Here is a 54619-nt window from a genome sequence, read left to right as displayed (position 1 = left end):
TCCTTAACGGGATCCCGGCTGGGTTGCCGACGCGGTCTGCGTCAGCGGCTGCCATGAGCCGTGGACGAAGAAGTAGCGGCCTTCCCGCTCTTCCCATCCGTACGGTTGCCAGCGCTGGCCACTCTTCGCGGGGATCCATTCGCCGGGCTGCCATCTATAGCCCGTGCCGCGCCACTCCCAGAAGCCTGGCGACCAGGCGAAGCCCTTGCGGGCCTGCGGGGTCGCCTCGTAAGGCTGCTCGGCGGGAGGCGGCGTGCGATTGATGATCACCGACGGAGTCGCGGCCGAAGCCGGCATCGCGGTAGCACCGGCCGCGAGCGTGAAACCCAGAAGCAGGGATCGAAGGTGCATGCAGACAGCTTAGGGACCGCGCCTTCGCACCACTGCCAGCCCTGCCCCTATTCAGGCGTCGGCTCCCTCCGACGAACGTCGGAGGGGACCGACAGGGCTACGAACCGCTAACGATGGCGGTAGCTCGATTGGCCCCAATAACCGCGGTCATAGCGCCAGTGGTTGCCCACGTGCGTCCAGCGCACGGGGTGATACGCGTAGCCGGGACGGCTTGCGACGTAGCGGCCGCTGACCCAGGCGTAACGGTTGGAGCGCCAATCCCAGTAACCCGGGGTCCACACGTAACCGACGCGAGCAACGGGCACCCGCTCGTATTTCGGCGCGGGGGGCGCAAAGTTGACGACGACGCCGACGTCGGTGCGCGCTTGCGCAACGGAAGAGACACCGGCGAGGGAAGCTGCGGCAATCGAAACGGCGAGCAGTTTGCGGATCAACATGTGATGCCTCCTTGGTCGTCTGGGCTCCCGCCTTCGCGGGAGTGACACTCAATCAACGAGTGACACCCGATCAACGCCGCCCTCCGCGCACCGGCTGACGCCTGAAAAAGGCTGTTACAAGTCGATGGGCGTAAAATCGGGGGTTCGAATCCTTCGCCTCGCACCCGCCATGACGATCCTCTCGGACCAGCTTCACCTGCACCCGGACCAGCTCGGCGCACATTGGATGCCGTTCACCGCGAACCGCCAGTTCAAGGCGAACCCGCGGATGATCGCGAAGGCCGAGGGGATGTACTACTGGACTCCCGACGGCCGCAAGGTGCTCGACGGCTTCTCCGGCCTGTGGTGCTGCAACGCAGGCCATTGCCGCAAGCCCATCGTCGAGGCGATCCAGAAGCAGGCCGCGACGCTCGACTACTCGCCCGCGTTCCAGATGGCGCATCCGCTGTCGTTCGAGCTCGCGAACCGCATCGTCGAGATCGCGCCGCCCTCGATGAAGCACGTCTTCTATACGAACTCGGGCTCCGAAGCGGTGGACACGGCGCTCAAGATCGCGCTCGGCTACCAGCGCGTGAAGGGCGAGGCCTCGCGCACGCGCCTCATCGGCCGCGAGCGCGGCTATCACGGCGTGGGCTTCGGCGGCATCTCGGTGGGCGGCATGGTCGCCAACCGCAAGATGTTCGGCGCGATGCTGGCGGGCGTCGATCACCTGCCGCACACGCACAACCTCGCGAAGAACGCTTACACCAAGGGCCTGCCCGAACATGGCGCCGAGCTCGCCGACGAGCTGGAGCGCCTGGTCGCGCTGCACGATGCTTCGACCATCGCCGCGGTGATCGTGGAGCCGATGGCCGGATCCACCGGCGTGCTCATGCCGCCGAAGGGTTATCTCAAGCGCCTGCGCGAGATCACGAAGAAGCACGGCATCCTGCTGATCTTCGACGAAGTGATCACCGCGTTCGGCCGCATGGGCGGGGCTTTCGCCTCGCAGGTGTTCGACGTCGAGCCCGACATGATCACCTTCGCCAAGGGCGTCACCTCCGGCACGGTGCCGATGGGCGGCGTGCTCGCCTCGAAGGCCGTGCACGACGCCTTCATGATCGGACCTCCGGGCGCGATCGAGATCTTCCACGGCTACACGTACTCCGCGCATCCGCTTGCCTGCGCCGCGGGCATCGCCACGCTGCAGCTCTACAAGGACGGGGATCTCTTCAACCGCGCGAAGCAGATGGCGCCGGTGATGGAGAGCGCGGTGCACGGCCTCAAGGGCGGCAAGAACATCATCGACCTGCGCAACTTCGGGCTGGTCGGTGCCATCGAGCTGGCCTCGCGTCCCGATGCGCCCGGCGCGCGGGCCTTCGAGGTGATGCTCAAGTGCTGGGAGAAGGGCGTGCTGGTGCGCACCGCCGGCGACAACATCGCCATCGCCCCGCCCCTCATCGTCGAAGCCTCGCAGATCGCGCAGATCGCCGATACACTGCGCGAAGCGATCCAGTCGACCGACTGAGCGTCTTCCCGCCGTCACCCCCGAGTGCTTTTGTCGGGGGCGGGAATCCAGACAAGAAAAAAGGTATCCACCGATGATCTCCACCGACGAATTCACCAAGGATCCATCTCGCGTCTTCAAGGCCGGAGAGACCGTCTTCCGCGAAGGCGACGAAGGCTATGTGATGTACGTCGTGCTGGACGGCTCGGTGAAGCTTTCCGTCACCGGCCGCAGCGTCGAGAAGGTCGGCAAGGGCGGCGTGTTCGGCGAGATGGCGTTGATCGACAAATCGCCCCGCAGCGCCACCGCGATGGCGGCCACGGACTGCACTTTGGTGTCCGTCACGTCGGAACGCTTTAAATCGCTGGTGCAGGAGACGCCGGGCTTCGCGCTGGAGATCATGAGCATCATGGCGGCGCGCCTGCGGAGCATGGACCGGCGGATCTAGAAAAGGTCAGGGCCGCGGTGAGGCGGCCCTGGTATCGGGATTCGTTCGTGCGCTCCGTGATGAAGGCCTGAATGAATCGCGATGGAGTCACTGTACGTTCCCACCCGCGGGAAGAATGTAGGCCGCTCCCGCATCCCCTCGTAGGAATCCCGGAGGAGTCATGGCACAAGGAGAAGGTAAGGTCGCGGTCGTCACGGGCGCGGGCCAGGGCATCGGCAAGGCGGCAGCGCAGGCCCTCCTGAAGGAAGGCTATCGCGTGGCCCTCGCAGGGCGGCGTGTCGAGATGCTGGAAGCCGCGATCGCGGAAGCCGGCGTCCCGAAGGGCCAGGCCCTCGCGGTGAAATGCGACGTGGGCAACCCCGCGGACGTGAAGGCGCTCTTCGACGCAACGGTCAAGGCTTTCGGCCGCCTCGACGTCCTCTTCAACAACGCCGGCCAGGGCGCGCCCGCCATCCCGATGGAGGAGCTCACCTACGAGCAGTGGACGCAGGTGGTGAACACCAACCTCACCGGCGCGTTCCTTTGCACGCAGCACGCGGTGCGCATCTTCAAGTCGCAGAGCCCGCAGGGCGGCCGCATCATCAACAACGGCTCCATCTCGGCGCACGCGCCGCGTCCCTTCTCGGTCGCGTACACGGCGACCAAGCACGCGATCACCGGCCTCACCAAGACCACGTCGCTCGATGGGCGTCCGTTCGACATCGCGTGCGGGCAAATTGACATCGGCAATGCCGCGACGCCGATGACGGAGCGCATGACCAAAGGTGTTCCGCAGCCCAATGGCACGACGATGGTGGAGCCGCGCATGGATGTGGCGCACGTCGCCTCGGCCGTGGTCTACATGGCGAGCCTGCCGCTGGATGCGAACGTGCTCACCATGACGATCATGGCGAGCAAGATGCCGTTCGTCGGGCGCGGCTAGGTATTCAGTTGTCGGCTGCGCCTCCAATCGCCGATGTACCCCTTGGAGGCCAGAAGAAAGGCGCCCAAAGGCGCCTTTAGGGTGAAGCCTGGAAACGCCGATCTCCGCCGATAGAACCTTGGAGTCATCCTTGGTCGGCGAGCGGTGGTTCATCCTTCGTCGTCTCGCCGCCATGTGCGACCCATAAGGTTTTATCGGCGGGGATCGGCGTTTCCAAGGCCGTAGTGAAAGCCCTCGCCACAGGGCTTTGTGCTTTCCAAGGGTGGCATCGGCGGGTACAGCGCAGCGAGAAGCTAGGCCAGCGACTTCTCCATCCACTCCAGCGTGAGGCCGGGGACCTTCATCCCGGTCTGCGCCTGGAGGCGGTCGAAGGACTTGTAGCGCCCCGTGCGCGAATAGCCGCGGCGCTCGTAGAAGGCGGCGAGCTCCGGGCGATGGTGCGTGATCACCGTCATGCGGATCGAGACGCCATCCCACTCGTCGCGCACGATCCGCTCGCACTCCCGCAGGATCTCCTTGCCGACGCCACCGCCCTGCAATGCCGGGCGCACCGCGAGCAGCCCCAGGTACGCGGCATCCTCCAGCGGCTTGAGATACGCGCAACCCGCGAGATCCGCGCCCTCGAGGCACAGCACGAACATGGAACCCGGAGCCTCGAGCAGGCTGAGGAGCTCGGCGGTATCGATGCGATCGCCGGCGAAGAGCTCGGCCTCGTGCGTCCAGCCGGAGCCGCCACCGCCCGAGCTGGCGGCGTTGATCAATTTGATCAACGCCGTCGTGTCGCCGGGTTGATAGCGGCGGAAGTGGCGTGCCATGGCGCTAGCCGGGCAGCACGAGGCTGGCGACGTCGCCTTTCTCCTCGCCGCCTTGTGCCCGCAACCCGTTGGCGACCGACTCACGATCGGCCTGCGTACGGTTCTGGCTCATCTTCCACTTGCCGTGCAGCGAGCGGATGGGGATCTCGATGCCCACGACCGCGGCGACCATCTTCATGATGAAGTCGTCGGGGGCGTCGCTCACCTTCCACGGCGCCGGGAACGACGCCTCGTTCGTGGCGACGAGCTGCTCGAGATGCGCGCGAAGCCACACCGGATCGTCATGGACATGCAGCGTGCCCTTCGCGTGGGCCACGGCGTAGTTCCACGTCGGCACGACCTTGCCGTCCACCTTCTTGCCGGGATACCAGGACGGCGTGATGTACGCGTCGGGCCCGCTGAAGACGGCGATCACGTCGACGCCCGCGTTGAATTCCTTCCAGATCGGGTTGCCGCGCGCGACATGGCCGCGCAGCGTGCCGAAGGGCGTAGGCCGCGGATCGAGCAGCAGCGGGATGTGGTTGGCCTCGAGGCCGTGCGCCGTGAGGGCCACCAGCGTCGAGAGCGGCCGCGAGCGGATGAGCTCGTGCAGCACCTCCACCCGCGGTTCGTCGAAGTGCTTGGGGATGTACATGGCGGCTCCTTCAGGCCACGCGCCGGGCGGTGCGTCCGGGCGTGACGCGCTTGCGCATGTGGGTGAAGTCGAGCTTCGTGCCGTCGGGCAGCTTCATCTCGAGCGGGGCCACGGGCTTGTAGCCGAGCGCTTCGTAGAGCGGCTTGCCGGCGCGCGATGCGTCGTGGGCGACTTCCGGGTAGCCGCGCCAGCGGATCTCGGTCTCGCAGACTTCGACGATGCGCCGGGCGATGCCCTCGGTCTTGCGGTAGTCGGGATGCACGAAGACGCTGCGGATGCGCGGCAGCGCCTCGGCGGCACGGCGCGCGGCTCCAGTAGTCCGGAGCGCCTGCATGTACCCGGGGGCGCGCAGGCTCCACCCGCCCGAGGCGGCGAGCCATCCGCCCACCTCGACGAGGTAGTACGTGCCGTCCTCCACGACCTCGCGCTCCAGCGTGCCGAAGTAGTCGATGAAGGCTTCCACCTGCTTGGGCGCGTAGTGGCCGCGGTGGCCCAGCTCGCGCAGCGACGCCTGCTGCATTTTCCAGAGCGCGGGGAGGTCGGCCGGAGCCGCGCGGCGGATGGAAAGCGGCAGCGGGAATGCACCGGCGGGAAAGACGTTGAAACCCATGGAGCCTCCTTCTAGGCGATGCGCCAGGTTCCTGAATCGTTGGCTGCCACGGTGGCGTACTTCGGCAGAACCTTGCGCATGTGGTGGAAGCGAAGCTCCGTACCGTCCGGAAGGCGAAGATCCACCGGCATGACCGACCGGTAGCCGAGCGCCTCGTAGAGCGGCACGCCGGGCAGCGTTGCGTCGAGCGCAACTTCGTACTGGCCGGAGGTGCGGATCGCGTTCTCCGTGACCTCCATGATGCGCCGGCCGACGCCGCGGCGCGCCCAGTCCGGGTGCACGAAGAGGCTGCGCACGCGCGGGATGTACGGCTCGCGCACGACGGCGGGAATGCCGCGCGTCGATTCGAGGTGGTTGCCGCCCGTCGTGCTCCAGCCGCCGGAGCCGGCGAGCCAGCCGCCCACTTCGGCGACGAAGTAGTTGCGCTCCTCGACGACGGACTCCTCGACGGTGCCGACGTAGAACAGGAAGGCCTCGACCTGGTGCAGGTCGTAGAAGCCGAGGCTGAGCTCGCGGATCGAGCGCGTCTGCATGCTGCGCAGGGCCGGCACGTCGCGCGGCACGGCGCGGCGGATGACAAAGGGCATGCGATGGACGTCGGTACGGTGAATCGAAGCCATGGTGCAGGGTTCCTCCCGGTCGAGGACAGACTCTACGGAATCACGTGCGAGCGATACAGATATAGCGGTCGGCAACGTATACCGGTACAGTTTGGGCTGTGCTCCATCTGTACCGGCCGCGGAAGGCACCCGCTGTGACTGCCCCCGCCGCCCGAGGACCCAGACAATGCCCCGCATGACACCCCTCTCGAGCAACGGCGGCCTGCTCTACGAGTCGCTCGCGGCCCGCCTCGCCGAGGCCATCGACACCGGACGCGTGAAAGCCGGCGAGCGCCTGCCCTCGGTGCGCACGCTCTCGCGCCAGTACGGCGTTTCCATCTCCACCGCCGTGCAGGCCTACCGCCACCTCGAGGACAAGCGCGTGATCGAGGCGCGCCCGAAGTCGGGCTACTTCGCGGCACCGCCGCGCCCCGCGCTGCCCGAGCCGCGCGAATCGAAGCCGCCGCAATCGGCGCGCTACGTGCAGACCTCGCCGCTCTTCGTCGAGTACTTCAGCCTGCTCGACCGCCAGGACATCATCCCGCTGGGCGCGCTGCGTCCCGATCCGTCGCTGCTGCCAACGCAAAAGCTGGCTACGCTGCTCGGCACCACCGCGCGCCGCTACCCCGAGCTCTCCGCGTCGTACTCGGCCTCCGCCGGCACCGAGCGGCTGCGCCGGACCATCGCGCGGCGGGCGCTCGACTACGGCTGCTCCTTCGATGCCGGGGATGTCGTGATCACCGACGGCTGCGTGGATGCGCTGAACCTCTGCCTGCGAGCGGTGGCGCGCCCGGGCGACACGATCGCGCTCGAATCGCCCACCTACTTCACGATGCTGCAGATGATCGAGAGCCTCGGCATGAAGGCCTTCGAGATCCCGACCAACCCGAGAACCGGCCTCTCGCTCGAGGCCCTCGAGTTCGCCACGCGCAAGAAGGGCACCGTGCGCGCGCTGATGATCACGCCCTCCTTCACCAATCCCACGGGCGCCCTCATGCCGGATGCGAACCGCAAGGCGCTCGCGGAGCTGTGCGAGAAGCGCGGCATCCCGATCATCGAGGACGACGTGTACAGCGACACGTGGTTCGGCGAGGCGCGGCCGCTGCCGATCAAGGCGTGGGATCGCACCGGCAACGTGCTGCTGTGCTCTTCGTTCAGCAAGACCGTGGCGCCGGGCTTTCGCGTCGGCTGGGCCGTGGCCGGGCGCTACCGCGAAGCCGTGTCGGTGCTGAAGCGCATCGGCTCCATCTTCACGCCGCCCATTCCGCAGCTCGCGCTCTGCGAGTTCATGGAGACCGGCGGCTTCGACCATCACCTGCGCCGACTGCGACAGGGGCTTGCGGGGCGGCAGCAACAGCTTGCCCACCTGGTTGCCGAAACCTTTCCCGAAGGCACGCGCGTGTCGCGCCCCACCGGCGGCTACGTCACGTGGGTGGAGCTGCCCAACCGCGTGGACGCCGTGGAGCTCTTCCGGCGTGCCCGCGACGAAAACATCCTGCTCGCGCCGGGACCGCTGTTCACGACGACGGGCCGCTTTCGCAACGCCATGCGCCTCAACTACGGAACCCTGTGGTCGCGTGCGACGGAGCAGGCCATCGCGCGCGTCGGCCGGATGGCCGCTGCGTTCTGAGTTTCTGACCGCGGCCGGCCACGGAGGCCGGCCGCTACGTCATCGAACCCGCGGCTGGGGGGAAGGCGTCCCTCGATCCCCACGCGGGCGGCGACCCGAATTCTTCGCTAGGCGGGCCGCGCACAGCCCACGAAGTCGCCGTCCAGCAACAACTCAACGCTTAAACCATCAGCCACGCGCGCATCGCGGCGCGCGCTTCCTCTTCGACGCGGGTGCGGTTCCGCACCTGGCGGCTCCACCGCGCCCAGATTTCCTTCCATCGCCTGTTCATCGCTCTTCCTCTCGAGTTTCCTGGCGGGCCAAGAAGCAAAAAGCCCGGATTCCTTTCGGTCACCGGGCTTCGCGAGGGGATTCTTCGCTGGCGATGCGGCTTACTTCATCGCGCTCCCGGGACCATTCGACGGCATTGCAGCGGGACGATCGACACCCTGCCAAAAGCAGGACGCGACCACGCCTCGGCGCAGTACGGTCGGTTTATGAATGGAGGTCCGGGTCATGTGGGTGAATCCAATGCGTTGCGGTAATGACTGAATGCTGCCATGCAGCATGAAACTTCGTCAAGAGGCTATGATCATAAATTCGTTGCCTCACGTTACAAGAGGGCAACTTCCTACATGCAGGACGGCGCACGCGACGCAGTATCGGCCTTGAAGGAGGCACCGACACATGCATGCGAGCCCGACTCCGCAGTACAAGCGAATCCTCGTTCCCACCGACGGCTCCGACGGCGCGCACATCGCCGCGGAAGCGGCCGCGCAGCTCGCAGTGATCAGCGGGGGGCGCTTGATCGCGCTTCGCGTGCTGCCGCCTGAGACCGCGGATGCCGAGTACCTCGGGATCTCCGGCATGGCGGGCCTGGCACCCCTGGAAGCCGCGATCATCGACATGCCCCCCTCGGGCGAGGGCGATGCGGCGCTGGCGGCGATCGAGGGCGTGGCGCGACGTCACGGCGTGCCCATCGACTCGGAGCTCGTCATCGACTCGAAGCCCGCACGCGCCATCGCCGAGACCGCCGAGAACCGCCAGTGCGACCTCATCGTGATGGCGTCGGGCGGCTACGACACCGCGTTGGCACTCCTCACCGGAAGCACGACCGCGAAGGTCGTCTCGGAGTGCGCCGTGCCGGTGCTTGTCGTGCACTGAACGCGGCAGCAGGAGCGCGCGGGTAGAATTGCGCGCTTGTACTCCGTCAAAGAAATCTTCTACACGCTGCAGGGCGAAGGCGCGAACACCGGCACGCCGGCGGTGTTCTGCCGCTTTGCCGGCTGCAACCTCTGGAGCGGCCGCGAGGCCGACCGCGCCACGGCGGCGTGCGACTTCTGCGACACCGACTTCGTCGGCACCGACGGACCCGGCGGCGGCAAGTTCGCTTCACCCGATGCACTCGCCGACGCTGTGAAGGATGCTTGGCAAAGCACGGGGTCAGACTCCTTCATTGCTCGAGCAATAAAGGAGTCTGACCCCAGATTTGTTGTTTGCACGGGTGGAGAACCTCTTCTGCAACTCGATGCCCCGCTGATCGCGGCTTTCCATGCTCGAGGATTCAAGATCGCGGTCGAGACGAACGGGACACAACCGGTTCCGCCAGGTATCGACTGGGTGTGCGTGAGTCCGAAAGCGACGGCGCCCGTCGTCGTCGAGCGCGGTGACGAGCTGAAGCTGGTGTTCCCGCAACGGGAGGCGATGCCGGAGCGCTTCGAGTCGCTCGACTTCGAGCATTTCTTCCTGCAGCCGATGGATGGGCCCACGCGCGAAGCCAACACGCGCGCCGCCGTCGAGTACTGCCTCCATCATCCGCGCTGGCGCCTGTCGCTCCAGACGCACAAGATCATCGGAATCGCATGACGGTCGAGATTTCCTATCGCTTCGGCTTCGACGCCGCCCACCACTTCGATCATTTTCCCGAAGGCCATCCGAACCGCGGAATGCATGGCCATTCATTCCATGTGGAGGTGGCAATCGAGGGCGAGCCCGATCCGGCCACCGGGTTCGTGGCCGACCTGGGTGATCTCGAGGGCGCGTGCGGCGATCTTCGCAAGGCGCTCGATCACAAAGTGCTGAACGATGTTCCCGGGCTGGCGAAGCCCAGCCTCGAGAACATCAGCATCTGGATCTGGAAGCGCTTGAAGCCCCGCTACGCCGCGCTCTCACGCGTGACGATCCTGCGCGACTCGGCGGGACAGTCCTGCACCTACCGCGGGTAGGTTACGGGTTGCGGCGCTTGTACTCGTAGCCCGCCGCGCCACCGACTACCGCGCCGCCGACCGTTCCGACGGTGCTGCCGCCCGTCACGGCCGAGCCGACTACGCCGCCGGCCACCGCGCCGACCGCCGCACCCTTCTCTTCCGACGACATGCTCGAACAGCCCGCCATCGTGGCGGCCGCAATGACCGCGCCCAGCATCAATTTCGATTGCGTCTTCATCAGCTATCCTCCAACACGGGTCGACAATGAATAGAAAAGGTACCGCGCCATGATCGAGGCAACAGTCAGCCGCCTGCGGCTCCTCCTGTGGGGATGCGCCGTCAGTGCCGCCGCATTTGCAGGATTTGCCCACGCCCAGGCGTGGCCGGCCAAGCCGGTGAAGATCGTCGTGCCGTTCGCGGCCGGCGGCCCGGCGGACATCTACGCCCGCGCCGTCGGTGAAAAACTTTCCACCGCCCTGGGCCAGCCCTTCGTCGTGGAGAACAAGCCCGGCGGCGGCGCCATCGTCGGCACGGACTTCGCCGCCAAGAGCCCGGGCGACGGCTACACGCTGCTGATGATGTCGAACACGCACACCGTGAACGAGTCGCTCGTCCCCGACAGGCCGTTCCAGCTCATGCGCGATTTTGTCCCGGTCGCGCCGATCAACTATTCGGATCTCGTGCTGGTGGCGCACCCCTCGGTGCCCGCGAATACGCTGCGCGAGCTGATCGCGCTCGCGAAGGCGAAGCCCGGGGCGTTGAACTACGCGTCCTCCGGAAACGGCACGCCGTACCACATGGCCGGAGAGCTCTTCAAGGCGATGGCCGGCGTGGACATCCTCCACGTCCCCTACAAGGGCAGCTCCGGAGCGCGCACCGACCTGCTGGGCGGCCAGGTGATGATGATGTTTGATGCGATCACCACGATGGCGCCGCAGGTCAGCGCGGGCAAGCTGAAGGCGATGGGCACCACGGGCAAGACGCGATCGTCGGTGCTGCCCGGCGTGCCGACGGTGAGCGAAGCCGGCGTCCCGGGCTACGAAGCGGTGATCTGGCTCGGCATCATGGCGCCGGCCGCGACGCCGAAGGCCATCGTGGAGAAGCTCAACGCCGAGATCACGAAGATCACCGCCGCGCCCGAGATGCGCGAAGCGTGGGCCAGGCAGGGTGCGATTGCCATGTCGATGGGCACCGACGAGTTCGCGAAGTACATGCGCGACGACATCGAGAAGTGGGCGCGCATCGTGAAGCTCTCGGGCGCGAAGCCCGACCAATGACGCGGCTCCAGTTCCTCTCCGGAGGCGCGGCCAACGGCATCGTCTCTCGCGTTGCGACGGGCGCGGGCCTCGAAGTGGCCGGCTCCTTCGGTCCCGTGGGTGCGATGCGCGACAAGTTCCTGGCGGGTGAGGCGTGCGATCTCGTGATCCTCACGCATGCGCAGATCGCGGAGCTCACGGCGCTCGCACGCGTCGATTTGCTTGCGGTCTCCGACCTGGGCACCGTGCAGACGTCGGTGGCCGTGCGAACCGATGCGCCACCCGTGGATGTGTCGACGCCCGAGGGCTTGCGCTCCGCGCTGCTCGCCGCCGATGCGATCCACTTTCCCGATCCGCAGAAGGCAACCGCGGGCATCCACTTCGCGAAGGTGCTCGATGCGCTGGGCATCGCGGGCGACGTGGCTTCGCGTCTGCATACGCATCCGGGCGGGCTGCCGGCGATGGCCGCCGTCGCCGCATCGTCGGGACGGCCGATCGGCGTCACGCAGGCGACCGAGATCGTGGTCACGCCGGGCGTTCGCTTGGTCGCATCGCTGCCCTCCCCCCATGGACTTGCGACTGTCTACACGGCGGCGGTGAGTGCCGCGGCTCCGAATGCGTCGGCGGCTCGCGCTTTCCTCGCACGTTTGGCGGACAGTTCAACACTGCGCTCGGAGATGGGCTTCGAAGGCGCGATCGTGCGGCGCGCGACCCGTGCCGATGAGAGGGCGGTTCGCGAGCTTGTCTTCTCGATCCTCGAGCACGAGTACGCCATCCCGCCCGACCCCGCGAAGACGGACCTCGATCTCTTCGACCTCGAGGCGCACTACTTCGCGCGCGGCGGGATGTTCGACGTCGTGGTCGATCCCTCGGGACGCATTACGGGATGCTGCGGAAGCTACGCCACGAGCGACGAGGCGATCGAGCTGCGCAAGATGTACGTGCACCGCGATCTCCGCGGCCAAGGCATCGGGCGGCGGCTTCTAGACCGGGCGATCGCTTTCGCGCGCGGCCGCGGCTCGAAGCGCGTCGAGCTCGAGACGGCGTCGGTGCTGAAGGAAGCGATCGCGATGTACGAGAAGGCGGGCTTCGTTCGCCAGGCGCAGGCGCCGCACGTCGAGCGCTGCGACCGCGCGTACGCGATGGCGCTGTCCTAGGCGCGCACGCGCTGGAGCCCGTCCGGGCCCACGCGATGGATGCCGGCTTCGGTGACGATGAAATCCATCGGGATGTCGTGGGGCTGTGGTCGGATGGTCTCGATCCGCGAGCTCTCGAAGCCGACGCCGATCTTCAGCGGCTGCGGGTCGAGGCTTGCGAGCGTGCGGTCGAAGTACCCGCCGCCGTAGCCCAGCCGGTAGCCCTGCGCGTCGAAGCCGATCGGCGGGATCAGCAGCGCGTTCGGCGTGACGACATCGGTCCCGATCGGCACGGGCAGCCCGTACACGCCGGAGGTGTCGAGGTCGACGCCGGGCCACCACTCGAGGAATCGCAGGGGCTTCCTCTTCTCCACCACCTGCGGCAACGCGGCGCGCCCTCCGAGCTCGCGGGTGTGGCGGATGGCGAAGCGCGGATCGAACTCGCCGCGAAACGGCCAGTAGAGCCCGACGATCATGCCGCGCAGCTCGGGGAACCCGGCGACGAGGTGCGCGGTGATCGTCTCGTTCAACGCGCGCCGCGTCTCTTCGGGCACGGCCTCGCGTTGCGCGAGCAGCTCGGCGCGCCGTGCCTTGCGCCACTCGGCAACCGGGGAGTCCTTCGCTTCGGGTGTCGTCATCGTGATGGCCGTTTCAGGCCATCACTCTAACCGACGAAAGCCGCGGGAACCGGATCCTCGCCGACCGCATTGCGAAGGATCGCCCAGTGCATCGCCTCGTCGCCGAGGATGCTCGCCGCCGCGCGCGCCAGCTCGCGGTCGTTGAATTTCCCGACCGCGCCCAGGTACGCGCTCACCGCGCCCTTCTCGAGGCCGGCGGCGAAACGCAGCACGTCCGCCTGCGTCTTCAACGTCTGCACGGGGAAGTCGTACTTCGCCTTCGCCGCGACGGTATCGCCGCCCAGCTTGCGGATCGTGCCCGCGAGCACTTCGGCGTGCGCCTTGTGGTGGCCCTGGAACTTCACGGCGAGATCGAGCACGGGCTTCTGCAGCAACCCGCTCTCGGCACCGACCTGGTAGGCGGCGACGGCTTCCAGCTCCGCGCCCAGCGCGGCGTTGAGGATCGCGACGTCGGATTCGGCGTTCTTGTTCGCGGGCTTGGCCAACGCATCGCGTCCCGCGAGGAGGGCCACGGCGGTGCCCGAAAGCAGGAGGCCGGACTTGTGGATGAACGCACGGCGTCCAAGGAAGAAGCTGCTCATGGTTTTTCTCCGGTGAGGGGCGGTAGGGCTGCGAGCCGCGCGAGGACGCCCGCGACCACGCGGTCGCATCGCTCGCCGGCGAAGGAAAAGGCTTCTTCGAGCGCGGTGTCGATCTGGCGCGAGAGCGCCTCGCGCAGCATTCCCCGCGCGCGGAAGTGGCGGGAGCGCACGGTCGCTTCGGGGATCTCGAGGCTGGCCGCGACTTCCTCGACGCTCATCTCCTCGACGGCGCGCAGGATGAACACGGCGCGGAAAGCTTCGGGCAGCGCGTCGATGCTCGTCTCGATCAGCCGGCGCGTCTCGCCGCGGAGGGTTGCCCGCTCCGGCGTGCCGGGGTCGCTCGAACCGGAATCGGCGTATCCCTCGGCCTCGCCGGAAGCGGGGCCCTCCAGGGAGATGACCTCGGCCGTGCGAACGATCTTTCGCCGCCGTGCCAGGGCCTGGTTGGCGACGATACGCACGAGCCACGTGGATAGACGCGCGTCGCCGCGGAACGACGGCATGGCGCGATAGGCGGCGAGGTATCCCTCCTGGAGCGCGTCCTCGGCTTCCGCGTCATCGCGAAGGATGGCGCGCGCCGTGCGGAACAGGACGCGGTTGTACTTGCGCATCAGCAATGCGAACGCCGCCTGGTCGCCGGCGCAGATGCGCTCGACGAATTCCCCATCGGTCGTGGGAGCGGGACGGGCTGCGGGGCTGGCGGTCACGGAAGGCTCCGGTCTCGTTGTCTGCCCATTCGATGCAACTCGAGGGCCCCGCGTTTCCGGAATAAAGGGGTCAGAACAACTTATTCGAGACGTCTCCGGACCCCAGTCCGGTCAAACCGTCTCGAATAAGTTGTTCTGACCCCTTTATTCCGGAAATTAGGGTCTGACCCTAATTCGAGAGCTTGGCGAGGACGGCGGGGTCGAGGTCGATGCCGTCGCGGAGCTGGCGCTCCAGCTCGTCGAGCTCCCGTTCGCCAGGAACGAGCACGGGCCGGGCAGGATCGGCGGCCGGCGTGTCGTGGAGGATCGCGGCGAAGTCGTTCATGCGCTCGGCGAGCCACTCGGGCGAGCCCAGGCGCTTGGCGTCGATGAGGATGAAGAAGTGCCCGAGGTTGCCGGGCGCCTCGGGCTGCTCGGACCAGGAGTTCACGTGGTCGAGATAGGCCGCGCCGGAGAGCAGCCCTGCGATCAGGTCGACGAACAGGGCGAGGCCGTAACCCTTGTGGCCACCGATCGGAAGGAGAAAGCCGTCGAGCGCGGCCTTCGCATCCGTGGTCGGTTTGCCGCCCGCATCCGTAGCCCACGTGTCGGGAATGGCCTGCCCCGCCTTCGCCGCGGCACGGATCTTCGCGCGCGCCACGACCGAGAGCGCCATGTCGAGGATGAACGGCCGGCCGCCGGGGTTGGGCACCGCGAATGCGACCGGGCTGTTGCCGAGCTTCGCTTCCTTGCCGCCCGTGGGCGCGATCGTGGTCGAGGCATTGCTGCCGATCACGCTCGCGAAGCCCTGCTCGGCGGCGAGGTACGAATACGGCGCGACGGGGCCGAAGTGGTTGCTGTTCCGCGCGAGGGCCACGCCCACGCCCAGCTCGCGCGCGATCTCCATGGCCGCCTCGAGCGCCTTCATGCCCACCAGAGGGCCGACCCCGTTGTCGCCATCGACGCGCGCGATCGCGGGAGCAACGCGCTCGACGTGGATGGTGGGCCGCGCCTTGATGCCGCCGATGCGGATGCGCTCGCCGTACGACTCGACGCGGCTCACGCCATGCGTGGGAATGCCGAAGAGATCGCCCAGCACCAGGACGCGTGCGGCCAGCGCGGCCGCGCCTTCCTCGAGCCCCAGCGAGACCAGCGCCTTCGTGGCGAGCCGCGAGAGCTCGGCTTCGGAAACGGCCACGCGCTCAGTCGGCCTTGATGTTCGCGGTCTTGATGACCTTGGCCCAGGAATCGCGTTCCTTCTTGATATACGCGGCCAGCTCGGCACGCGTCATCGGCGCAGGCTCCATGCCGTGCTCGCCGAGCTGCCTCTGCACGTCCGGATCCTTCAGCACCTTCACCAGCTCCGCATTGATGCGATCCAGCAGCGCGGGCGGCGTCTTGCCGGGGGCCACGAGCGCGTACCAGTTCACGGCCTCGAAGCCGGGGAAGCCGCTCTCCGCCACGGTCGGCACGTTGGGCAGCGCCGTCATGCGCGTGAGGCCCGACGTCGCGAGCGCGCGGAGCTTCCCGGCCTCGATGTGCGGGCCGGCGGTCGAGAGCGTGGAGAAGTAGCCCGTGACGCGGCCGGCGAGGAGGTCCGTCATGATCGGGCCGCCGCCCTTGTACGGGATGTGCACGATGTCGATGCCCGCGCGCTGCTTCAGGAGCTCGCCCGCGAGGTGCGAGGCCGAGCCGATACCCGTCGAAGCGTAGTTGAGCGAGCCCGGGTCCTTCTTCGCGAGCGCGATGAACTCGCCGAACGTCTTCGCCGGCACGGCCGCGTGCACCACGAACACGTTGGGGAAGACCACGCCCATCGTGAGGGGTGCCAGGTCCTTCTCCGGATCGTAGGGCAGGTTCTTCACGAGGCTGGGCGCCACGGAGAGCGGGCCCACCGAGGAGAGGTGGATCGTGTAGCCGTCCGGCGGCGCGTTGGCCACGAGCTGCGCGGCGAGGTTGCCGCCGGCGCCGGGACGGTTGTCCACGACGACGCTTTGCTTCACGTTGTCCGCGAGCTTCTTGGCGATGATTCGCGCCGAGGCGTCCGTGGCACCGCCGGCCGCGAAGCCCACGATGAGCGTGATCGGCTTCGAGGGCCACGTGTCCTGCGCGAACGCGCCGCCCGCGAGGGCCAGCGCAGCCGCGGCTGCGAAACTGCGAACGATGCGATTCATGTGCGCGCTCCTCATTCCTTGTAGGTGGGATCGAGCCGGTCGCACTGGCGAAGCAGCGCCGGCCACTCCATCACGCCGTAGGGCCGGCGCGTCTGGGGCTGGTAATTCATGTACGTCTCCTGCAGTACCGAGTCGGGCACCGGCCGCAGCTTGGCGCCCGTGGCCATGGCCGCGAGCTGCGAGCGTGCCGTGAGCTCGAGGCGATGCATCCAGTTGAACGCCTCGCCGATCGTCTTGCCCACGGTAAGAAGACCATGGTTGCGCAGGATCAGCGCCTCGCCCATGCCGAGGTCGGCGAGCAGCGAGGCTTCCTCCTTCGAATCGAGCACCACGCCTTGATAGTCGTGATATCCGATCTTCAGGAACCGCATCGAGGTCTGCGTGATCGGCAGCACGCCGACATCCAGCGCCGAGAGCGCCATGCCGGCCCAGGTGTGCGTGTGGATCACGCACGCGACGTCGTGCCGCGCCTTGTGGATGGCGCCGTGGATCACGTAGCCGGCCTTGTTGATGCCGTAGTTCAAGTCGCCGAAGTCGGGCTTGAGGAGGATGTTGCCGTCGATGTCGATCTTGATCAGCGAGGACGCCGTGATCTCCTCGTACATCATCCCGTACGCGTTGATGAGGAACGCACCCTCCTCGCCCGGCACCGCCGCGGAGATGTGGTTCGCCATCATGTCGGACATCTGGTAGTGCGCGACCAGGCGATAGCAGGCGGCGAGGTCGATGCGCGCCTTCCATTCCTGCGGCGTGACGCGGCCCTTCATCGACTGCGAGGGCAGGTGGGCGAGGTTCGACATGGTCTTCTCCTTACTCGGGTGCGATCCCGGGGCGCGGGCGGCGCCGCTCGAGGTGGAAGCGCACGAGCGCCGCGAAGCGGTAGAGCGCGTGCACGAATTTTCCGTAGGGCAGCGTGAGGAAGAGCGCCAGCACCACGCCCAGGTGCACCGCGAGCAGCACGCCCATGGCGCGCGTCTCCCGCAGGAACGTGAGGGCGAGGCCGGTGATGCTCACCAGCAGCAGCAACACGAGGAAGCCTACATCCATACCGTCCTGCCGGGGGTCGACGAGCTCCGGATCGCGCCGCGACTTGATCCAGAGCAGCCCTGCCGGCCCGACGATCAGGCCGATCCCGCCCACGATGCCGAGCACCACCGGCACGCTGCCGAGGGCGTACGGCGCCTTCCATCCGAATCCGTAGTGGTACACCGTGGCCACGCTCGTTGCCGCCAGACACAGCATGAAACCGTAGAACGTGAAGTGGTGGAAGGTCCGGCGCGCGTAGGAGGGTTGTGCGTCCGGGTACGTGCAGCCGTCGCCGCTGCCGCCGTCGAGGTACTTGAGCGTGAACACGTCGTGCAGCGCCTCGGCGAAGGTGCGGGGCTTCACGAACTCGCCGGGCTCCTCGCCGAGATCCGGCCAGAAGCGGATGAACCCCATCACGAACGCGAGCATCACGAAGAGCGATACCGCCGTGAAGAGCCCGGCCATCAGGTTGTGCGGGAGCACCGCGTAGAACGAGCCCTGCGCGTCCGAATACGCCTGGAAGAGCCGCGCGGGATCGGACACCAGCGACGTGAAGATGAACAGGAACGCGATCGACGCCGCGGTGGCGAGGCCGACGACGAGGCCGTTTCGCTCATAGAGCGCGCCCAGGGCCTGCGGCCAGGCGTACTTGCGATACGTCTGCTGGCGGACCTGCGCCAGCACGCGCGGGAAGTTGAGCTGGAATTCGTGCGGCGGCGCGTACTGGCAGGCGTAGAGGCAGGCGCCGCAGTTGTGGCACAGGTTCGCGAGGTAATGCACGTCGCTCTCGGTGAACTCCAGGCGCCGCTGGAGCGCTGGGAACGTGGCGCAGTAACCCTCGCAATAGCGGCAGGCGTTGCAGATCGCGAGCACGCGCTGCGCCTCGCCGATCAGCGCTTCCAGGCGCGGGCTAGCTGCGGACATGGCGTGCCGCCTCCTCGCCCGCGATGCGCCCGAAGGCGGTTCCGATCGCCATGCCGATGCCGGCGATGTAGCCCTTGCCGAGGACGTTGCCCGCCATGATCTCGCCCGCGGCGAAGACGTTGGCACACGGCTTGTCGTCGGCCATGATCATCCGCGCGCGCTCGTCGATCTTCACGCCGAGGTAGGTGAAGGTGATGCCCGGCCGCAACGGGTAGCCGTAGAACGGCGGCGTGTCGATCTTGCGGGCCCAGTGCGTCTTGGGCGGCGTGATGCCCTCGGTGACGCAGTCATCGAAGATCGTGTGATCGAACGTGCCGGGGCGCACCGCATCGTTGAAGCGCCGGACGGTCGCCTCGAGCGCGGCCGGGTCGAGCGTGAGCATTTTCGCCAGCTCCGCGAGCGAGCCCGCCTTCAGCGGCGGGAACACCGGCGGCATGAACTTGCCCATCGATTTCACGTCGATGATCGAGTAGGCGATCTGGTCGGGCTGCTGTGCCACGAGGCGGCCCCAGATCGCGTAGCGCTTGGGCCAGAAGTCCTCGCCCTCGTCGTAGAAGCGCTCGCCGTGCTTGTTGACGACGATGCCGAGCGAGACGCAGTCCACGCGCGTCACGATGCCGCCGTCGAACTTGGGCGAGCGCGCGTCGATCGCGACGCAATGGCCCTGCGTCGGATCGCCGATCGATTTCGCGCCCTTGGCGATCAGCGCCTTCAGCACGCGGCCGGTGTTGTACGGCGTGCCTCGCACGATGAAGTTGTCGGCGGGCGGGCCCCAGGCCTCGCGCAGCCATTCGAGGTTGGACTCGAAGCCGCCGCACGCGATCACCACGGCCTTCGCGTGGATCTTCTCCTCGGCGCCGTTGCGGATCACGGTGGCCGAGCGGAACGTGCCGCCCTCCATCTCGAGGTCGATCACCTCGGTGTCGTACGTGACCTCGACGCCGAGCGCCTGGGCGGAACGGTAGTAGGCGTTCATGAGCGCCTTGCCGCCGCCGAGGAAGAAGGCGTTGGTGCGGGAGACATGCAGCGTGCCGCCGAGCGCGGGCTGGAAGCGCACGCCGTGCTTCGACATCCACGGGCGGCAGCCGGCGGTGTGGCGGATCGCCATGCGCGCGAGCTTCTCGTCGGTTTGCCCGCCGGTGACCTTGAGGAGGTCCTGCCAGTACTCCTCCTCGGGATACGTGTCCGTGAGCACGTCCGCGGGCGCGTCGTGCATGGAGCGGATGTTGCGGGTGTGGCGGCTGTTGCCGCCGCGGAAGTGCTGCGGGGCCCACTCCACCAGGCGCACCGTGGCGCCGGCTTCACGCGCCATCAACGTGGCGCAGAGTGCGGCATTGCCACCGCCGAGAACGAGGATGTCGTAGCTCAATCTCGCGGCGCCACGCGGATCAGTTCCTGGCGACGCCGGCGTCCTTCAGCGATTCGAGCTTCGCGAGGTCCATCCCGGAAACACCGCCCTTCAACGTGCCGAGGTCGACGCCCGAGCCGACCGCCTTCACGACATAGCGCTCGGCGAGCACGAGGCTGAACTCGTTGTCGCCGCCGGTCTTCGAGACCTTCTCGTGGACGACGCGGTTGCCTTCCTTCTTCGTGCGCTCGGCGCCGCGGTCGTCCTCGCGCTCCATGTTCATGGCGCCCATCCACGAGGCGAGCCCGACCATCGCTCCGGCGCCGCCGGCATCGGTCACCTCGAGGCGCACCGACTTGCCGGCGTTGTCGCCGTAGGTCGCCTTGGCCGTCGTGACCATGAGCGTGGAGACGCCGCTGCGTTCCGCGGCGCTCGACGTCTTGGGCAGGCCCGCGAACTTCTCGGGGACGAAGGCCTTCACCTCCTCCACCGACAGCGGCTCGACCTTGCGGCCGCCGGACATCGCCGCGCCCAGCACCTCCATCGCGGCGGCGGCCTGGGCATTCTGGTCGCCGCTCTTGTTCGCGGCTTCCATCTTCTTGTTCGCGATCTCCATCTGCTTGCCCATCGCTTCCAGCTTCGAGGCCGCGACGTTGCTGCGGACCACCGCTTCGGTCGTACCCGGGGAAAGCGACGAGCCGCGCAGGTAGGCGCCGCCCATCAGCGCCGGGCCGCTCGCGAGGCCGACGATCACGTTGGCGATCGCCATCACGACGATGGTGATGATGACCACGATCACCTCGTAGACCACGACCTTGTCGTCGGGCGAGCCCATCAGCTGCTTCAGGCCCAGGTACAGCAGGTAGAACCCGTACAGGGAGACCAGCATGCCGATCAGCCAGCCGATGTACGGCACGATGGTGAAGATGCCGCCCACGAACGCGGCCGTGAACGAGTACGCGGCGACCTTGAAGGCCTGGTGCGGGTTCTTGGTGCCGCCGAAGTTGGGCGCCAGCGCGTCGATGATGAAGCCCACGACGAACACCGACACCACGGCCATGATGATGCGAAGGACCATGCCCAGCACGCCGAACATCAGGAACGAGGCGCCGAAGAACGCCGACATGATGAACATCGTGCCGAGGAAACCGCAGACCGCGGACACGGCCGCGAGCGGCAGCACGTAGCCGACGATGATCTCTTTCTGCGAGGTGCTTTCTGCCTTGATCACCTCCCACTCCGTCTTCGGGGTGAGGAGGATGTTCTTGACCCGGTCGATCAGGTTCATCGCGGACTCCCTGGGGGCTATTTTTCGAGGAATCGAAGTTTACCGGCCCCGGCGTGCGCGGGACAGGGTCTCCTACATATAATGGCCCGCCATGACCGATACCGCCCCGCCCATCATCGAGGTCCGCGACCTGCATTTCGCCTACGGCAAGCGCCCGGTGCTGAGGGGCGTGAACCTGCGCGTGCCGAAGGGCAAGGTGACGGCCATCCTCGGGGCCAGCGGCAGCGGCAAGACCACGTTGTTGCAACTTGTTGCAGGGTCGCTGAAACCCCAGCGCGGGACGGTCGAAGTCTTCGGGAAGGCCGTGCACGAGTTGCCGCAGGAGGCGCTCTACGCCCTGCGCCGCCAGATCGGCATGATGTTCCAGCGCGGCGGCCTTTTCACCGACCTGTCGGTCTTCGACAACATCGCCTTCCCGATGCGCGAGCACACGAGCCTTCCCGAGGATGTGATGCGCGACCTCGTGATCATGAAGCTGCACGCGGTGGGGCTTCGCGGCGTCCACAAGCAGCTTCCCGCGGAGCTCTCCGGCGGCATGGCGCGCCGCGTGGCGCTCGCCCGCGCCACCGCGCTCGATCCCGACCTCATGATCTTCGACGAGCCGTTCGCGGGGCTGGACCCGATCACGCTGAACGTGATCTGCAACCTGATCCGCACGCTGAACGATGCGCTGGGCTCCACGTCCGTCGTGGTCACCTACGACGTGAACGAGGCGCTCAAGCTCGCCGACTACCTCTTCGTGATCGGCGATGGCGTCATCAAGGGTGAAGGCCCCACGGAGGCAATGCTCGCCTCCGAGGATCCCTACGTGCGCCAGTTCCTGCACGCGGAGCCGGACGGCCCGGTGCCGTTCCACATGCCGGCCCGGCGCATCGCCGACGAGCTGGGCCTGCCGTGCTGACCGATTCGCCCCAGGCTTTCCTCGAGGCGCTCGGGCGCGACTCGAGCGGCTTCCTGTCCTACATCGACGTCGAGCGGCGCGTGCGCTTCTGCAACCGCGGCTACGCCGAATGGATGGGCCTCGCTCGCGAGGCGATCCTCGGCCAGCGGCTGCAGGACCTCCACGGCGAGACCGGTTACCGGAATTTCCAGGCCCCGATGGACCGCGCCTTCGGCGGCGAGCGCGTGCACTACGAGCGCCTCGCGCACCGGCCCGACGGCCACGTGGTGTGGATCTCGGTGACGCTCGACCCCTACCGCGACGAGTCCGGGGAGGTCGCCGGCGTCTTCTCGTGCGCGCTGGAAGTGAGCGAGCTGAAGCGCACGCACGACGCGCTCGACCGGGCGCTGCAGGAGCTCGCGAGCCACATGGAGAACACGCCGCTCGCGGTGGTGGAATTCTCCTCGACGATCCACATCCGCCGCTGGTCGCGCCAGGCCGAGGAGATCTTCGGCTGGACGCCGGCCGAGGCGATCGGCTCGCGCCCCACCGACCTGGGCCTGATCCACGAGGACTCGTTCGCCACGATCAAGGCGCAGACGCGGGAGCTGCGCGACGGGACCGCCAAGCGCAACCGCATGCTCGCCAAGAACGTGCGCAAGGACGGCCGCGTCATCTACTGCGAGTGGTACAACTCGGCGTTCTTCGACGTGCACGGCAGCCTGATCTCCATCCTCGGCCTGTGCCAGGACGTGACCGCACGCGTGGAATCGGAGGAGCAGCTTCGCCAGGCCGCGGTGCAGGACGCCCTCACGGGGCTCCCCAACCGCAGCTCGCTCGCCACGCGCCTCGAGCACGCGATCCTGCGGGTGAACCGCGCCGGCGATCGGCTGGCGCTGCTCTTCATCGACCTCGACCGCTTCAAGAAGGTGAACGACACGCTCGGCCACGCGGCCGGCGACGAAGTGCTGCGCCAGGCCGCCGCTCGCATCCGCGCCTGCGTACGCGAGGTGGATACGGTCGCGCGCCTGGGGGGCGACGAATTCGTGGTCCTGCTCGAAACCGACGTGCGGCCGGACACGCCCTCGATCATCGGCGAGCGCATCCGCAGCGCCTTCAACACGCCCTTCCAGTGGAAGTCGACCGACGTGCGCTGCGGGGCGAGCGTCGGCATCTCGCTCTATCCCGACCACACGCGCGACCCCGAGCTCTTGCTCGCCTCCGCCGACGAGGCGATGTACCGCGCCAAGCAAGGCGCCTGAAGCGCCTTCGGGCGATAATGGCGCCGTACCCCAGAAGAACAATCGCGCGCACAGGGTTTCCGAGGAGGTTTTTCATGAAGCGAGCGCTGCTTGCCCTGGTAGCCGCCTTGCTGGCCGCCGCCGCAACCGACGCCAGTGCGTTTTGCGTGATCAACGAGCTGAAGGACAAGTCCGTCGTGGTGACGCAGGAAGAGCACCCCGACTGGAAGCGGCAGGATTCGCGCTTCCAGAAGACGATCGCGCCGGGCCAGAGCGCCTGCTGCGAATTCAAGAACATGGACTGCAATCCCAACGGCCGGCAGAACTCGCTGGTCGGCCTGGAGGTCGTGGTTTCCGCCGACGCGCCGCTCAAGTGCGGTCCGGTCGGCACGCCCGAGAAGGGGCGGCAGGTGAAGCTCTCGGGCGACGGCACGCTTCGCATCGTGCCCAACCCGAAGATGGACAAAGGCAGCACCGCGCCGTACATCGCGCGCGTCTGGACGCACGACAAGCAGGACGTCACCGGCCCCTCGGGCCTTCCCTGTCGCTAGGAGGAAAGATGCTTTACCGTTTCGCGCTGTCCGCGGCGCTCGCGCTCGCGGCGACCGCCGCTTTCGCGCAATCCGACTACCCCTCGAAGTCCGTCACCATGGTGGTGCCGTTCCCGCCCGGCGGCGTGGCCGACATCACGGCACGCCCGGTCGCCGAGGCGATGGGCCGCTACCTCAAGCAGGCCGTGGTCGTGGAGAACAAGGCGGGCGCCGGCGGCGGCGTCGGCATGAGCTATGTCGCGAAGGCCAAGCCCGACGGCTACACGTTGCTGCTGGCGCTCTCCTCGATCTCGATCATTCCCGAGGCCGACAAGATCCTCGGGCGCGATCCCATGTTCACGCTGAAGCAGCTCGTGCCGATCGCGCGCTTCACGGCCGATCCGACCGTGCTCGCGGTTCGCGCGGACAGCCCGTGGAAAAGCGCCAAGGACATGATCGAGGCCGCGAAGAAGGCGCCGGGCAGCATCCCGTACGGCTCCTCGGGCAACTACGGCACGATGCACGTGCCGATGGAGATGCTCACCGCGTCGGCCAACACCAAGATGCTGCACGTGCCGTATACCGGAGCCGGCCCCGCCGTCGTGGCGCTGCTGGGCGGGAGCGTCGATGCGCTCTCGACCGGTCCGTCCTCGGTGATGGGCCAGGTGAAGGCCGGCAAGATCCGCGTGCTGGCGACGTGGGGCGAGAGCCGCCTTGCCGCACTGCCCGAAGTGCCCACGCTGAAGGAGCTGGGCTACGACGCGCAGTTCGCGCAGTGGACCGGCCTCTTCGTGCCCGCGGGCACGCCGCCCGAAGTCATCGCGAAGCTGCGCGAGGCGGCGAAGTTCGTCGTGAACGACGAGACGTTCAAGGGCGCGCTCGGCAAGGTGGACACGCCCGTTCAATACCTCGACGCGCCGCAGTTCCAGGCGTACTGGGATCACGACGCGAAGAAGCTCGCCGAGGCGGTGCAGAAGATCGGGAAGGTGGAATAGATGCGCCGCCTTGCTGCCCTCGGGGCGCTGGCCGCCTCGCTCGCCGCCGTATCGCCCGCCGTCCTCGCCGCCCCCTCGAAGGAGCCCGCACCGAACGCGGCGCTGCAGAAGTTCTTCGACCGCGTGTTCCAGGAAGACCTGAAGGAAAACCCCGAGGTCGCGACGCTGCTTGGAACCGAAGGGATGAACGATCGCATCGCCGACCGCAGCCCCGCGGGCACGGCGCGCCGCAAGGCGACGGTGAAGGCGCGCATCACGGAGCTGAACCGCTTCGATCCCAAGCGCCTGAACACGCAGGACCGCATCTCGCGCGAAGTGATGCTGGATAGCCTCCAGAGGGACGAGCGGCAGAACGCCATCTACGGCGACCTGCCGATGGGCGCCGACAACCTCGATGGCTGGCTGCTGGCCTCGCCCATTCAAGGCGTGCAGGACTGGTGGGCATATCTCGCGAAGGCAGCTCCCACCCGCACCGTGAAGGATTACGAGGATTACCTGAAGCGCATGGCGGGCATTCCCACCGCGCTCGGGTTCGAGACCGAGCGCATGCGCGCGGGCATGAAGAGCGGCTGGATGCCGCCTCGGGGGGCGATGACTACCGTCATCCCGCAGATCGAGGCTTTTGCGAAAGGGGATCCCGAGCAATCGCCGCTCTACGCCCCGTTCAAGGAATTCCCGCAGGCGGTGGGTGAGGCCGACCGCAAGCGGCTCTCCGAGCAGGCGAAGAAGACGATCGCCGAGCGCGTGCAGCCGGCGTTCGCGACCCTGAAGACCTTCGTCGAGAAGGAATACATCCCGGCCACTCCCGAGGCGCTGGGCTTCTCGTCGCGGCCCGCGGGCCCGGCCGGCTACCAGCTCGCGATCGAGGGTTACACCACCACCAACATGACGCCGAAGGAGATCCACGACCTCGGGCTCTCCGAGGTGGCGCGTATTCGCGGCGAGATGGACAAGGTGATGGTCGTCACGGGGTTCAAGGGCGACTTCCCGGCGTTCCTCAAGTTCCTGCGCGAGGACAAGCAGTTCTACTACACCAACGCCGAGGACATGCTGCGCGGCTACCGCGACATCGCGAAGCGCGCGGATGCGGAGCTGCCGCGCTTCTTCGCCGAGCTGCCGCGCCTGCCTTACGGCGTGCGGCCGATGGAGCTGCACGAGGGCGACAACGCGGATCACTATTCGCGCGGCTCGCTCGACGGCACGCGCGCCGGGTTCTACGAGGCGAACGTCCACTTCTTCCAGAAGCACCCGAAGTACGACATGGAGTCCACGCTGCTGCACGAAGCGGTGCCGGGCCATCACCTGCAGATCGCACGCGCCCAGGAGCTGAAGGGCATTCCCGAGTTCCGCCGCGCGGGCAGCTACAACGCCTACCAGGAAGGCTGGGCGCTCTACGCCGAGAGCCTGGGCTACGAGATGGGCTTCTACAAGGATCCCTACCAGCGCTTCGGCGCGCTCTCCAACGAAGCGCTGCGCGCATGCCGCCTCGTCATCGACACGGGGGTGCATGCCTTCGGCTGGACGCGCGAGCAATCGATCAAGTACCTGCTCGACAACTCCGGCGTGTCGGAGAACTTCGCCGCGGCCGAGGTCGACCGCTACATCGTCTGGCCGGGCCAGGCGCTGGGCTACAAGGTGGGTGAATTGAAGATCAAGGCGCTTCGCGCCAAGGCGAGCGCGGCGCTCGGCGACAAGTTCGACATCCGCCGCTTCCACAACGCGATCCTCGACGACGGCGCGCTCCCGCTCACCGTGCTCGAGGCGCGCATCGACGAATGGATTCGCACCGAAAAGGGGAAGAAGAAATGAAACGCACCTGGATCGCCATCGCATTGCTCGCCGCGCTGCCCGTGGCCGCGCAGCAGGACTTCTCGAAGATCGAGATCAAGACGCAGAAGCTCAACGCCAGCACGTACATGCTGACGGGTGCCGGCGGCAACATCGGCGTCTGCGTGGGAGACGACGCGGTGTTCGTGGTCGACGACCAGTACGCGCCCATGGCGCCGAAGATCCAGGCGGCGATCGCGGCCCTCTCGCCCAAGCCGGTGACCTTCATCCTCAACACGCACTGGCACGGCGACCACACGGGCGGCAACGAGACGTTCGGCAAGTCGGGCGCCATCATCGTCGCGCACGAGAACGTCCGCCGCCGCATGAGTAGCGAGCAGTTCATCGCGCTCTTCAACTCGAAGGTCCCGGCCTCGCCCAAAGCGGCGCTGCCGGTCGTCACGTTCACCTCGGACATCGCCTTCGAGCTGAACGGCGAGACGATCCGCGGCGTCCACGTCGCGCGCGCCCACACGGACGGCGACACCATCGTGCATTTCGTGAAGGGCGACGTGGTCCACATGGGCGACACGTTCTTCAACGGCATGTACCCGTTCATCGACGGCTCGAGCGGCGGCACGCCCGAGGGCATCGTCGCGGCGGCCGACAAGGTGCTCGCCATGGTCACGGACAAGACGCAGATCATCCCGGGGCACGGGCCGGTCGCGTCGAAGGCCGACCTCCAGGCCTACCGCGACATGGTCGCCACGACCTCCGGGCGCGTGAAGCAGATGATCAAGGACGGCAAGAAGCTCGAAGAGATCAAGGCCGCGGGCTCCGTGACGGCCGGCTACGAGGAGAAGTTCGGCAAGGGCTTCATCAAGGGCGACAAGTTCGCCGAGATGCTCGCCCAGGGCTACCTGAAGCCGTAAGACAGGCTTGAAAATGTGAACTACGCCACGGCGCGACCCCCGCGCCGCGGTGTAGGGTCGGTCGATGATCGACCTTCCTACCCTGCTGGTCGCCCTCGCGGCCACGGACATGGTCCTGGGCGCAACGCTCTGGATCGGCGCCCGGCGCGGGGTACGGGACGGAATGGCGCAGTGGTTCGGCGCCCTGGGCGTGCGGATCGTCGCGGTCGGCCTCTTTGCCGGCGGCGGAACCGATCCGGCCACCGCGATCGTCGCGGTCGCCCTCCTCGCGCTTTCGATGACGCTGCAGGCCGCCGCCCTCCTCGCTTTCGGAGCCCGGAGCCTTCCGGCCTGGGTCCATAGTGCGGTCCTGGCCGGGATTGGCGTGCCCTTCGCGCTGCTCGCGGGTGACCCGGCGGCGCGCGTCCTGTTCTCGGGCGTCGTGCTCGGCACCGTGATGCTCGTCGTGGCCGGCATCACGCTCCAGCTTCGCGCGCCCGTCTCGCGTCCCACTCGCTTCCTGATGATCGGCGCCTTCGTGCTGGGCGCGGCGATTTTCTACCTGCGCGCGGTGGCTTCCGCTCTCGCCACCGATCCGCTCAAGGGCTTCGTCGACCCGACCGCCTTCCAGTCGCTCACGCTGATGCTGGCCTACGTCGTGGCGCTGGCGACCTCGTGCGGCTTCCTGTTGATGCAGAAGGAGCGCGCCGATGCCGCAGCCGAGCGCCTGGCCTCGATGGACCCGCTGACCGGCGCCTACAACCGCCGCACGTTCCACGAGACGGCCGAGCGCACGCTCGCCCTCGCACGCCGCGCGAACCAGCCGTTGTCGATCATCCTGGTCGACATCGACCACTTCAAGCGCATCAACGAGCGCCACGGCAACCGCATCGGCGACGAGGTGCTGCGCATCCTCGCGGACGTGGTGCGCGACCAGCTTCGCCAGGAAGACCTCCTCGTGCGCTTCGGCGCCGACGAGTTCTGCGTGATGCTGCCGCAGGTTCCGGGGCCGGGCGCCGTCGTCGTGGCCGGCCGCATCCGCAAGGCGGTGTGCGCCGATCCGCTCCGCGTCGACGGCCGCGAGATCCCGGTTACCGTGAGCGCCGGCGTGGCCGCGCGCCTGGACGAAGGCCCCGAGAGCATCGACGGCCTGCTGGGCCGCGCCGAGCAGGCCCTGGAACTCGCGAAGAACCGCGGCCGCAACCGCGTCGTGGCCCTCTCGCTCGGGCGGTCCGTAGCCGCGTAAAATCGCGGCATGCAACTTCTCTACATCGCCGATCCGCTGTGCTCCTGGTGCTATGGCTTCGGCCCGGAGCTGGAAAAACTCCTCGTGGCCCATCCGGAAGCGAAGCTCGAGCTCGTGATGGGGGGCCTGCGCCCCTTCAACACCGACCCGATGAGCGACGCCTTCCGCGACATGCTGCGCGAGCACTGGAAGCACGTGGCCGAGGCGAGCGGGCTCGCCTTCTCCGAGGCCGTCTTCGATACGCCCGGCTTCATCTACGACACCGAGCCGCCCTGCCGCGCGGTGGTCACCGGCCGCACGATCGACGCCTCGCGCTCGCTCGCGCTGATGAAGGCGATCCAGGGCGCGTTCTATCGCGAGGGCCAGGACGTTACGAAGCCGGAGGTCCTGGCGGACCTCGCGGCGGGCGTGGGCTATGACCGCGCCGAATTCCTCGCCGCCCTGGAAAGCGACGACATGAGGAACGAGACGCGGCTGGACTTCACGACGGCGCAGTCGCTGGGCGTCACCGGATTTCCCACGGTGGGCGTCGCGTACGACAAGCAGCTCTATCTCGTGACGTCGGGATTCGTCACCGTGGATGTGCTGGAGGAGCGGCTCGTGGAGATCGCTAGGCTGGCGCGCGAGCGCGCCGTGGAAAAAGCCTAAAGAAAACCTTGAACCACGGAGGCACGGAGACACGGAGGGCCACGGAGGAATTCTTGAATGGACGGGAAATGCGCGATCGGTGTGATGCACGATGGCCCCCACTACACGTTCAAGATTTCCTCCGTGGCCCTCCGTGTCTCCGTGCCTCCGTGGTTCAAGGGTTACCGGGTGGGGTCCAAGCCTCCCCAGTAAAAGCCTTCCCGTAACTTGCCAGTGTCCTCCCAGGCCCAATCCGGACTAGGATTGTCGTTCGCTGGCCCTTCGAGCCGGCTCCGGAGGAGTCCACCATGAGCAACAATCGCCGCGATTTCCTGAACGCCGGCGCCGCCCTCGGCGCCGCCACGGTCGCCGCCTGCGCCGCGCCCGGCACCAGCACCGCCCAGTCCGACAAGATCCTGTTCGCGCCCAAGCCCGCGCTGATCCCGGTGATGGGCAGCGACCAGCAGTTCCAGGTGCGCCGCATCTATTGCGTCGGCCGCAACTACGCCGCCCATGCCCGCGAGATGGGGTCCGATCCCACGCGCGAGCCGCCGTTCTTCTTCCAGAAGCCCACGGATGCCATTCAAGTGGTCGCGCCGGGGCAGACCGTCGACCACCCGTATCCGCCGATCACGAAGAACTACCACTACGAGATCGAGCTGGTCGCCTGCCTCAAGGGCGGCGGCAAGGACATCCCCACGGCGAAGGCGCTCGACATCGTCTACGGCTATGCGACCGGCCTCGACATGACCCGGCGCGACCTGCAGCGCGCGATGGGCGACCAGAAGAAGCCGTGGGAAGTGGGCAAGAGCTTCGACAAGTCGGCCGTCATCACGCACATCCACCCGGTCGCGATGACGGGGCACCTCGACAAGGGCGCGATCTGGCTCAAGGTGAACGGCGCGGTGAAGCAGAACGCGAACCTGAACCAGATGACGTGGAACGTGGCCGAGCAGATCGCCAACCTCTCGACGTTCTACGAGCTCTTCCCCGGCGACATCATCTACACCGGCACGCCCGAGAACGTGGGCCCCGTCGTGAAGGGCGACCTGATGACCGGCCACGTGGACGGCATCTACGACCTGAGCGCGAAGGTGGTCTGACCATCCGGCTCGTTGCCGCTTCGCTGTTGATTTTCTGCGGGCTCGCCTCTGGCGGGCCCGCAGCGCTTTCACAGGCGCAGCGCGCGCAGGACTTCGACGCGATGGCCCTCGCGATCGAGAAGGACTACGCGTACCTCGAGTCGAGCGACCGGTGGCGCTCGCTTCGCGCTCCGTGGCGGAAGAAGGCGCTCGCGGCCAAGACGCCTGCGCAGCTCGCGGCCGCCTTCGAAGGCGCGCTCTCCGAGCTGCACGACGACAACGTCTTCCTCTCGGGCGACGGGCTTCCCGTGGCGCGGCGCGTTCCCTCCGAGACGGACGTCTGGGCCGCGTGGTCGGGCGAGCGGGCCATGATCACCGCCGTGCGCGCCTCGAGCGTCGCGGATGTCGCGGGCCTCCATCCCGGGCAGCAGGTCGTGAGCGTGCAAGGGGTGGCGGTGGATCGCGTCGTGCGCGAGAAGGTGGCCGGGCGCGGTGGCGATGGGGCGCGCGACTGGGCACTGCGCCACGCGCTGGCCGGGCCGCGGGCCGGATCCTACGTCCTCGGCGTGCGCGACGAGGGCGGGCCGCTCAAGGTGCTGGAGGTGACGCGCGCGCCGGAGTCGAACAACGGCGCGCCGATCCTCGCGCGGAAGGTCGGGGAGGGCCGCGACATCGCCTACCTGCGCTTGAAGAACACGCTCGCCGACGAGGGCCTCGTGATGCACTTCGACGCCGCGCTGGCGCAGATGAAGGACGCGCGCGCGGTGATCCTCGACCTGCGCAGCACCGAAGGCGGTGGATCGGAGGACGTGGTGCGTTCGATCCTCGGGCGCTTCGTCGCGGCGGAATCGCCGTGGCAGGTTCGCGAGTCGCGCGGCAAGCGCTCCGAGCCCGATCGCGTCACGCCACGCGGCACACCCTTCACCGGTCCCCTCGTGGTGCTCGTGGACCGCTGGACCGCGGGCGAAGGCGAGGCACTTGCCGCCGGGCTCGACGCCGTGGCCAACGCGACGCTCATCGGAACCTCGATGGCCGGCCTTCGTGGACGCGCGCGCGAGGTGATGCTGCCGAACTCCGGCTGGCGCCTGCGCTTTCCGGCGGAGCGCGTCCGCCACGTGAACGGCACGCCGCGCGAATCGCTGCGGCCCGACATCGAGGTGGATCTCGTCCACCCGAGCGGCGGCCCGGGCGATCCCATCCTCTACCAGGCCCTCAAGCTCCTGGAAAAGAAATGAATAAAGGGGTCAGACCACTTCATTGCGAACGACAAGCAATGAAGTGGTCTGACCCCTTTATTCACTTCTTGATTTTGGCCTGGACGCGGGCGTCGAAGCGCTCGACGTTGACGACCACGCGCTCGTGGGTGCCTTCGCCGATCAGCTCGCGCTCGTCGTCGCAGCGCACGCGGAAGAAGATGGTGCGGCCTTCGACCTTGAGCACCTCGGCGGTGGCGCGCACCTTCATGCCGACGGGCGTGGCCGCGACGTGCGTCACGTCGAGGTGCGTGCCGAGGCTCTGGTGGTGCTCCGGAAGCGACTGCTCCACGGCGGCGAGCGCGGCCGCCTCGATGAGGTTGATCATCACGGGCGTGGCGAGGACGTGGATGCGCCCGCTGCCGATGCGCGGGGCGGTGTGCTGCTCGCCGACAATGAGCTCGGCGGTGCCGGTGAGCCCGGCGGGAAGGTCGAGGACGAGGGCCATGCCCGCATCATAGCGGTTACGATTCGCCCATGGTCTCCATCGTCCCCGCACAAATCTCCTTCACGGCCCAGGGCACGCCGTACTCCGAGACGTTCAGCGACGTCTACTTCTCGGAAGCCGGCGGCCTCGCGCAGGCCCGCCACGTCTTCCTCGGCGGCAACGGATTGCCCGAACGCTGGAGCGGACGCGAGCAATTCACGATCCTCGAGACCGGCTTCGGCGCCGGGCTCAACTTCCTCGCCGCGTGGCATGCGATGCGCGCCGATCCGAACCGCCCGAAGCGCCTGCATTTCATCTCGGTCGAGCGCAATCCGCTCCTGCACGACGATCTGCTGAAGGTGCACGCGCCGTGGACCGAGCTGGCACCCCTGGTGCAGGGCCTGGGCCGCGCGTGGCCTCCGCCCATCGCGGGCTTCCACCGCATGCACTTCGACGGCGGGCAGGTGATCCTCACGCTGCTCCTTGGCGAAGCGCGCGATCTCCTTCCGCAACTGGTGGCGCGCGTCGATGCCTTCTTCCTCGATGGCTTCGCACCCGCGAAGAACCCGGAGATCTGGTCGCCGGAGATGGTGCGCGAGCTGGCTCGTCTCGCCGCACCGGGTGCCACGTTCGCCACATGGACGGTGGCGGGCGGCGTACGAAGCGCGCTCTCCGACGCGGGCTTCGCCGTCGAGAAGCGCGACGGCTTCGGCTTCAAGCGCGAGATGCTCGCGGGCACGTGGAAGGAACCCGCGAAGGCGGAGAGCACGCCCGACCGCCGTGCCATCGTCATCGGTGCGGGCATCGCGGGCACCGCGTGCGCCGAACGCCTCGGCGGCCGCGGCTGGAACGTGACACTCATCGACGCCCGCTCCGAGCGCGATGCCGGCGCCGTGGGCCTCGTGCGTCCCATCGCGAATCTCCGGGACGCGACCAACGCCCGTATCTCGCGCAGCGCCTTCCTCTACGCATTGCAGCACTACGGCACGCTGCAGCACGATGGCTATCACCTGCAATGGGACCGCTGCGGCACGCTGCAGCTCGCCGTGGACGACGACGAGGCCGCGAGGCTGAAGGCCATCGCCGAGTCGCACGGCTATCCGCCGGACTTCCTCGCCTTCGTCGATCGCGAAGCCGCGAGCCGCATCGCCGGCCGCGACGTACCGCGCGCGGGCTGGTGGTTCCCGTCCGGTTCGTGGGTGTCGCTGCAGAGCCTTGCGATCGCGAGCCTCGCGCGCGTGGGCGAGCGGGTCACGGCAATGCGCGGCCGCGGCGTGTCGCGCATCGAACGAGAAGGCACGGACTGGAGAGCGTTGGATGCGGAAGGCCGCGTGATCGCGGAAGCGCCCGTCATGATCCTCGCGAACGCCGTCGATGCGAAACGCCTCGCGCCCGAATCGCGCGTCGTCCTGAATCGCGTGCGGGGACAGCTCACCTACCTGCCGCCCAGCCCGTCGAGAGACCTGGGCGTGATCGTCTCGGGCAACGGCTACATCGCGCCGCTGCCCGACGGAGGCCACGCCCTCGGTGCGACGTACCAGCACGACGACAACGATATCGACGTTCGAGCGGCCGACCATCGCGAGAACCTCGAGCGCGCCGAATCGATGCTGCCCGGATTCACGGCGGGCGTTCATCCGATGGGCCTCGAGGGCTGGACGGGCTTCCGCGCCACAGTGCCCGATCGACTGCCCATCTTCGGAGCGACGGAGACTCCGGCCCTGCACCTGGCCACCGGCCTGGGCTCTCGCGGCCTCCTGTGGTCACCGCTCGGCGCCGAGATCATTGCCTCGGATCTCGAAGGCGAGCCTTCGCCCCTGCCCCGCGACTTGCGTGGCGCGCTCTCGCCGAAGCGCTTCCTGTCCTGAATCGGGGTCTGATCCTGGTTCGTCTAGGCCTTCTCGATCCCCCGCAGCGCGTAGGACAGTCCACTGAGGACAATCCACGCCGCAAGCAGGGCGGCGATGATCGTGGGTGCCGTCGGCCCGGCCACCAGCATGTAGGTGACGCCCGCGCCGACGAAACAGGCGGAGCCCGCGACGCCGAGCCCATTCGTCCTGGCGTCGAACCGCAGCGCCTTCGCGCAGTGCGGGCATTGGAACTTCGAAAACCAGTGCGCCACCGGATTGGCGATCACGGCGCCGCCGCAATGGGGGCATTTCAGCGGGGGTTCGGAGGAATTCAACGAGGTCACGATCTGTCCTATTTTTGCTCTACGGTACGGTATCCGCTCTTGAAGCCGGCCGGGTTTGTCCACAGGTTGTTCATGGAACGCATCCGACCTCGCACGGCCGAACGGATTGCCTAGAATAGTCGCCTGCCCGCGGTTTCTCCCGAAAGTCCCATGAACGACCTCTCCCACGAAGCGGCCGCCGGCGCGGCCGCCGATGAGCAGTCCTCCACCGAATTCATCCGGATCCGCGGGGCACGCCAGAACAACCTCAAGAACCTCGACGTGGATGTTCCCACGGGAGAGCTGGTGGTCGTGACCGGCCCCTCGGGCTCCGGCAAGAGCTCGCTGGTGTTCGACACGCTGTATGCCGAGGGCCAGCGCCGCTACGTCGAGACCTTCTCCCCGTACGCGCGCCAGTTCCTCGACCGCATGGACAAGCCGCTGGTCGATGCCGTCGAAGGCATCCCGCCCGCCATCGCGATCGACCAGACCAATCCCGTCCGCACCTCGCGCTCCACCGTGGGCACGATGACGGAGATCAACGATCACCTGAAGCTCCTCTTCGCACGCGCGGCGAACCTCTACTGCCGCGGCTGCTCCAGGCCCGTACGGCGCGACACCTCGGAATCCATCTTCCGCGAGATGACGGAGCGCGCCGCCGCCCTCGGCGACCCGCGCCTCATCATCACCTTCCCGGTGGAAGTGCCGAAGAACTTCAGCGAGGCCGAGGTCACGAAGTTCCTCGAGGCCCAGGGCTATGCGCGCATCCACGCCCGCCACGGCACGCGGCTCGACGTCGTGCAGGATCGCGTGAAGATGTCCTCGGCCGAGAAGGCTCGCGTCGTCGAGGCGATCGAGGCGGCACTGCGCGTCGGGGCCGGCAAGGTCAACGTCTTCGTCGAGGAGCCGGCCGAAGCCTGGCGCTTCTCCACCGGCCTGCATTGCCCCGACTGCGACATCGCCTACTCCGATCCCACGCCGTCGCGCTTCTCGTTCAACTCGCCCATCGGCGCCTGCGACACCTGCCGCGGCTTCGGCCGCGTGATCGGCGTGGACTTCGGCCTCGTGATCCCCGACGAGACGAGGACGCTCGGCGGCGGCGCGGTGAAGCCCTTCCAGACGAAGAGCTTCGACGAGTGCCAGGCCGAGCTCGTGAAATACGCGAAGAAATCCGGAATTCGCCTCGATGTCCCGTTCCGGGATCTCACGGACGCGGAACGCAAGTGGGTCCTGCAGGGCGACCCGGGTTGGGTGAGCTGGCGCAAGACCGGGAAGACGCACTGGTACGGCGTGAAGGTCTTCTTCGACTGGCTGGAGACCAAGGCCTACAAGATGCACATCCGCGTCCTGCTCTCGCGCTACCGCGCCTACACGCCGTGCACCGCGTGCGGCGGGGCGCGCCTGAAGCCCGACTCGCTGCTGTGGCGCGTGGGCACGAAGGAAGAGGCGGACCGCGCGCTCGTCCCGGCCCTGCGTTACCTGCCGAAGGGCGTGAAGTGGACGCGGGAGCAGCTCGAGGCGCTCCCCGGCCTCTCGCTTCACGACACGATGATGCTTCCCGCCGACCGCGCGAAGGAGCTCTTCGGAACGCTCGCCCTGCCCGCGCCGATGGACGAGGCGACGGAGCAATTGCTCGACGAAGTCCGCGCACGCCTGGGCTATCTCTGCGAGGTTGGACTCGGCTACCTCACGCTCGACCGGCAGTCGCGCACGCTCTCCGGCGGCGAGGTGCAGCGCATCAACCTCACCACCGCGCTCGGCACCTCGCTCGTGAACACGCTCTTCGTGCTGGACGAGCCGTCGATCGGCCTCCACCCGCGCGACATGGGCCGCGTGATCGACGTGATGAAGCGCCTTCGCAACGCGGGCAATTCGCTCGTCGTCGTCGAGCACGACCCGCAGATCATGCTGGAAGCCGACAAGCTCCTCGACATGGGCCCCGGCCCCGGCGAGCGCGGCGGCGAGATCGTGTTCTTCGGCCCGCCCGAGGCGTTGAAGCGCGCGGGTACCGTCACCGCCGAATACCTCTCGGGCCGCCGGCGCGCGGATGCGGGCGTCGTTCCCGTGCCGCCCGATGCGAAGACACCGCGCCTCACGGTGAAGGGCGCCACCGAGCACAACCTGCGCAAGATCGACGCGGCCTTCCCGCTGCACCGCCTCGTGTGCGTCACGGGCGTCTCGGGCTCGGGCAAGTCGACGCTCGTTCAAGACGTCCTGCACCCCGCACTGCTGAAGCACCTCGGCCGTCCCACGGAAACGCCGGGCGCCTTCGACCGCCTCGAAGGCCTCGAGCACGTGAACGACGTCGTGTTCGTCGACCAGACGCCGATCGGCCGCACCACGCGCTCCAACCCGGCGAGTTACGTGGGCGCCTTCGACGCGATCCGCGACCTCTTCGCCAAGGCGCCGGAATCGAAGACGCGCGGCTACACGGCCGGCACGTTCTCGTTCAACTCCGGCAACGGCCGCTGCCCCACTTGCAGCGGCAACGGCTTCGAGCACGTCGAGATGCAGTTCCTCTCGGATGTGTACCTGCGCTGCCCGGACTGCAACGGCAAGCGCTACCGCGACGAGATCCTCGAGGTCACGTGGAACGGCCGCAACATCGCCGACGTGCTCGAGCTCACGATCCACGAGTCGCTCGCGTTCTTCGCGGGACAGCCCGACGTGCTCACGCGCCTCGAGCCGCTCGCCGACGTGGGCCTCGACTACCTGCGCCTCGGGCAACCGGTTCCCACGCTTTCCGGCGGCGAAGCGCAACGCCTGAAGCTCGCGGGACACCTGGCCGAGGCTTCCGGCCGCTCGATCTCCGCGCTGCCGATGCGCCCGGAAGTCCGCGCCAAGCGCACGGGCAAGGTGCTGGCCCCGTTGCACCCGGCGGTGGAGAAGCAGACGCGCGTGTTCCTCTTCGACGAGCCGACGACGGGCCTGCACTTCGAGGACATCCGCAAGCTCCTGGGCGCATTCCGCCGCCTCATCGCCGCGGGCCATTCGCTGATCGTGATCGAGCACAACCTCGACGTGATCCGCGCCGCCGACTGGATCCTCGACCTCGGGCCCGAGGGCGGTGACACGGGCGGACTCGTCGTCGCCGAGGGAACGCCGTCGCAGTTGATGACGCATCCCACGTCGCACACGGGCAAGGCGCTCAAGGACTACGAAGTCTCCATGTCCAGCGGAGCGCTGCCGGCCGTGCGCGAGTCGCGCGGCGAGTACAAGACGCTCGCGCCCGCGGCCGCCGGCAAGAACATCTTCGTGAGGCAGGCGCGCGAACACAACTTGAAGGGCATCGACGTCTGCATCCCGCGCGAGAAGTTCACCGTGGTGACCGGCGTCTCGGGCTCGGGCAAGAGCACGCTCGCGTTCGACATCATCTTCGCCGAGGGCCAGCGCCGGTACCTCGAGTCGCTGAACGCCTACGCGCGCCAGTTCGTGCAGCCCGCGTCGAAGCCCGACGTGGACGCGATCTTCGGCATCCCGCCCACGGTGGCGATCGAGCAGCGCACCTCGCGCGGCGGATCGAAGAGCACGGTGGCGACGCAGACCGAGATCCACCATTTCCTCCGCCTGCTGTTCGTGAAGCTGGGCACGCAGCATTGCCCGGATTGCGACGTGCCGATCGAGCCGCAGAGCATCGATGCGATCGCCGCGCGGATCCTCAAGGAGCGCAGGAACGAGACGATCGCCGTGCTGGCCCCGCTGGTCGTGAACCGCAAGGGCGTCTACACCGACCTCGCGAAGTGGGCGCTGGCCAAGGGCGTCTCGCACCTGCGCGTCGACGGCGAATACCTGCCGACGCAGAAATGGCCGCGCATCGACCGGTTCAAGGAGCACACGCTGGAGCTGCCGATCGCCCAGGTCGTCGTCACGCCCGCCAACGAGAAGGAATTGCGTGCCGCGCTCGCCGCCGCCATCGAGGCCGGCAAGGGCGTCGTGCACGTGTGCTGCGGCGGCTGGGGCGGGCGCGACGTGCAGGTCTACTCCACCAAGAGAGCCTGCGGCTCGTGCGGCCGCAGCTTCCCCGAGCTGGACCCGCGGCTCTTCTCGTACAACTCCAAGCACGGCTGGTGCGCGGACTGCTACGGCACGGGCCTCAAGATCGCGGGCACGCAGGCGGAGCTGGACGACGAGCGCGCCAAGACCGGCACCGAGGACCACGTGATGGACTCGTGGGTCGAGTGGCTGGAGATCGACGAGGCGTGCACGTCGTGCGACGGCAAGCGGCTCAACCGCGAGGCGCTGGCGGTCCGGTTCCGCGAGCAGTCGATCGCCGACATGAGCGCGCAGCCCATCTCCACCGCCCATGCCTTCTTCAAGAAGCTGCAGGTCGCGGGCCGCGAGGGCGAGATCGCGCGCGACATCCTGGCCGAGCTCGATTCGCGGCTGGGCTTCCTCGAGCAGGTGGGGCTGGGCTACCTCTCGCTCGACCGCGGAGCGCCCACGCTCTCCGGCGGCGAGGCGCAGCGCATCCGTCTCGCCGCACAGCTCGGCTCGAACCTGCGCGGCGTCTGCTACATCCTCGACGAGCCGACGATCGGCCTGCATCCGCGCGACAACAAGATCCTGCTGGAGGTCCTGCACAAGCTGAACCAGAACGGCAACACGTTGATCGTGGTCGAGCACGACGAAGACACGATCCGCCATGCGCAGCACGTGATCGACCTCGGTCCCGGTGCGGGACGCGTGGGGGGCGAAATCGTGGCGCAGGGCACCGCGGCCGAGCTCGAGAGGAATCCGAACTCGATCACCGGCCGCTTCCTCGCGAATCCCCTGAAGCATCCGGTGCAGCCGCGCCGGCCCGTGCCGCGCGGTACGCCCTCGATCGAGATCAAGGGCGCGGCGATGCACAACCTCGCGAACGTGGACGTGAAGTTCCCGCTCGGCCGCCTTACGGTGGTGACCGGCGTGTCGGGCTCCGGCAAGTCCACGCTGGCGCGCGACGTGCTGCGCGAGAACCTGGAGCGCCTCGTCGGTGCCGCGCGGGACCGCAAGAAGGAACCGCCGATCGCGGGCATGAAGTCGATCGCCGGCTGGGAGTCGATCTCGCGCGTGCTCGAGGTGGACCAGACGCCGATCGGCAAGACGCCGCGCTCGTGCCCGGCCACGTACGTCGGCTTCTTCGACACGATCCGCAAGCTCTTCGCCGACACGCAGGAATCGAAGATCCGCGGCTACACCGCGAGCCGCTTCTCGTTCAATACGTCGGGCGGGCGCTGCGACGCGTGCGAGGGCCAGGGCGTGAAGAAGGTCGAGATGAGCTTTCTTCCGGACGTGAAGGTCCTGTGCGAGGAATGCCGCGGCTCGCGCTTCAACCCCGAGACGCTCGCCGTGAAGATGCGCGGCAAGTCGATCGGCGAGGTGCTGGCGCTTTCCGTGGACGAGGCGGTGGAGTTCTTCGTGAATCATCCGTCGATCCACCACGCGCTGCGCCTTCTGCAAGACGTCGGCCTCGGCTACCTCACGCTCGGCCAGCAGAGTCCGACGCTCTCGGGCGGCGAGGCGCAACGCATCAAGCTGGTGACGGAGCTCTCGAAGGTGCGGCGCATCGACGTGCCCGATCCGCGCCGCCGCGCACCGCTCGCGCAGACGCTCTACGTGCTGGACGAGCCCACCGTCGGCCTGCACATGGCCGACGTGGAGAAGTTGATCCGCGTGCTGCATCGCCTCGTGGATGCCGGCAATACCGTCGTGCTGATCGAGCACAACCTCGACGTCATCGCCGAGGCCGACTGGATCATCGACATGGGACCGGAAGGCGGAGGCGGCGGCGGGCGCGTGGTCCTGGCCGCACCGCCGGAGACGTTCCTCGAGAAGGGAACGAAGACGCACACGGCCACCGCGTTGCGCGAGTTCATGGACGGACATGCGTCGCGTCGCTAGCTGCAGCTGCGGGCAGCTCACGGCCACCCTCACCGGCGAGCCCGGACGCATTTCCATTTGCCATTGCTATGCGTGCCAGCGCCGCACGGGCAGCGTGTTCGGAGCGCAGGCGCGATTCCCTCGCGAGACGGTGTCCGTCGCGGGAAAGTCCACGGAGTTCGTTCGCGTCGGCGATTCCGGCGGCGTGGCCCGCTTTCATTTCTGCCCGGCGTGCGGCGCCACGGTCTACTACACGATCGACGGTGCCGACGATGTGATCGCGATTCCCGTGGGCGTGCTCGCGGACAAGGATTTCCCCCGGCCCGCCTTCTCGGTGTACGAGGAGCGCAAGCACGCCTGGGTGGAAATTCCGCCCGGCGCCGAACGGCTGGCCTGAGGACGCGCCGCTAGTCCGGGAAGTGGAAGTCCTCTCCCTTCGCGGTGATCCCGAGGCGCGCGTAGTCATCGGGGCCGAGGGTCTGGATGAGCTCGCCGCACTTCACGTGCGAGATCGCTTTCCCGCCGCGTTCGACCACCACGCCCTGCTTCTCGCGCGTCTCGCCCTGGGGGCCCCACTTGCCGATTCCGCCGTACGCAACGTACGCGTGCTCGCCTTTCCGGAAGCGAAGCCAGCTGCCGCCGCCCCCGGAGAACGCCACGCTCTCACCTGTCGCGGCGCGGGACGGCACCGTGCGGACGCTCGGCAGCACAAGCTCCGGCGGAACCTCGGCCTTGCCGAAGCGGTACTCGAGGTAACCGCTCGTCGCCGAGGCATTCTTCGAAGCGCACACCGAAACCAGCTTGGCGCCCGCACGGCATGCGAACACGACCGCCTCTGCTGACGTGCAGAGCGCTGCAGGCTGCACGCGAGTGACGAGCGCCACGCGCTCGGACTTCCCGCAGTCGGGATTGCCCTGGCATTCGTCGGCCAGCACGTTGTCGACGCCGTACTCCAGCCGCACGAGCCGGCCGATCGGCGAGGGCTTCTGGAAGCAGAGGTCGAAGTCGCCCAGCTCCATGAATTCCGTGCCGCCCGCATCGCGAAGGTGGAGGTAGCACGCGACGTCGCCGTTCTCGGTCTTCAGGAGCGTTCCGCTCCCCCGCTTGCCCTCCAGGAGCTTCGCGCCGTCCTGCAGGAACGCCGCGGCTGCGAGCCGCGCCTTGCCCTCGCGGGCGAAGCCGGGGTCCTTCGCGAGGTCGGCCTTCTCGAGGCCGCCCAGCCAGCGCACCATGCGGCCGCCCTGGAAGTACTGGCGCTGCTCGATCCGCGTCACGGACTTGCCCGCCGCGTTGAAACCCTTGATCGCCTGGTACGCGAAGACGAGCGCGCCCTTCGCGAAGTAGTACTCCGTGACGACGTCGCCCGAATCGTCGCGATCGACGGTGGCGATCTTGCGCACGCCCTGCCCGTCCGACCACGCGCGCACTTCGCTGCGGTATTCCACCTTGGGAAGACGCGTGGTGAACGTGACGCTCGCCATGTCGCCCAGTTGCTTCTCCACTGAGCCCTGCACTTCGCGCGCGAACGCGGTGTCGGCCTGGGCGCGCGCAGGGAGCGGCGCCAGCAACGCGGCGAAGAAAAGCAGGAAGGCGACGGGAAGGTTCATCGACCCAAGCTAGCACACCCGCTCGGCACGGTAGACTTCGGCCATGAAGACTGAAACCTCCGGACTGCACCTCCTTCGCGCGCTGCTGCTCGTCTACGGCGCGGCCACGCTCGCCCATTTCATCCACAACGCGGAGTTCCTGCCGGAATATCCCGGCCTTCCGGCCACCTGGACTCGTTCCGGCGTGTACGGCGCATGGCTTGCGATGACGGCCATCGGCATCGCGGGATGGCTGTTCACCTCGCGCGGCCACCGCGCCTTGGGGCTGGCGCTCGTCGCCGTCTATGCGGCCTGCGGCCTCGACAGCCTCGGGCACTATGTCCTGGCACCGATGTCCCACCACACGGTCGCGATGAACGGCACCATCCTGCTCGAGGTGGCCGCCGCCGCCCTCGTCTTCCTCGAGGCCACGCGGCTCGCGGTGACGCGAATCGCACACCGCGCAAGGAGCTAGCCCCCCATGTCCGCCACCAAAGATATCGCCGAAGCCCGCGAGCTGCTCGAACGCGCCGAGCACGAGTCCGACCCCGAGCAGGAGTGCGAGCACATCGAGGAAGCGCTGATCCTCCTCGAGACCGCCGAGGACATGACGCCCCAGCAGGAGGAGCTCATTGCCAACGTGCGCCTCGCCTACGCACGCCGCTTCCTGAACCGCGTGGCGCGCCTGAAGAAGTCCACCTTCGAGACGTGGAGCCACTACCTCACGATCGTCGAGATGCTCGAGCCCGAGATCGACACGCTGGCTCAGGAAGACCCCGAGCTAGCCGAGCACCGCCGGGCGTTCGTCGCGATGTGGGGCCCCGAAGTGCAGGCCGCGCTCGAGCGCAGCCAGAAATCCTGATCGACAACAACAACACCGGAGAATGTCCTTGCGTGCACCGAAAGCAGCCGTCGCGACCCTGATGATCGCTTCCATCCTGGCGGCGCCCACCGCCGTCCTCGCGGACACGCCGCAGAGCCTCTCCGCGAAGATCGGCGGCAAGCCGTTCGAGAGCGACGACGACGGCATCCTGTACCTCATGCCGACGAAGAGCACGCTGAATCTCATGGCGGCCACCAAGGGCGCCTCGGCCTACCCGCCGCCCAAGACGCCCATCGACCGCCTCGCGATCATGTGCAAGAACTTCGACGCGAAGCCGGTCAAGTACGCCGCGAAGGATTTCGGCGGCCACGGCTGCGAAGTGAAGTTCGTACAGGGCGTAAGCAAGACGCCGATGGGCGAGCCGCAGGCCGAGTACCGCATCGCGCCCGGCAACAACGTGCTCGAGATCACTTCGGTGAAGGGCAAGGTGATCGAGGGCAAGTTCGCCTTCGAGCTGGTCGAGGTGAAGACGAAGGCGAAGCTTTCGATCACCGACGGCACCTTCAAGGCCGAAGACCGCCAGAAGTGAGATTCGCGGTCGCGTCCCTCCTGCTCCTCGCCGCCTGCGCGACCTCGCCCGTGAACGACACCGCCACCGACGCGCAAACGATCACGCTGCTCACACGGCAGGCCGACGACTGGGACAAGGCCATCGTCCGCAAGGACCGCGCGGCGATCGAGGCCAACATGGGTGAGGACTTCCGCCAGATCGACAGCGCCGGCAACGTGGAGACGAAGCGGAGCTTCGTCGACGATCTCGTCTCGCCGCAGCTCGCGATCGACCCCTACGTCGTGGAGGATTTCGACGTGCGGCTCTACGGCGACACGGCGCTCCTCAGCGGACGCACGCGGATGACCGGCCGCTACGACGGCAAGCCCTTCAGCTCGCACTACCGCTACATCGACATCTACGTGAAGCGCGGCGGGCGCTGGCAGATCGTGAGCGTGCAGATCTCGAAGATCCCGCCGCCGCCGTAGAATTGCTGTCATGACACAAGACGATTGGGAAGCCCGCGTCGCCGAGCTGTGGCGACAGGCGCCGGACCTTGCACCCGAGGAGCTCGTGGCACGCGCCGACCACCTCGCGGCCGAGCGGGCCTCGGACGATGCCGCCGCGCTCTTCGAGCGGGCCGCCGCGCGCGACACCGCGGGCTTCGAAGCGGAGGCCGAGCATCTCTATCGCCGTGCGCTGGGCTGCGAGGACCTGGACGCCTACCGCCGCACGCGCGCCACGATCCAGCTCGGCAGCACGCTTCGCCTGCTGGGACGCCTCGACGAGAGCGAGGCGCTCCTCGTGGCCGAGCTCGATCGCCACATGCAGCCGGGACACGCGAGGGCCCTGCACGACGAGGCCCGCGCGATCCTCGCGCTCACGTACGTGGCGCAGGGCCGCGCCACCGAAGCCGCGGGCCTGGCGATCGTGACGCTCGCGCCGCACCTTTCCCGCTACCAGCGCTCGATGGCGCGCAACGCCGCGGAGCTGGTTGCGAAGACCTGGTCCTCCTGAGGGAGACATCTCATGCACATTGCCATCCTCACTTTCGAAGGCTTCAACGAGCTCGACTCGATCGTCGCGCTCGCCATCCTCAAGCGCGTGCGCGACAGCCGCTGGCGCGTCACGCTCGCGTGCCCCACGCCGACGGTGACGTCGATGAACGGCGTCGTGGTCCATGCGCAGTCCACGCTCGAGGAGGCTTCCAGCGCCGACGTGGTGATCGCCGGCAGCGGCATCCACACGCGCGACATCGTGAAGGACGCGGCGCTCATGGGCCGGCTGCGGCTCGACCCTTCGCGCCAACTGATCGGCGCACAGTGCTCGGGCACGCTGATCCTCGCGAAGCTGGGTATCCTCGCCGGCGTTCCCGCGTGCACCGACCTCACGACCAAGCCCTGGGTGCAGGAGGCGGGCGTCGAGGTGCTGAACCAGCCGTTCTTCGCGAAGGACAACGTCGCGACCGCGGGCGGCTGCCTCTCGTCGCAATACCTCGCGTCTTGGGTGATCGCGCGCACGGCCGGCCTCGAAGCGGCGCGCTCGGCGATCCACTACGTGGCGCCGGTGGGCGAGAAGGACGAATACGTGGACCGCGCGATGGGCAACATCGCGGCGTACCTTCCCGCGAAGGCCGTGGCTTAGCCCGTATACTTCGCGACCATGCAGATCACCATCAAGATCGCCGTCTTCGGCGCCCTCGCCTTCGCCCTCGTCTGCCTGGGCGCATCGATCAATGGCTTCATCCAGACGCAGGGGCTCACCGATCCGCAGCTCGTCTCCGACGGGCGCGGCTATGCCTTCTTCTGGCTCTTCCTCGCCATCGTCGCCGTGGCGATCGCGGCGGCCACGTGGTGGATCTCCAGGGCGCCCGAGCAGCGCTGACCGATGGCCTGCGAGGAATGCCAGTACCTGCGCTCGCACGAGTTCGCCTCGGCCGATGACCTGATCAACGCCGTGCGCGGAGCCGCCCAGGAGATGGACCGGGGCGTGCTGGCGCGGGACGATCCGCCGCAGCGCGGCGCGGCCGCACAGGAATCGCTGGAGTCGATGTTCTCTTCGGGCGCGCTGCCCGACACACTCAACTACCGCTTCCGCTGCACCACCTGCGGCGACGGATTCACGTTGCACGCCGACACGCGCGACGGCAGCGGCGCGTGGCTGCGCGACGGCGACAAGCCCTAGCGGCCCGCCTGCACGACGTTGCGCAGCGGCTCACCCGCCACGAAGCGCCCGAGGTTGTCGAGGAAGATCCCCGCCACGCGGTCGTAGTTGCCCTGCGCGTGGCCCGAGGAATGCGGCGAGACCATCACGCGCGGCAGGTCCCACAGCGGCGAGGCGGGATCGAGCGGCTCGACCTCGAAGACATCCAGCCACGCGCCTCCGAGATGGCCGGAGCGCAGGACTTCGATGAATTCCTTCTCGACGATCACCTCGCCGCGCGCGACGTTCACGACGTGCGCGCCTTTCGGCAGGCTCGCGAGGCCGGCGCCGTCGACGATCCCGCGCGTCATGTCGGTGAGCGGGCAGGCGAGCACGAGCCAGTCGGTCCCGGGCAAGCGCGAGCGCACCTCGGCGTAGGAAATCACCTCGTCGCAATGCTCGTGCGGCCGCGCCTCGGGGCGTGCACCCGTGACGCGAAGGCCGATGGCGCGCAGCAGCCGCGCAATCTCGCCGCCGATGGGGCCGAGGCCGACGACGAGCGCCGAGGTTCCTGCGAGATCCGGAGGCGAGCGGTCCTCGAGCAACGGCTCCCACGCATGACGGCGCTGCGCGTCCATCGCCTCGGGAAAACGCCGGGCCAGTGCGATCACGCCGCCCACGGCCGTCACCGCGACCGTGCCCGCGAGCGCACCACCGCCCGTGGTCATCGTGATGCCGCGCGCCTTGATGGGCTTCCACACCGGCCGATCCGCGCCCGCCGAATGCGTTTGCACCCAGCGCAGGTTTCGCGAGTGCTCGAGCATGTGGAAGAAGCGCTCCATCGTTTCGGAGATCTTGAATTTGGTGGAACGCCCGGTGATGTCGCGCGAGAGGAAGGCCGCGTCGATGCCGAAATCGCCGTCCGGGCCGGGCGGGGCATCGAGATGCACGATGCGGTGCGCGTGGCCGCCGAATGCCGCCTGCAAGCGGGGCCCGAAGCGCTCCTGCACGACGGGCGAGAGAAGGATTGTGACCATGATCCATCTTCGCATGGCCCATCGAACGGGCTACAGTCCCGGTTCATCTCCGGAGTACACACGACCATGAGGCAGATCGCCCCCGCAGCACTCGCAGCCCTCCTCGGCCTCTTCACGCTTTCCGACGCCGCGGCGCAGGCCTGGCCCCAGAAGCCGGTGAAGATCATCGTCGCCTTCACCGCGGGCGGCACCACGGATGTCCTCGCGCGCACGGTGAGCGCTCGCCTCGCGGACAAGCTGAAGCAATCCTTCGTGATCGAGAACAAGCCCGGCGCCGGCGGCAACATCGGCACCGAGCTCGTGGTGCGCGCTCCCGCCGACGGCTACACGCTGATCGTGAATTCCGTGGGGCCGATGGCCGTCAACGCCACGCTGTATGGCAACCTCCCGTACAACCCGCTCACCGACCTCGTGCCGATCGTGCAGATCGCGGACGTGCCCAATGTCCTCGTCGTGCCCCCGGGCGCCGGCGTGAAGGACATGGAGGCCTTCCTCGCCTACGCGAAGAAGAACAACGGCCAGCTGAACTACGGCTCCACCGGCATCGGCACGTCGTCCCACCTCTCCGGCTACATGCTCGCGTCGCGCGCGGGCTTCGAGGCCACGCACGTGCCGTACAAGGGTGCCGAGGCGTTGAAGGATCTCCTCGCGGGCCGAATCCAGTTCATGTTCGCCACGATCCCGTCGGTCATCGCGCACATCAAGGCGGGAACGCTGGTCGCAATCGCGGTCACCAGCACCAAGCGTTCGCGCTCGATGCCGGACGTGCCCACCGTCGCGGAGAAGGGCTTCCCGGGCTTCGAGGCCGGCTCCTGGTTCGGCTTCTTCGGCCCCAAGGGCACGCCGCGCGAGGTGGTCGACACGCTCAACAAGGCGGTGAACGAGATCATCGTCGAGAAGGACGTCGAGTCGCGCATGGTCGAGCAGGGCGCCGACCCGGTGGACCGCACGCCGGAGCGCTTCGGCGCCTTCGTGAAGAGCGAGCACGACAAGTGGGCGAAGGTCGTGAAGGAATCCGGCGCGAAGGTGGAGTGACCGTAACAATGCGGGCCGAAATCCGGCCCGCGCGGACGTAGAATCGCGTCCATGAACCTGCGCATCCTCCTGGCCGCGGCCGCCCTCGCCGCGGCGCTGCCCGCCCCCGCCGCAGACCCGAACAAGGTCTTCCGCTTCGCCATCGAGGTGGCCGAGACGTCGCTCGACCCGCAGCGGGTGAGCGACCTCTACTCCAACATCATCGCGGGCAACATCTACGACCCGCCGTTGCGGTACGACCACCTCGCCCGCCCCATGAAGCTCCAGCCCAACACCCTCTCGGCGCTTCCCGAGGTGACCGACGGCGGGCGCACGTTCACGCTGCACGTGAAGCCCGGCATCTACTTCGCGCCCGACCCGGCCTTCAAGGGCAAGAAGCGCGAGCTGGTGGCGGAGGACTATGTGTATTCGTTCAAGCGCCTCATCGACGCGCGGCTGCGCTCGCCGCTGCTGGCGGAGATCGAGGAGCTCGTGATCGGCGCCTCCGAAGCCGCCGAGAAGAGCCGCAAGACCAACACGTTCGACTACGACGCTCCCATCGAGGGGCTGCGCGCTCTCGATCGCTACACGCTGCAGATCCGCCTGAAGGAGCCGTCCTTCATCTTCATCTACAACTTCGCGGATTGCCGCGTCTCCTGCGCCGTGGCGCGCGACGTCGTCGAGCACTATGGCGACGACCTCACCAACCACCCGGTGGGAACGGGACCGTACCAGGTCACCGCGTGGAAGCGCGCCTCGAAGATCACGCTCGAGGCGAATCCCAACTACCGCGAGGAGTTCTTCAGCTCGGAAGCCCCTCCGGGGGACGAGGAAGCGGCAGCGGTGGTCGCTGCGCTGAAGGGCAAGCGCCTGCCGATCGTGGGCCGCGTCGAGGTCTACGTGCTGGAAGCCGTACAACCGCGCTGGCTCGCGTTCCTGAACGAGGAGCACGACTTGCTGTGGCGCATTCCGGAGGAATACGCGTATATCGCCGCGCCGGAGAACAAGATCGCGCCGAACCTGAAGAAGCGCGGCATCCACATGGCGCAGGTGCCCGCGCTCGACCTCACGTTCAACTACTTCAACATGGAAGACCCGATCTGGGGCGGCTACACGCCGGAGAGGGTGGCGCTGCGCCGCGCCGTCTCCCTCGGCTACAAGGTGTCCGACGAGATCGCGATCGTGCGCAAGGGCCAGGCCATTCCCGCGGAAACCCCGTACAGCCCCGGCGTTGCGGGCTATGACCCGAACTTCCGCACCTCGGCGGGCGAGTACAACCCGGCCAAGGCGAAGGCGCTGCTCGACATGTTCGGGTACGTGGACCGCGATGGCGACGGCTACCGCGACCTCCCCGACGGCAGCCCGCTCGTGCTCAAGTCCAACTCCACGACCATCGCGCGCGACGTCCAGCTCGACGAGCTGTGGAAGCGCAGCATGGACGAGATCGGCATCCGCTACACGGTGAGGAAGGCGCAGTGGCCCGACCTGCTGAAGGAATCGAACGCGGGCAAGCTGCAGTTCTGGCAGTTGGGCGGCTCGGCCTCGTCACCCGACGCCGACACCTGGCTGCAGACCTACTACGGGCCCAACGCCGGATACAAGGGCAACCGCTCGCGCTTCAAGCTGGATGCCTACGACAAGCTCTACGAGAAGGCGCGCGCGATGCCCGATTCACCCGAGCGCACGAAGCTCTACCAGGAGATGGCGCGGCTGCTGGTGGCGTACGCGCCCTCGAAGATCAACACGCACCGCATCCTCACGGACTTCTGGCATCCCTGGGTCTCCGGCTTCCGCCGCCCGCCGGTGCAGAGCCAGCCGTGGTGGAAGTTCATCGACATCGACCTCGCGCGCGCGCCGGCGCCGCATTGAGAGCGCCGGCGGCGCGGAGCGCTACTTCACCTTGAAGTCGTCGTGGCAGCCCTTGCAGGCCTTGCCCACGCCGCCCACCGCCGATTTCATCGCCGCCTCGTCGCCGGAACGCGCGGCCGCGGCGAGCTTCGCGATGGCCGCGGTGTTGTCGTCGAACGCGTCCTTGAACTTGAGCGGGTTGTTCCAGATCTCGGGCTTCACGTCGGTGAACCCGGCGATGTTCGAGCCCGCCACCGGCTTGTCGGTGCCCTTCACGAAGAAGCGCGACGCATCCATCGACCACACGGCCTCGAGGCGGGTTGCGCTCGCGACGAAGAGGTCCTTGTTATAGGGGATCTTGTCCTGCGCCATCGCGGAGAGCGGGCCGAAGTTGAGCGCCACCACCCGCATGATCGACTGGCGTGCGCGGATCGCGTCCTCGGGCTTCAACTGCGCGTAGGCGGTGGTCGCGGCGGCGATCACGAGCGCGGAGAGGGTGGCGATCCTGAGGCTTCGCTTCATGGGGAGTCCTTTTCTTCGTTCGGGGGAGGGGGAGTCTTGCGTCCGTGGATCATCGGGCCGACGAGGTTCTCGCCGCGCGCGATGAGGTAGAAGGCGATCGCGGCGACGTGCAGGCCCACGAGGCCGTAGAGGATCTTCACGTTGAGCTTGTGCAGGCCCGTGAGGCGGTCGCTCAGCTCCTTGCTGATGTAGGCGTAGAGCGGGCCTTCGGTGGCGATGTCGTCGTTCGCGAAGAGGCCCGTGACGGCCTGGAAAAGGACGGCCAGGAGCATCAGCACCACCATCCAGCCGCCCAGCGGGTTGTGGCCCAGGTGGAAGGACGGGCGACGGGCGAGGAGATCCTGGACGTGGACCCAGACCGCGCCGGGGCCCCGCAGGAAGGCCGAGAACCGGGCCGTGGGACCGCCCAGGAAGCCCCACGCCAACCGGAAAGCCAGGAGGCCCAGGATGGCGTAGCCCGACCACATATGCCATTTCATGAGGTTTCCGCCCAGCAATCCCGTCGTAACCGAGGCCACCATCAAGGCGGCTAGGGTCCAGTGGAAGAGGCGGAGGAAAAGGTCCCAGGCGGGGACCGCCTGGGTCAAGGGGGCAGAGCGTGCCATTCGGAGGGGCAAACAGCCTGAAAGGGGGTCTATTCCCACGGTACAATAGCGGCCGCGGTCGTCGGATGCGCCTCAACCGGTTGGCGCCCCGGCCGCCCCACCCTCAAAGGGGTGGTTCCAGGAAGTAAACCCCATCAGCCTGAAACCGGTCGGGAGCCCAAAAGCTCCTCCAGGCCGATCCTTCAGGAGAGTTGCCATCAGTACGACATTCGAAAGCCTCGGGCTTCTGCCCGAGCTGCTGCGCGCGATTGCGGAGCAGGGCTACACAGAGCCCACACCCATCCAGGCCCAGGCCATCCCCGTCGTCCTCTCGGGACGCGACCTTCTCGGCGCCGCCCAGACCGGCACCGGCAAGACAGCCGGCTTCACCCTCCCCCTGCTGCAGCGCCTGGCGCCGATGGCGAGCAAGAGCTTCTCGCCCGCCATGCACCCGGTGCGCGCGCTGATCCTCACGCCCACGCGCGAACTCGCGATCCAGGTCTTCGAGAGCGTGAAGACCTACGGCAAGCACATCCCGCTGAAGCCCTTCTGCGTCTACGGCGGCGTGAACATCAACCCGCAGATCACCGAGCTTCGCAAGGGCGTCGAGATCCTCGTCGCCACGCCGGGCCGCCTGCTGGACCTCACGGGCCAGAAGGCCGTGGACCTCCGCCAGGTGCAGGTGCTGATCCTCGACGAAGCCGACCGCATGCTCGACATGGGCTTCATCCCCGACATCAAGCGGATCATCAGCCTGCTGCCGCCGATCCGGCAGAACCTGCTGTTCTCGGCGACGTTCTCCGACGAGATCCGCAAGCTCTCGGGCCAGTTCCTGCGCGACCCCGCCACCGTGGAAGTCGCCCGGCGCAACACCGCGGCCGAAACCGTCACGCAGTACGCCTACCAGGTGGACAGCGCGAAGAAGCGCCCGCTGCTCGCCCACCTCGTGAAGTCGAACGACTGGAGCCAGGTGCTGGTGTTCTGCAAGACCAAGCACGGCGCCAACCGGCTCGCGAGCCAGCTCGTGCGCGACGGCATCAACGCCGACGCGATCCACGGCAACAAGGCGCAGAACGCGCGCATCCGCTCGCTCGAGGGCTTCAAGGACAACACGATCCGCGTCCTCGTCGCGACCGACATCGCCGCCCGCGGCCTCGACATCGAGGCGCTGCCGCACGTCGTGAACTTCGACCTGCCGCACGTCCCGGAAGACTACGTGCACCGCATCGGCCGTACGGGCCGCGCGGGCATGGAAGGCGAGGCGATCTCCTTCATCAGCCCCGAGGACCGCGGCCTGATGAGCGCGATCGAGAACATGCTGAAGAAGAAGGTCGATCGCCGCGAGGTGCCGGGCCTGTCCGAATCGGCCGTGCGCGCCAACGAGGCGGAGGCGAGCGAGTCTCGCGGTCCGCGCCCGGGCCGGGGTGGATCGCGCGGGGGATCGTCGCGCTCGAAGCCCGAGGGCCGCAGCCAAGCGCCGCGCGCTCCGCGTCCGGAAGGCTCTTCGAGGCCGCCGCGTGCCGCGCAGGATTCGCGTCCTCCGCAAGAGGCGCGCGCTCCGCAGGATGCGCGTCCTCCCCAGGATGCGCGTCCCCCGCAGGATGCACGTCCCCCGCAGGCATCGCGCCCGCCGCAGGAATCGCGCGGCAAGCAGGAGCCGCGCCGCGGGCAGGATTCGCGCGGCGGCCCGCCGCCGAAATCCGGCAAGCCGTCTCGGGAGTACAGGGATCATCGCTCCGACCACGGCCCGGCGCCGCGTTCCGCGCGCGACCCGAGCCATCCCCCGATGGATTTCAACAAGCCCTACGAGCCCACGCCGAGCAAGGTGGAGCCCGCGACGAGCGAGCCGGACACGCCGCGCCGCGGCCCGGCCCCGGCCGTCCCCGCACTCTTCCGCCGCAAGGGCTGAGCGCCCCAGCCGATCCATGCGCGATCCGAATCCGAAAGCCGTCCTCCTCCGCGACTACACGCCCCCCGCCTTCCTGATCGATTCCGTCGATCTGGACGTCGATGTCCGCGAGAAGCAGGCCACGATTCGCTCGCGCCTCGCCGTGCGCCGCAACCCCGCGGCGAAGGACGCGGCGCAGCCGCTGGTGCTCGACGGCCGCCACCTGGAGCTGGTGTCGGTCGCGATCGACGGCCGTGCGCTCGCCCCGGGCGAGTACACGGTGGACGAGGATCACCTGCGGATCGCCGAGGCCCCTGCCGCCTTCACGCTGGAGGCGGTGGTGCGCTTCGACCCCTGGGCCAACACGCGGCTCGAGGGTTTCTACGCGTCGAAGGACGGCCTCTTCACGCAGTGCGAGGCGCAGGGCTTTCGCTGCATCACGTACTTCATCGATCGTCCCGATGTGATGTCGCGCTACACGGTCACGCTGCACGCCGGGCGCGAGCGCTTCCCGCACCTGCTCGCCAACGGCAACCAGGTCGCCAAGGGCGAGGAGGACGGCGAGCGCCACTGGGCGAAGTGGGAAGACCCGTTCCCGAAGCCGTCGTACCTGTTCGCGATGGTGGCGGCGAAGCTGGACCTCCTCGAGGAAGGCTTCGTCACGCGCTCGGGCCGCAAGGCGCTGCTGCAGGTGTACGTCGAGCCCGGCAAGATCGACCAGGCCGGCTTCGCGATGCACGCGCTGAAGAAGGCGATGCGCTGGGATGAAGCCGTGTTCGGCCTCGAGCTCGACCTCGAGCGCTTCATGATCGTCGCCGTCGGCGACTTCAACATGGGCGCGATGGAGAACAAGGGCCTCAACATCTTCAACACGAAGTACATCCTCGCGCGGCCCGACACCGCGACGGACTACGACTACTACGGCATCGACAAGGTCGTGGCCCACGAGTACTTCCACAACTGGACCGGCAACCGCGTCACGTGCCGGGACTGGTTCCAGCTCACGCTGAAGGAAGGCCTCACCGTCTTCCGCGACCAGGAGTACAGCGCCGACGAATACTCGCGCGCCGTGGCCCGCATCCAGGACGTGCGCGACCTGCGCGCCTACCAGTTCCCCGAGGACGCGGGCCCGATGGCGCACCCGGTGCGGCCCGACTCGTACGTGGAGATCAACAACTTCTACACGGCCACCGTCTACGAGAAGGGCGCGGAAGTGATCCGCATGATCTACACGCTCCTCGGGCGCGAACCGTTCCGCAAGGGCATGGATCTCTACTTCGAGCGCCACGACGGCCAGGCGGTCACGTGCGACGACTTCACCCAGGCGATGCAGGATGCGAGCGGCGTCGACCTCTCGGGCCTGCGCCGCTGGTACTCGCGGGCGGGAACGCCTCGCGTCACCGCGCGCGGCGTGTACGACGAAGCCGCGCAGGCCTTCACGCTCACGGTCGGCCAGTCGCTCGGCCAGGGCGGCGAGCCGCTGCACATCCCGCTGGCCGTGGGGCTCGTTGGTCCGGACGGCGTGGACATCCCGCTGCGCCTCGAGGGCGATGCCGCGGCCTCCGGCACCACGCGCGTGCTCGACCTTCGCGAAGCCGAGCAACAATTCCGCTTCGTCGAGGTGACAGCGCGCCCGGTGCCGTCGCTGCTGCGCGGCTTTTCCGCGCCCGTGGTGCTCGATGGGGGCCTCACTGACGCCGACCTCACGCACCTGATGACGCACGACAGCGATCCGTTCAACCGCTGGGAAGCGGGCCAGGTGCTCGCGACGCGCATCATCCTCGCGGGTGTCGAGGCGCTCAAGGCCGGCAAGCCGATGGAAGTCCCCACGGCATACGTGGAGGCCGTAGGCCGCATCCTCGCGAGCGCTTCGCGCGATCCGGCGTTCGCCGCCGAGTGCCTCGCGCTGCCCGATGAAGCGATCCTCGCCGAGCAGATGGAAGTCGCCGACCCCGATGCCATCCATGAAGCGCGCCGCCGCCTGAAGCGCGAGATCGCCGAGCGCTACCGCACGCGCTTCGAAGGCGCGTTCCGCCACTTCACGGTGACCGGCCCCTATTCGCCCGACGCGAACGCCGCGGGACGCCGCTCGCTGCGCAATGCCTCGCTCGGCTACCTGATGGCCATCGACGACTCCACCGCGCGTGCGCTCACGTTCCTGGAGTATCGCCGCGCCGAGAACATGACCGACACGATGGCCGCGCTCGAATGCCTCGCGAACTCCGCGGGCGCGGAACGCGAGCGAGCGCTCGGCATGTTCTACGAGAAGTGGAAGGACGAAGCGCTCGTGGTGGACAAGTGGTTCCGCGCGCAGGCCACGAGCGACCTGCCGAAGACGCTCGACCGCGTGAAGTCGCTCCTCGCCCACCCGGCTTTCGACCTCCGCAATCCCAATCGCGCTCGCGCCGTGCTGCATGCCTTCGCCGGCACCGCGGTCCATTTCCACGCGGCCGACGGCG

56 protein-coding genes (1 of these 56 only partly in view) are annotated in these 54619 nt (G+C 67.9%); 34 read left to right on the top strand and 22 right to left on the bottom strand.

Annotated elements, in window-relative coordinates; all coding sequences use genetic code 11:
- Positions 1-3 precede the first annotated feature (3 nt).
- On the bottom strand, positions 4-351 hold the full coding sequence (locus DSM104443_RS02625) for a YXWGXW repeat-containing protein (RefSeq protein ID WP_171089174.1): 348 nt from the start codon (positions 349-351) through the stop codon (positions 4-6).
- Positions 352-458: 107 nt separating this feature from the next.
- Positions 459-788: a YXWGXW repeat-containing protein gene (locus tag DSM104443_RS02620; protein ID WP_171089172.1), complete on the bottom strand. Its 330-nt coding sequence runs from the start codon at positions 786-788 to the stop codon at positions 459-461.
- Positions 789-957: 169 nt separating this feature from the next.
- Between DSM104443_RS02620 and aptA the strand changes: the two genes are divergently transcribed.
- From aptA to DSM104443_RS02605, 3 genes are all read left to right on the top strand, one after another.
- Positions 958-2295 (top strand): omega-aminotransferase AptA, encoded by a 1338-nt coding sequence (gene aptA, locus DSM104443_RS02615; RefSeq protein WP_171089170.1) that lies wholly within the window; start codon positions 958-960, stop codon positions 2293-2295.
- 73 nt (positions 2296-2368) lie between these two features.
- Positions 2369-2722: a Crp/Fnr family transcriptional regulator gene (locus DSM104443_RS02610; protein WP_171089168.1), complete on the top strand. Its 354-nt coding sequence runs from the start codon at positions 2369-2371 to the stop codon at positions 2720-2722.
- 160 nt (positions 2723-2882) lie between these two features.
- Positions 2883-3644 (top strand): SDR family oxidoreductase, encoded by a 762-nt coding sequence (locus tag DSM104443_RS02605; protein ID WP_171089166.1) that lies wholly within the window; start codon positions 2883-2885, stop codon positions 3642-3644.
- 293 nt (positions 3645-3937) lie between these two features.
- On the opposite strand, the gene DSM104443_RS02600 is transcribed toward DSM104443_RS02605, so the two are convergent.
- From DSM104443_RS02600 to DSM104443_RS02585, 4 genes are read right to left on the bottom strand one after another with little or no spacing between them, the layout of a single operon-like run.
- A complete protein-coding gene (locus tag DSM104443_RS02600; protein WP_171089164.1) occupies positions 3938-4459 on the bottom strand; it encodes a GNAT family N-acetyltransferase in 522 nt (173 codons plus the stop codon).
- A gap of 4 nt (positions 4460-4463) precedes the next feature.
- Positions 4464-5093 carry an FMN-binding negative transcriptional regulator gene (locus DSM104443_RS02595; RefSeq protein ID WP_171089163.1) on the bottom strand — a complete coding sequence of 210 codons (630 nt, stop codon included), beginning with the start codon at positions 5091-5093 and terminating at the stop codon, positions 4464-4466.
- 10 nt (positions 5094-5103) lie between these two features.
- Complete coding sequence (locus DSM104443_RS02590; protein WP_171089161.1) at positions 5104-5703, bottom strand: GNAT family N-acetyltransferase; 600 nt, start codon at positions 5701-5703, stop codon at positions 5104-5106.
- Positions 5704-5714: 11 nt separating this feature from the next.
- Positions 5715-6323, bottom strand: a complete 609-nt coding sequence (locus tag DSM104443_RS02585) for a GNAT family N-acetyltransferase (protein WP_171089159.1) — start codon at positions 6321-6323, stop codon at positions 5715-5717.
- A 175-nt stretch (positions 6324-6498) separates the two neighbouring features.
- Here DSM104443_RS02585 and DSM104443_RS02580 point away from each other — a divergent pair, with 175 nt between their 5' ends.
- The 4 genes from DSM104443_RS02580 to DSM104443_RS02565 all read left to right on the top strand — a co-directional run bounded on the left by DSM104443_RS02580 (position 6499) and on the right by DSM104443_RS02565 (position 10136).
- Complete coding sequence (locus DSM104443_RS02580; RefSeq protein ID WP_171089157.1) at positions 6499-7932, top strand: aminotransferase-like domain-containing protein; 1434 nt, start codon at positions 6499-6501, stop codon at positions 7930-7932.
- A 666-nt stretch (positions 7933-8598) separates the two neighbouring features.
- Positions 8599-9075, top strand: coding sequence for a universal stress protein (locus DSM104443_RS02575; protein WP_171089155.1), 477 nt, complete (start codon positions 8599-8601; stop codon positions 9073-9075).
- 36 nt (positions 9076-9111) lie between these two features.
- Positions 9112-9777 (top strand): 7-carboxy-7-deazaguanine synthase, encoded by a 666-nt coding sequence (gene queE, locus DSM104443_RS02570; RefSeq protein WP_171089153.1) that lies wholly within the window; start codon positions 9112-9114, stop codon positions 9775-9777.
- Positions 9774-10136 carry a 6-pyruvoyl trahydropterin synthase family protein gene (locus DSM104443_RS02565; RefSeq protein WP_171089151.1) on the top strand — a complete coding sequence of 121 codons (363 nt, stop codon included), beginning with the start codon at positions 9774-9776 and terminating at the stop codon, positions 10134-10136. Before queE ends, DSM104443_RS02565 begins: the two co-directional genes overlap by 4 nt.
- Before the next feature lies 1 nt (position 10137).
- Here the strand turns inward: DSM104443_RS02565 and DSM104443_RS02560 are convergent, their stop codons facing one another.
- Positions 10138-10356 (bottom strand): glycine zipper 2TM domain-containing protein, encoded by a 219-nt coding sequence (locus DSM104443_RS02560; protein WP_171089149.1) that lies wholly within the window; start codon positions 10354-10356, stop codon positions 10138-10140.
- A 49-nt stretch (positions 10357-10405) separates the two neighbouring features.
- Here DSM104443_RS02560 and DSM104443_RS02555 point away from each other — a divergent pair, with 49 nt between their 5' ends.
- Positions 10406-11395 (top strand): tripartite tricarboxylate transporter substrate binding protein, encoded by a 990-nt coding sequence (locus DSM104443_RS02555; RefSeq protein WP_171089147.1) that lies wholly within the window; start codon positions 10406-10408, stop codon positions 11393-11395.
- Complete coding sequence (locus DSM104443_RS02550) at positions 11392-12531, top strand: GNAT family N-acetyltransferase (protein WP_171089145.1); 1140 nt, start codon at positions 11392-11394, stop codon at positions 12529-12531. Before DSM104443_RS02555 ends, DSM104443_RS02550 begins: the two co-directional genes overlap by 4 nt.
- Here DSM104443_RS02550 and DSM104443_RS02545 read toward each other — a convergent pair.
- The 9 genes from DSM104443_RS02545 to DSM104443_RS02505 all read right to left on the bottom strand — a co-directional run bounded on the left by DSM104443_RS02545 (position 12528) and on the right by DSM104443_RS02505 (position 21175).
- Positions 12528-13148, bottom strand: coding sequence for a 5-formyltetrahydrofolate cyclo-ligase (locus DSM104443_RS02545; RefSeq protein WP_171089143.1), 621 nt, complete (start codon positions 13146-13148; stop codon positions 12528-12530). The two genes, DSM104443_RS02550 and DSM104443_RS02545, sit on opposite strands and share 4 nt — an antisense overlap.
- A gap of 26 nt (positions 13149-13174) precedes the next feature.
- Positions 13175-13729, bottom strand: coding sequence for a ferritin-like domain-containing protein (locus DSM104443_RS02540; RefSeq protein WP_171089141.1), 555 nt, complete (start codon positions 13727-13729; stop codon positions 13175-13177).
- Positions 13726-14436, bottom strand: a complete 711-nt coding sequence (locus tag DSM104443_RS02535; RefSeq protein WP_171089139.1) for an RNA polymerase sigma factor — start codon at positions 14434-14436, stop codon at positions 13726-13728. The genes DSM104443_RS02540 and DSM104443_RS02535 overlap by 4 nt, the downstream gene beginning before the upstream one ends.
- 169 nt (positions 14437-14605) lie before the next feature.
- Positions 14606-15613, bottom strand: a complete 1008-nt coding sequence (locus DSM104443_RS02530) for an Ldh family oxidoreductase (protein WP_212756906.1) — start codon at positions 15611-15613, stop codon at positions 14606-14608.
- 4 nt (positions 15614-15617) lie between these two features.
- Positions 15618-16589 (bottom strand): Bug family tripartite tricarboxylate transporter substrate binding protein, encoded by a 972-nt coding sequence (locus tag DSM104443_RS02525; protein WP_171089138.1) that lies wholly within the window; start codon positions 16587-16589, stop codon positions 15618-15620.
- Positions 16590-16600: 11 nt separating this feature from the next.
- Positions 16601-17389, bottom strand: coding sequence for a class II aldolase/adducin family protein (locus DSM104443_RS02520; RefSeq protein ID WP_171089137.1), 789 nt, complete (start codon positions 17387-17389; stop codon positions 16601-16603).
- A 10-nt stretch (positions 17390-17399) separates the two neighbouring features.
- Positions 17400-18539 (bottom strand): tricarballylate utilization 4Fe-4S protein TcuB, encoded by a 1140-nt coding sequence (gene tcuB, locus DSM104443_RS02515; protein WP_171089136.1) that lies wholly within the window; start codon positions 18537-18539, stop codon positions 17400-17402.
- Entirely contained in the window at positions 18526-19908 is a 1383-nt protein-coding gene (gene tcuA / locus DSM104443_RS02510) for an FAD-dependent tricarballylate dehydrogenase TcuA (RefSeq protein WP_171089135.1), read from the bottom strand. The genes tcuB and tcuA overlap by 14 nt, the downstream gene beginning before the upstream one ends.
- 19 nt (positions 19909-19927) lie before the next feature.
- Complete coding sequence (locus DSM104443_RS02505; protein WP_171089134.1) at positions 19928-21175, bottom strand: Yip1 family protein; 1248 nt, start codon at positions 21173-21175, stop codon at positions 19928-19930.
- Between the two features lie 91 nt (positions 21176-21266).
- Between DSM104443_RS02505 and DSM104443_RS02500 the strand changes: the two genes are divergently transcribed.
- The 10 genes from DSM104443_RS02500 (at position 21267) to DSM104443_RS02455 (ending at position 31689) form a co-directional block, all read left to right on the top strand.
- Positions 21267-22076: an ABC transporter ATP-binding protein gene (locus DSM104443_RS02500; protein WP_171089133.1), complete on the top strand. Its 810-nt coding sequence runs from the start codon at positions 21267-21269 to the stop codon at positions 22074-22076.
- A complete protein-coding gene (locus tag DSM104443_RS02495; RefSeq protein WP_171089132.1) occupies positions 22070-23317 on the top strand; it encodes a diguanylate cyclase domain-containing protein in 1248 nt (415 codons plus the stop codon). The genes DSM104443_RS02500 and DSM104443_RS02495 overlap by 7 nt, the downstream gene beginning before the upstream one ends.
- Before the next feature lie 74 nt (positions 23318-23391).
- Positions 23392-23847, top strand: a complete 456-nt coding sequence (locus DSM104443_RS02490; RefSeq protein ID WP_171089124.1) for a hypothetical protein — start codon at positions 23392-23394, stop codon at positions 23845-23847.
- Positions 23848-23855: 8 nt separating this feature from the next.
- Positions 23856-24821, top strand: a complete 966-nt coding sequence (locus tag DSM104443_RS02485; RefSeq protein WP_171089123.1) for a tripartite tricarboxylate transporter substrate binding protein — start codon at positions 23856-23858, stop codon at positions 24819-24821.
- The gene (locus DSM104443_RS02480) at positions 24822-26630 is read left to right on the top strand and encodes a DUF885 domain-containing protein (RefSeq protein WP_171089122.1); all 1809 of its coding nucleotides are present in this window, start codon (positions 24822-24824) and stop codon (positions 26628-26630) included.
- On the top strand, positions 26627-27520 hold the full coding sequence (locus tag DSM104443_RS02475; protein ID WP_171089121.1) for an MBL fold metallo-hydrolase: 894 nt from the start codon (positions 26627-26629) through the stop codon (positions 27518-27520). Before DSM104443_RS02480 ends, DSM104443_RS02475 begins: the two co-directional genes overlap by 4 nt.
- Positions 27521-27584: 64 nt before the next feature.
- Positions 27585-28745, top strand: coding sequence for a GGDEF domain-containing protein (locus tag DSM104443_RS02470; protein ID WP_171089119.1), 1161 nt, complete (start codon positions 27585-27587; stop codon positions 28743-28745).
- A gap of 9 nt (positions 28746-28754) precedes the next feature.
- Positions 28755-29393 (top strand): DsbA family protein, encoded by a 639-nt coding sequence (locus DSM104443_RS02465; RefSeq protein ID WP_171089117.1) that lies wholly within the window; start codon positions 28755-28757, stop codon positions 29391-29393.
- Between the two features lie 287 nt (positions 29394-29680).
- Positions 29681-30475, top strand: a complete 795-nt coding sequence (locus DSM104443_RS02460) for a fumarylacetoacetate hydrolase family protein (RefSeq protein WP_171089114.1) — start codon at positions 29681-29683, stop codon at positions 30473-30475.
- Positions 30476-30576: 101 nt separating this feature from the next.
- Complete coding sequence (locus DSM104443_RS02455; protein ID WP_171089112.1) at positions 30577-31689, top strand: S41 family peptidase; 1113 nt, start codon at positions 30577-30579, stop codon at positions 31687-31689.
- A 61-nt stretch (positions 31690-31750) separates the two neighbouring features.
- Here the strand turns inward: DSM104443_RS02455 and DSM104443_RS02450 are convergent, their stop codons facing one another.
- Positions 31751-32155 (bottom strand): thioesterase family protein, encoded by a 405-nt coding sequence (locus DSM104443_RS02450; protein WP_171089110.1) that lies wholly within the window; start codon positions 32153-32155, stop codon positions 31751-31753.
- Positions 32156-32184: 29 nt separating this feature from the next.
- Between DSM104443_RS02450 and mnmC the strand changes: the two genes are divergently transcribed.
- On the top strand, positions 32185-34002 hold the full coding sequence (mnmC, locus tag DSM104443_RS02445; protein ID WP_171089109.1) for a bifunctional tRNA (5-methylaminomethyl-2-thiouridine)(34)-methyltransferase MnmC2/FAD-dependent 5-carboxymethylaminomethyl-2-thiouridine(34) oxidoreductase MnmC1: 1818 nt from the start codon (positions 32185-32187) through the stop codon (positions 34000-34002).
- Positions 34003-34025: 23 nt separating this feature from the next.
- On the opposite strand, the gene DSM104443_RS02440 is transcribed toward mnmC, so the two are convergent.
- Positions 34026-34271, bottom strand: coding sequence for a hypothetical protein (locus DSM104443_RS02440; protein ID WP_171089106.1), 246 nt, complete (start codon positions 34269-34271; stop codon positions 34026-34028).
- 207 nt (positions 34272-34478) lie between these two features.
- Between DSM104443_RS02440 and uvrA the strand changes: the two genes are divergently transcribed.
- Together uvrA and DSM104443_RS02430 are read left to right on the top strand one after the other, a co-directional pair.
- A complete protein-coding gene (gene uvrA / locus DSM104443_RS02435; protein ID WP_171089105.1) occupies positions 34479-40187 on the top strand; it encodes an excinuclease ABC subunit UvrA in 5709 nt (1902 codons plus the stop codon).
- Positions 40171-40563: a GFA family protein gene (locus DSM104443_RS02430; protein WP_171089104.1), complete on the top strand. Its 393-nt coding sequence runs from the start codon at positions 40171-40173 to the stop codon at positions 40561-40563. Before uvrA ends, DSM104443_RS02430 begins: the two co-directional genes overlap by 17 nt.
- A 10-nt stretch (positions 40564-40573) precedes the next feature.
- On the opposite strand, the gene DSM104443_RS02425 is transcribed toward DSM104443_RS02430, so the two are convergent.
- Positions 40574-41773 carry a hypothetical protein gene (locus tag DSM104443_RS02425; protein ID WP_171089103.1) on the bottom strand — a complete coding sequence of 400 codons (1200 nt, stop codon included), beginning with the start codon at positions 41771-41773 and terminating at the stop codon, positions 40574-40576.
- 43 nt (positions 41774-41816) lie between these two features.
- Here DSM104443_RS02425 and DSM104443_RS02420 point away from each other — a divergent pair, with 43 nt between their 5' ends.
- From DSM104443_RS02420 to DSM104443_RS02385, 8 genes are read left to right on the top strand one after another with little or no spacing between them, the layout of a single operon-like run.
- Positions 41817-42227 carry a hypothetical protein gene (locus DSM104443_RS02420; RefSeq protein WP_171089102.1) on the top strand — a complete coding sequence of 137 codons (411 nt, stop codon included), beginning with the start codon at positions 41817-41819 and terminating at the stop codon, positions 42225-42227.
- Between the two features lie 6 nt (positions 42228-42233).
- Positions 42234-42614, top strand: a complete 381-nt coding sequence (locus tag DSM104443_RS02415; RefSeq protein ID WP_171089101.1) for a hypothetical protein — start codon at positions 42234-42236, stop codon at positions 42612-42614.
- A gap of 28 nt (positions 42615-42642) precedes the next feature.
- A complete protein-coding gene (locus tag DSM104443_RS02410) occupies positions 42643-43164 on the top strand; it encodes a hypothetical protein (protein ID WP_171089100.1) in 522 nt (173 codons plus the stop codon).
- The gene (locus DSM104443_RS02405; protein WP_171089099.1) at positions 43161-43613 is read left to right on the top strand and encodes a nuclear transport factor 2 family protein; all 453 of its coding nucleotides are present in this window, start codon (positions 43161-43163) and stop codon (positions 43611-43613) included. The genes DSM104443_RS02410 and DSM104443_RS02405 overlap by 4 nt, the downstream gene beginning before the upstream one ends.
- Before the next feature lie 10 nt (positions 43614-43623).
- Positions 43624-44142, top strand: coding sequence for a tetratricopeptide repeat protein (locus DSM104443_RS02400; RefSeq protein WP_171089098.1), 519 nt, complete (start codon positions 43624-43626; stop codon positions 44140-44142).
- Positions 44143-44154: 12 nt separating this feature from the next.
- Positions 44155-44769: a DJ-1/PfpI family protein gene (locus tag DSM104443_RS02395; RefSeq protein WP_171089097.1), complete on the top strand. Its 615-nt coding sequence runs from the start codon at positions 44155-44157 to the stop codon at positions 44767-44769.
- Between the two features lie 18 nt (positions 44770-44787).
- Complete coding sequence (locus DSM104443_RS02390) at positions 44788-45009, top strand: hypothetical protein (protein WP_171089096.1); 222 nt, start codon at positions 44788-44790, stop codon at positions 45007-45009.
- Between the two features lie 3 nt (positions 45010-45012).
- Positions 45013-45309 carry a hypothetical protein gene (locus DSM104443_RS02385; RefSeq protein ID WP_171089095.1) on the top strand — a complete coding sequence of 99 codons (297 nt, stop codon included), beginning with the start codon at positions 45013-45015 and terminating at the stop codon, positions 45307-45309.
- Here DSM104443_RS02385 and DSM104443_RS02380 read toward each other — a convergent pair.
- On the bottom strand, positions 45306-46304 hold the full coding sequence (locus DSM104443_RS02380; protein ID WP_171089094.1) for a D-2-hydroxyacid dehydrogenase: 999 nt from the start codon (positions 46302-46304) through the stop codon (positions 45306-45308). The genes DSM104443_RS02385 and DSM104443_RS02380 overlap by 4 nt on opposite strands.
- A gap of 66 nt (positions 46305-46370) precedes the next feature.
- Here DSM104443_RS02380 and DSM104443_RS02375 point away from each other — a divergent pair, with 66 nt between their 5' ends.
- Both DSM104443_RS02375 and DSM104443_RS02370 read left to right on the top strand, forming a co-directional pair.
- A complete protein-coding gene (locus DSM104443_RS02375) occupies positions 46371-47339 on the top strand; it encodes a Bug family tripartite tricarboxylate transporter substrate binding protein (protein WP_171089093.1) in 969 nt (322 codons plus the stop codon).
- A gap of 51 nt (positions 47340-47390) precedes the next feature.
- The gene (locus DSM104443_RS02370; RefSeq protein WP_212756904.1) at positions 47391-49187 is read left to right on the top strand and encodes an ABC transporter substrate-binding protein; all 1797 of its coding nucleotides are present in this window, start codon (positions 47391-47393) and stop codon (positions 49185-49187) included.
- A 21-nt stretch (positions 49188-49208) separates the two neighbouring features.
- On the opposite strand, the gene DSM104443_RS02365 is transcribed toward DSM104443_RS02370, so the two are convergent.
- Positions 49209-49688, bottom strand: coding sequence for a c-type cytochrome (locus DSM104443_RS02365; protein ID WP_171089092.1), 480 nt, complete (start codon positions 49686-49688; stop codon positions 49209-49211).
- Positions 49685-50209, bottom strand: a complete 525-nt coding sequence (locus DSM104443_RS02360; RefSeq protein WP_246232860.1) for a cytochrome b/b6 domain-containing protein — start codon at positions 50207-50209, stop codon at positions 49685-49687. Before DSM104443_RS02360 ends, DSM104443_RS02365 begins: the two co-directional genes overlap by 4 nt.
- A gap of 217 nt (positions 50210-50426) precedes the next feature.
- Between DSM104443_RS02360 and DSM104443_RS02355 the strand changes: the two genes are divergently transcribed.
- Both DSM104443_RS02355 and pepN read left to right on the top strand, forming a co-directional pair.
- Positions 50427-52181, top strand: coding sequence for a DEAD/DEAH box helicase (locus DSM104443_RS02355; protein ID WP_425509629.1), 1755 nt, complete (start codon positions 50427-50429; stop codon positions 52179-52181).
- Positions 52182-52197: 16 nt separating this feature from the next.
- A protein-coding gene (pepN, locus tag DSM104443_RS02350) for an aminopeptidase N (protein ID WP_171089090.1) crosses the window boundary here: on the top strand, positions 52198-54619 show its 5' portion. The gene runs 206 nt beyond the window's last position; only the first 2422 of its 2628 coding nucleotides appear in the window; it begins with the start codon at positions 52198-52200; its stop codon lies off the right edge, out of view.

It is taken from the genome of Usitatibacter rugosus (assembly GCF_013003965.1).
Classification (GTDB): domain Bacteria; phylum Pseudomonadota; class Gammaproteobacteria; order Burkholderiales; family Usitatibacteraceae; genus Usitatibacter; species Usitatibacter rugosus.
This window is presented reverse-complemented; position numbering and strand designations above follow the sequence as displayed.

What these genes read in the sequence shown, in the direction of transcription:
- DSM104443_RS02625 (WP_171089174.1), bottom strand. Translation starts at nt 351, where the DNA reads ATGCACCTTCGATCCCTGCTTCTGGGTTTCACGCTCGCGGCCGGTGCT.
- DSM104443_RS02620 (WP_171089172.1), bottom strand. Translation starts at nt 788, where the DNA reads ATGTTGATCCGCAAACTGCTCGCCGTTTCGATTGCCGCAGCTTCCCTC.
- aptA (WP_171089170.1), top strand. Translation starts at nt 958, where the DNA reads ATGACGATCCTCTCGGACCAGCTTCACCTGCACCCGGACCAGCTCGGC.
- DSM104443_RS02610 (WP_171089168.1), top strand. Translation starts at nt 2,369, where the DNA reads ATGATCTCCACCGACGAATTCACCAAGGATCCATCTCGCGTCTTCAAG.
- DSM104443_RS02605 (WP_171089166.1), top strand. Translation starts at nt 2,883, where the DNA reads ATGGCACAAGGAGAAGGTAAGGTCGCGGTCGTCACGGGCGCGGGCCAG.
- DSM104443_RS02600 (WP_171089164.1), bottom strand. Translation starts at nt 4,459, where the DNA reads ATGGCACGCCACTTCCGCCGCTATCAACCCGGCGACACGACGGCGTTG.
- DSM104443_RS02595 (WP_171089163.1), bottom strand. Translation starts at nt 5,093, where the DNA reads ATGTACATCCCCAAGCACTTCGACGAACCGCGGGTGGAGGTGCTGCAC.
- DSM104443_RS02590 (WP_171089161.1), bottom strand. Translation starts at nt 5,703, where the DNA reads ATGGGTTTCAACGTCTTTCCCGCCGGTGCATTCCCGCTGCCGCTTTCC.
- DSM104443_RS02585 (WP_171089159.1), bottom strand. Translation starts at nt 6,323, where the DNA reads ATGGCTTCGATTCACCGTACCGACGTCCATCGCATGCCCTTTGTCATC.
- DSM104443_RS02580 (WP_171089157.1), top strand. Translation starts at nt 6,499, where the DNA reads ATGACACCCCTCTCGAGCAACGGCGGCCTGCTCTACGAGTCGCTCGCG.
- DSM104443_RS02575 (WP_171089155.1), top strand. Translation starts at nt 8,599, where the DNA reads ATGCATGCGAGCCCGACTCCGCAGTACAAGCGAATCCTCGTTCCCACC.
- DSM104443_RS02565 (WP_171089151.1), top strand. Translation starts at nt 9,774, where the DNA reads ATGACGGTCGAGATTTCCTATCGCTTCGGCTTCGACGCCGCCCACCAC.
- DSM104443_RS02560 (WP_171089149.1), bottom strand. Translation starts at nt 10,356, where the DNA reads ATGAAGACGCAATCGAAATTGATGCTGGGCGCGGTCATTGCGGCCGCC.
- DSM104443_RS02555 (WP_171089147.1), top strand. Translation starts at nt 10,406, where the DNA reads ATGATCGAGGCAACAGTCAGCCGCCTGCGGCTCCTCCTGTGGGGATGC.
- DSM104443_RS02550 (WP_171089145.1), top strand. Translation starts at nt 11,392, where the DNA reads ATGACGCGGCTCCAGTTCCTCTCCGGAGGCGCGGCCAACGGCATCGTC.
- DSM104443_RS02545 (WP_171089143.1), bottom strand. Translation starts at nt 13,148, where the DNA reads ATGACGACACCCGAAGCGAAGGACTCCCCGGTTGCCGAGTGGCGCAAG.
- DSM104443_RS02540 (WP_171089141.1), bottom strand. Translation starts at nt 13,729, where the DNA reads ATGAGCAGCTTCTTCCTTGGACGCCGTGCGTTCATCCACAAGTCCGGC.
- DSM104443_RS02525 (WP_171089138.1), bottom strand. Translation starts at nt 16,589, where the DNA reads ATGAATCGCATCGTTCGCAGTTTCGCAGCCGCGGCTGCGCTGGCCCTC.
- DSM104443_RS02520 (WP_171089137.1), bottom strand. Translation starts at nt 17,389, where the DNA reads ATGTCGAACCTCGCCCACCTGCCCTCGCAGTCGATGAAGGGCCGCGTC.
- tcuB (WP_171089136.1), bottom strand. Translation starts at nt 18,539, where the DNA reads ATGTCCGCAGCTAGCCCGCGCCTGGAAGCGCTGATCGGCGAGGCGCAG.
- DSM104443_RS02505 (WP_171089134.1), bottom strand. Translation starts at nt 21,175, where the DNA reads ATGAACCTGATCGACCGGGTCAAGAACATCCTCCTCACCCCGAAGACG.
- DSM104443_RS02500 (WP_171089133.1), top strand. Translation starts at nt 21,267, where the DNA reads ATGACCGATACCGCCCCGCCCATCATCGAGGTCCGCGACCTGCATTTC.
- DSM104443_RS02490 (WP_171089124.1), top strand. Translation starts at nt 23,392, where the DNA reads ATGAAGCGAGCGCTGCTTGCCCTGGTAGCCGCCTTGCTGGCCGCCGCC.
- DSM104443_RS02485 (WP_171089123.1), top strand. Translation starts at nt 23,856, where the DNA reads ATGCTTTACCGTTTCGCGCTGTCCGCGGCGCTCGCGCTCGCGGCGACC.
- DSM104443_RS02480 (WP_171089122.1), top strand. Translation starts at nt 24,822, where the DNA reads ATGCGCCGCCTTGCTGCCCTCGGGGCGCTGGCCGCCTCGCTCGCCGCC.
- DSM104443_RS02475 (WP_171089121.1), top strand. Translation starts at nt 26,627, where the DNA reads ATGAAACGCACCTGGATCGCCATCGCATTGCTCGCCGCGCTGCCCGTG.
- DSM104443_RS02470 (WP_171089119.1), top strand. Translation starts at nt 27,585, where the DNA reads ATGATCGACCTTCCTACCCTGCTGGTCGCCCTCGCGGCCACGGACATG.
- DSM104443_RS02465 (WP_171089117.1), top strand. Translation starts at nt 28,755, where the DNA reads ATGCAACTTCTCTACATCGCCGATCCGCTGTGCTCCTGGTGCTATGGC.
- DSM104443_RS02460 (WP_171089114.1), top strand. Translation starts at nt 29,681, where the DNA reads ATGAGCAACAATCGCCGCGATTTCCTGAACGCCGGCGCCGCCCTCGGC.
- DSM104443_RS02455 (WP_171089112.1), top strand. Translation starts at nt 30,577, where the DNA reads ATGGCCCTCGCGATCGAGAAGGACTACGCGTACCTCGAGTCGAGCGAC.
- DSM104443_RS02450 (WP_171089110.1), bottom strand. Translation starts at nt 32,155, where the DNA reads ATGGCCCTCGTCCTCGACCTTCCCGCCGGGCTCACCGGCACCGCCGAG.
- mnmC (WP_171089109.1), top strand. Translation starts at nt 32,185, where the DNA reads ATGGTCTCCATCGTCCCCGCACAAATCTCCTTCACGGCCCAGGGCACG.
- uvrA (WP_171089105.1), top strand. Translation starts at nt 34,479, where the DNA reads ATGAACGACCTCTCCCACGAAGCGGCCGCCGGCGCGGCCGCCGATGAG.
- DSM104443_RS02430 (WP_171089104.1), top strand. Translation starts at nt 40,171, where the DNA reads ATGCGTCGCGTCGCTAGCTGCAGCTGCGGGCAGCTCACGGCCACCCTC.
- DSM104443_RS02425 (WP_171089103.1), bottom strand. Translation starts at nt 41,773, where the DNA reads ATGAACCTTCCCGTCGCCTTCCTGCTTTTCTTCGCCGCGTTGCTGGCG.
- DSM104443_RS02420 (WP_171089102.1), top strand. Translation starts at nt 41,817, where the DNA reads ATGAAGACTGAAACCTCCGGACTGCACCTCCTTCGCGCGCTGCTGCTC.
- DSM104443_RS02415 (WP_171089101.1), top strand. Translation starts at nt 42,234, where the DNA reads ATGTCCGCCACCAAAGATATCGCCGAAGCCCGCGAGCTGCTCGAACGC.
- DSM104443_RS02400 (WP_171089098.1), top strand. Translation starts at nt 43,624, where the DNA reads ATGACACAAGACGATTGGGAAGCCCGCGTCGCCGAGCTGTGGCGACAG.
- DSM104443_RS02395 (WP_171089097.1), top strand. Translation starts at nt 44,155, where the DNA reads ATGCACATTGCCATCCTCACTTTCGAAGGCTTCAACGAGCTCGACTCG.
- DSM104443_RS02390 (WP_171089096.1), top strand. Translation starts at nt 44,788, where the DNA reads ATGCAGATCACCATCAAGATCGCCGTCTTCGGCGCCCTCGCCTTCGCC.
- DSM104443_RS02385 (WP_171089095.1), top strand. Translation starts at nt 45,013, where the DNA reads ATGGCCTGCGAGGAATGCCAGTACCTGCGCTCGCACGAGTTCGCCTCG.
- DSM104443_RS02380 (WP_171089094.1), bottom strand. Translation starts at nt 46,304, where the DNA reads ATGGTCACAATCCTTCTCTCGCCCGTCGTGCAGGAGCGCTTCGGGCCC.
- DSM104443_RS02375 (WP_171089093.1), top strand. Translation starts at nt 46,371, where the DNA reads ATGAGGCAGATCGCCCCCGCAGCACTCGCAGCCCTCCTCGGCCTCTTC.
- DSM104443_RS02370 (WP_212756904.1), top strand. Translation starts at nt 47,391, where the DNA reads ATGAACCTGCGCATCCTCCTGGCCGCGGCCGCCCTCGCCGCGGCGCTG.
- DSM104443_RS02365 (WP_171089092.1), bottom strand. Translation starts at nt 49,688, where the DNA reads ATGAAGCGAAGCCTCAGGATCGCCACCCTCTCCGCGCTCGTGATCGCC.
- DSM104443_RS02360 (WP_246232860.1), bottom strand. Translation starts at nt 50,209, where the DNA reads ATGGTGGCCTCGGTTACGACGGGATTGCTGGGCGGAAACCTCATGAAA.